This is a genomic window from Rhizobium freirei PRF 81 (genome assembly GCF_000359745.1).
GTDB classification, from domain to species: Bacteria; Pseudomonadota; Alphaproteobacteria; order Rhizobiales; family Rhizobiaceae; genus Rhizobium; species Rhizobium freirei.
This window is the reverse complement of the sequence record NZ_AQHN01000002.1, coordinates 1-42,360: the sequence shown is the minus strand read 5'-3', so window position 1 is coordinate 42,360 and position 42,360 is coordinate 1. Positions and strand designations below refer to the sequence as shown.

The following is a 42,360-nucleotide window of genomic DNA, read 5'->3' as shown; positions in this document are numbered from 1 at the left end:
TTCGTTGCGGCCGCCCCCTCGCAGTCAAAATAACACCCGGACAGCGCGGCGATGCGCCTGTCGCCATGAGCCTGCTCGAACCCCTGCCGCTCAGTCGTCTCTGCGCCGCCGATACCGCCTATGACAGCAATGCCCTGCGGCTCTTCCTCATCCGGCGAGGAATCCGTCCGGTCATTCCCAACAATCCGACCCGTAAACGAATCCAGGCCTTCGATCCCTCCGCCTCACTCCCGCAGGATGCACGAACTACTTCAGGGCTGCCGGATATGACCCGGATTGAACAGGATCTGTTCTAGATTTTTGCCTGGGCCTAGTTTTCAGATGAAAGACGCGACACCACCCTTAGGCGGGTGCAGCGACGCTCTCACGCTGAATGAGCCGGCTGCGAATAACATTTCGCATCTCCGGCTTTTGCTCCGGCCGATCAATGGCTGCCATCAGAATGGCGACCGCCATCTGCCCCATCTCTTCCATCGGCTGCTCAATCGTTGAAAGCGGCGGCGAGCAAAATGCGCAGACAGGCGAACCGTCAAAGGAAACAATCGAAAGGCCGCCCGGAATCGACAGACCCATACGCTGCACTCGACTCATGAAGGAAATTGCCATGTCGTCGCTGGTGGCGATGGCTGCGGTAGGTTTATCCGCAAGCGCAGCAAAGTCTCTCGCCGCCTGCACGCCGATGTCAAAGCCATGCTGATAATCCAGATTACCGCCTGAACGAACGACAGCGGATTCTGGCAATCCTGCTTCCTGTAACGCCGCAACGACACCGCTAAAACGCTCGATATCATGGTAGTTGTTCTCCGGGCCGGCAAGATAGAGAAAGCGACGATGACCGATTCGGATAAGGTCGGCAGTTGCATCCCGCACAGCTTCGCGATCGTTGGTGACGACGCTCGCCACACCGGCGTCACTCATGTCCAGCAGCATGGAGACGATCGGCAAGCCGGCATTGGCAAGAGACCGACCGTCGACTTCCGGTAGCTTCGAGGAGAGAATGATAGCGCCGCGAACGGTGCCGCCGAAGGCAAGATCGAGAACATGGCGCTCGGATTCCGCGTCGCGGCCGAGATTGGCGATCATCAGGTTGTAACCATTCTGCAGCAAGGCCTTGTTGATGCTCTGCAGGACTTGGGGAATGACCTGGGAGACACCGTAATAGAGCGAGCCTGGAAGGATGATCATGATCGTATTGGACTTGCCGACCCTGAGGCCCCGCGCCATGGCATTGGGCGTGTAGCCCAATTGCTTGGCGGCCGCGTCGATCTTGGCACGCGTCTTCTCATTGACACGCCCGGGATTGGCAAGCGCGCGGCTGACGGTGGAGATCGCCACCCCTGCCAGTCTCGCGACATCCGCCATCAGCGGACCGGAATAGTCCTCCGCGACTACGTTCTTGTTATCTTTCACTTTTTTGTTTCCTTCCCGATGCCTGTCATATTGGATGCTACGGCAATCCCTCCCGCATAGCAAACGTTTGCCAAAAATCGCTTGCATATGAAAATGACTTGTCTACTATCAAGCAATGGCAAACGTTTGCCAACAAGATAACGTATTGAAATCACTATGGATCAGCCGTCTGGGGTAAACTCCGCAGATGATGATCCCTACCCTTGAGAACGGACAGCATTATGAGCTCGACCGACCGGCTTCGCTTTGGCGTAGATCTTGTCACCTTCTTTCATCCCGGCTTCTGGGGCGTTGAGGATTACGATGGCATAATCGCGCTTTCCAGCAGCGAACCTCGTGCCTTCTGGGACAAGATCCTCGATGCCGTTAAGGCATCCGGCGTCACTGGTGTCGAGCTGACCTTTTCGCCCTTCAACTGGCAGGATGCGACGAAAACCTATGGATCGGTCGAGGCCTTTGCGAGCGAGCTTTCCAAACGCGGTCTGACATTGGCAAGCGGCTTCTTTGCCGAGCTCGAGGCCGCGGGCGATTTTACCGAAGCGTTGGCACAGGCAGCCATCATCGACAAGGCGGAAAAATATGCCGCATTTCTCAAGGCCTGCGGCAGCGATATCATGGTCATCGGCGCACCGCTGCGCCAGACCCCCGGCGCTCAGCCCGTTCGATTCTTCGATTTCGAGCAGGCCCGCAAGATTGCCGACTTCCTCAACCGCCTCGGCGCAATCCTCTACACGAAGGGTGTGCGTCTGGCGGTTCACACAGAGGCGCATTCGATCTTTGCCGCTTCACGCGATGTCGATCTTCTGATGCTGTTGACGGATCCTGCCTATGTCCACATGTGCCCGGACACCGCCCACATTATTGTTGCCGGTTCCGATCCGCTTGATGTCGTCGACCGCCATCACGAGCGGGTCATCATCGCCCATTGGAAAGACGCGCTTGGACCGATGCCGGCCGATACCCCGATCGATGAGCATATTCATGATCGCCATCGCCCCTATTTCTGCGGCTTCGGGCTTGGCCGCGTCGACTGGCCTGGCTGGATCAGGCTGCTGCGCGACTGCGCCTATGAAGGCTGGGCCATTCTCGAACTGGACGCCGCACCCGATCCCGTCGGCGATATCGCCAACGGCCTGACGCTGGTACGGCAGGCATTGCGGCCGATCTATCGCTGATTTCATGACCTGAAGACCAATGGCCCCGCAAAGAGGGCTTTCTTGAAGAGGTGGAACAATGAAGAATACAATGAAATTGCTCGTGGTTGGGGCAGCCCTTGCGGCAGCCTCGGTTCCCGCCCATGCCGAGGACAAGGCAAAGGCGGAAGTCATGACATCCTGGACATCAGGCGGCGAAGCCGCTGCCCTCGATGTCATCAAGCAGGAATTCGAAAAGCGCGGCGGGGTCTGGAAGGACTCTTCCATTGCCGGCTTCGGTGCGGCCGACGCCGCGTTCCAGAACCGGTTGGTCGCCGGCGATCCGCCGGCAGCCAAACAGGCGGTGATCGGCCTTGCCAATGCCGATTTCGTCAGTCAGGGCCTGCTGAACCCGATCGACGATATCGCAAAGGCCGGCAAGTGGGCGGAGGTTCTGCCGAAATCGATCCATGATCTCATTGCCTTCAATGGCCAGACCTATCTCTCCCCCACCGGTGCCCACGGCGAAAGCTGGGTGTTCTATTCCAAAGATGCCTTCGCCAAGATTGGCCTTAGCGAGGAGCCGAAGAGCTGGGACGAATTCTTCGTCGCACTCGACAAGCTGAAGGCCGCCGGTATTCAACCGGTCGCCTGGGGTGGCCAATCCTGGCAGGAATCCAAGGTCTTCAACATGATCCTGCTGACGCAGGTCGGCATAGACGGCTTCCTCAAGATCTATGTCGACAAGGACAAAGGCGACGCTTCCGTCGAAGGCGTGAAGAAGACACTCGATATTCTCGGCAAGCTGCGCGCCTATGTCGACGAGGGGGCGCCGGGGCGCAACTGGAACGATGCCACGGCCATTGTCATCACCGGCAAGGCTGGCGTGCAGTTCATGGGTGACTGGGCCAAGGGCGAATTCGTCGCGGCCGGCAAACAGCTTGGCAAGGACTATGGTTGCATGCTTGCTCCGCAATCCCCCGGCATGGTGTATGTCGCCGACTCCTTCTCCTTCCCGAAGATCGCCGATGCGGCATCGCAAAAGGGGCAGGTGCTGCTAGCCGAAGTCGCCATGGATCCGATCGTGCAGGTCGCCTTCTCGCTTAAGAAGGGTTCGGTGCCGATGCGTACCGACGTCGACAAATCGAAGCTCGATACGTGCGCGCAGAAAGGCCTCGAGCTGATGGGCGCCGGCAAGATCGTTCCGGATCAGGCGCTGATTCTCTCGCCGCAGCAGGCAGGCGCGCTCAACGACTTCGTCGACGAATTCTGGAGCAACCCCTCAGAGGACAGCGCCGCGGGTGCCAGGAAGTTCTTCGCGATCTTCGAATAGAGCCTGTATTTCGAGCCGGTCGAAGATGTGATCGTCGATCGGCTCCCTCCATTCCTTTGAGAGAGTTTGCACATGCAAGCCAAGCGCAGACGTTCCCTGGCTGCGACCTTTGCACTCTTGCCGACATGGATCGCCGCGATCTTCGTCTATATCGGCACCATGGCCTGGTCCGTCCGCCTGTCCTTCACGGATTCGACGATCATCCCGTCATCCAACTATGTCGGCTTCGCTCAATATGCCAAGCTGTTTAAAAACTCGCGCTGGCTTGCATCGCTGGAGAATGTGCTGATCTTCGGTGCTCTCTATGTCGGAGGGTGCCTCGCTCTCGGCTTCGTGCTGGCGGCAGCCCTTGACCGCAAGGTCCGCTTCGAGAGCGTGTTCCGCACCATCTTCCTCTATCCCTACGCCATGTCTTTCGTGGTCACCGGGCTGATCTGGCAATGGATGCTCAATCCGACATTCGGCATTCAGGCGACCGTGCGGGCGCTCGGCTGGCAAGGCTTCGTCTTCGACTGGATCGTCAATCGCGACATGGCGATCTATACGGTGGTCTTCGCCGGTGTCTGGCAAGGCGCCGGGCTCGTCATGGTCATTGCGCTCTCCGGCATGCGCGGGATTAGCGAGGAGCAATGGAAGGCTGCTCAGATCGACGGCATACCGGTCTGGCGCATCTACTTTTCGATCATCCTGCCCCAATTGGGGCCGGCGCTTGCTGCATCGGGCATGCTTCTCTCCATGGGCGTCATCAAGACCTATGATCTGATCGTGGCGCAGACCGGTGGCGGTCCGGGCTATTCGACCGAAGTGCCGGCAAAATTCATCATGGACAATCTGTTCGAACGCCAGAATCTCGGGCTTGCAAGCGCCGGTGCAACCGTATTGGTGCTATCCGTCGTCATGGCCGTCGCTCCGTTCCGCTATGCGCTCGCCATGCGCGCCAGAAGAAGGGGGGCGTATTGATGACGGTCCACGCCCATCCCCGTGGCCCTAAGCCATCCAAACTTAGCGTCGGCCAGGCTGGGCTCTACACCTTCCTGATCTTGTCGGCGCTGTTCTTTCTGCTGCCTCTCTACACCATGCTCGTCACCTCGTTGAAATCGATGGATGAGATCCGCCAGGGCCACATCTTCGCGCTGCCCGATACGCTTGATTTCAATGCCTGGAAAACCGCCTGGTCGGGAGCCTGCATGGGCACGCAGTGCCTCGGCGTGCGGGTCGGTTTCTGGAACTCGATCAAGATCACCGTGCCCGCCGTCGTCATTTCCGTTTCCATCGGGGCAATCAACGGTTATGCGCTATCGCTCTGGCGGCCGAAAGGCTCGAACCTTCTGTTCGGGCTGCTGATGGCCGGCGGCCTGATCCCCTACCAGATCTTCCTTTATCCTTTGGTGCGGCTGCTGGCCAATCTGAGCCTCTACAATTCGGTCGCCGGCGTCGTTCTTGTGCATGTGATCTTCGGCCTGCCGCTGGTCACGCTCTTGTTCCGCAACTATTTCGTCGCCATTCCCGAAGAGCTCTGCAAGGCAGCCCGTGTCGACGGGGCCGGCTTCTGGCGAATTTTCCTCGAGATCATGCTGCCGATGTCGATACCGATGGTGATGGTCGCCTCCATCTTCCAGTTCACCGGCATCTGGAACGACTTCCTGATCGGCCTGGTTTTCGCCGGCCACGACAATCTGCCGATGACGGTCCAGCTCAACAACATCGTCAACACCACCATGGGCGAACGCGCCTACAACGTGAACATGGCCGCCACCATCCTGACCGCCGTCGTTCCGCTCGCCATCTATTTCTTCTCCGGCCGCTGGTTCCTGCGTGGTGTCGCAGCCGGTGCCGTCAAAGGGTAATGCCATGCAGCCTGCCGTATCGGTAAAAGACCTCAAGATCGCCTATGGTGACCATACCGTCATCGAGAAGCTCTCCATCGACATCGCCCCGCGCGAGTTTCTTGTGCTGCTCGGTCCATCCGGCTGCGGGAAATCGACGCTTTTGAATGCGATCGCCGGATTGCAGGATATCCGCGATGGCGAAATGTGGATCTCCGGAAAGAACGTCACCTGGGAAGAGCCGAAGGATCGCGGCATCGGTATGGTTTTCCAGTCCTACGCGCTTTATCCGCGCATGACGGTGCGCAGGAACCTCTCCTTCGGCCTGCGCGTCGCCGGATTGCCCAAGGCCGAAATCGAGGCCCGCATCGCCCGTACCGCATCCCTCCTGCACCTGGAAACGCTGCTCGACCGCCGTCCCTCGGAATTGTCGGGTGGCCAGCGTCAGCGCGTTGCGATCGGCCGCGCCCTCGTCCGTGAGGTGGACGTCTTCCTGTTCGACGAACCGCTTTCCAATCTCGACGCCAAGCTTCGCAACGAGCTGCGCGTTGAGATCAAGAAGCTGCATCAGAGCCTCGGCAACACAATGATCTATGTGACGCACGATCAGGTCGAGGCGCTGACGCTGGCCGACAGGATCGCCATCATGAGGGACGGCGTCATCCAGCAGCTTGCGAGCCCGTCCGAGATCTATCACCGCCCGGCCAATCTCTTCGTCGCCGGCTTCATCGGCGCACCGGCGATGAACTTCATCAAGGGAGAGATTTCGATCAAGGCTGCTGCCTCGGTCTTCGAAAGCAATGGCCTGACTGTCCATCTGAGCGACTATCCGTTTCAGACACCCGTCAAGCCAGGTCCCGTAACGCTCGGGATCCGGCCAGAACATATCGTTCCGGATGGAGGAACGAGATCCCTGCCAACCATCGCCGGTATCGTCTCGGTGATCGAGCCGATGGGCGCCGACACCATTGTCTGGTTCGATTGGGCCGGGCAAAGCCTGTCCTATCGCATTATGGCCGACACCGTGCTCCAGCCTAGCGCGGCTATCGCACCCGGTCTCGATATCGCCAAGGCCTCCCTCTTCGACGCCGACGGCGTTCGTCTCTGAAATATACGGAAAAATCTATGTCTCAGACTACTTATGATGCGCTGGTCATCGGTTCGGGCGCGGCCGGCTCCTTTGCCGCCAAGGAATTGACCGCCCAGGGGCTCTCGGTGCTTTTGTTGGAAGCCGGCCCCGCCGTAACCCGGAAGGATTTCGATCCGGCTCGCAAGAAGCAGCCGGCGAGCAGCATCAACCTTTGGGAGCGCGCACGCGCCACGGTAAAGGGCCAGCCGATTCAGGCGCGCGCAGCCTTCTTTACCGAGCGCTTCAGCCATTTCTTTGTCAACGACCGAAAGAACCCCTACACAACGCCGAAGGATGCGCCTTTCCTTTGGATTCGCGGGCGCCAGGGCGGCGGTCGCCTGCATAGCTTCGGCCGCGTCTTGCTGCGCTGGACGGATGATGACTTCAAGATCCAGTCGCGAACCGGCAAGGGCGTGGACTGGCCGGTTGGCTATGACGAGCTTGCGCCCTTTTATGACGAGGTTGAAGCCTGCCTCGGGCTCTACGGCAATCCTGACGGCGTCGAGATGCTGCCAGATGGAATTTATGCACATCCGGCAAAGCTGACGCCGGCCGAACAAATCTTCAAGAGCGAAGTGGAGGGTCGCTGGCCGCAGCGGCATGTCGTGTCCTGGCGTTATATCGCCCCGGATACCGAGCGCACGCCCAAGCCCTTGAGAGAGGCGCTCGCGACCGGACGCCTGACCATCCGCCACGATGCCATCGTTCGCCGCATCGCAACGGATGAGCAAGGGATCCGGGCCACGGGTGCAGAATTCATCGATCGCGTCACCGGCAAGGTAGAGACTGTCCGCGCCGCCTTCGTGGTGCTGTCGGCCTCGCCGATCGAAAGCGTGCGGCTGCTTCTCAATTCGGCATCCGCCCGGCATCCCGAGGGGCTGGGCAACAGTTCGGGCGCACTCGGACGCTATTTCATGGACCAGCTCCCGTGTCTTGCCTTCGGTTCCTTCTCCAAGGCGAAGGGGTGGGCGGTTGACGATTCCGCCCCGACCGATCCCTTCTATAACCCTTCCGGCGGCGTCTTCGTGCCGCGTTTTGGAGCCGGTGATGCCGGTCGCGGCGATTTCGACTACCAAGGCAGCATTGGCCGGGCACCCACGCCCGATAACGAACCCGCCCGGCTGGCATTCTTCGGCTTCGGTCGCATGCTGCCCTATGCGGACAACCGCATCACCCTCAACGCAAGGCGCAAGGATGCCTGGGGAATTCCCGTTCCGCATATCCGATGCGTCATGGGCGAGGAAGAGCGCGCGCTTCTCCGCCAGCAGGAGGAGGCGCTTGTCGAGATGGTGCGCTGTGTCGGCGGTGATCTGGAGTTCATCGGGTCTCCCGCTGGTCTTAGGGAAATGGGTCGCGGCGCCTTTCCCGATGCCGATCCATTCAGCCGGCTCATGTTCCGCAAATGGTTCCGCAAAACCATGTGCATGGGAGCGGCGATCCACGAAACGGGTGGCGCAAGGATGGGGGATGACCCGCGGAACTCCGTGCTCAATCGCTACAATCAGCTCTGGGGCGTACCAAACGTCGTTGTCACGGATGCCAGTGCGTTCCCCGGCAGCGGTATCGCCGGCACGACCCTTACCGTCATGGCGTTGACAGTTCGTGCATGCCGGAGGCTTGTCCACCAGCACTGAACAAGGTCGCCTGCAAAAACTATTTGGCAGTCCGAGTACATTTATGACTGCTCTTGAACCTATTCGAACCTCGTACAACAAGCAAAAAGGGGCTTCTGGAATCTTTCGCTGACGGTTTTCAAGGGATCAAAGCGACTGCGTTGCTTTGTCGGAACCACGATACCGCAGCGCCTCAACAAGCAGCGCAAACGCCGGCGAGGACTGACGGCGGGTCGGATAGTAGAGGTGATAACCCTCCCAGTACGGACACCAGTCCTCGAGCACGCGGCGAAGACGGCCAGCCTCGAGGTGCGGCGCGGCCATGGTTTCCGGGATGAAGGCCAGCCCAAAGCCGTCGAGCGCGGCATTGAGCACCTGGAAAATTCCGTTGAACACAACCTGGCCGTCGACACGGACGCGCAGCTCCTGACCATCCTTCTCGAATTCCCAGGCATAGGTGTTGCCGTAGGTCGGCAGGCGCAGGTTGATGCAGCGATGGCCGGTCAGCTCCTGGGGCGTCGTCGGCGCTGGATTGCACTCAAAATACGTCGGCGAGCCGACAACAGCGAAGCGGGAATCGGGTGTCAACGGCACGGCAATCATGTCTTTCGCTACGACGCCGCCGAGCCGCACGCCGGCATCATATCCCGAGGCCGCGATGTCGGTCATGCCATAGTCGATGGTGATCTCCACCTTGATGTCTGGATATTTCTGCAGGAAGGGCGCCAGCTTCGGCCAGAGGATATAATCCACGGTGAAATCGATCGCCGAGATACGGAAGGAGCCTGCCGGCTTCTCCCGCAGCTCGCGCATCGTTGCCAGCTCGGCCCGGATTTCTTCCAGGCGCGGCCCTGCGACCTGCAGCAGCCGTTGCCCCGCTTCGGTCGGCGAGACACTGCGCGTGGTGCGGATCAATAGGCGGACGCCAAGGCGATCTTCCAGGGCGCGTATGGTCTGGCTCAGCGTCGGCTGCGCCATCCCCAGCTTGGCCGCAGCCCGCGTGAAACTGCGCTCGCGAGCGACAGTTAGGAATTCGGTCAGCCCGTCGAGTTCGGCCATTTATTGTCCCTGCCTATAAGTTCATTTGGATTATAGCATCTAATCAAATGACCGAGCAGGGGTTAAATTCCTCTCACAAGATCACGCTCAGCCCGAAACACTCGGGCACCAACAGAAAGCAAAGACCATGCATATTACCCGCAACGGCTCCCAGCCTTCCGGCAAGGGACCTTCCGACTGGTTCACCGGCACCGTCCGCATTGATCCCCTGTTCCAAGCCAATGATGCCCGTCGCGGCGCCGCCGGCCTCGTGACATTTGAACCGGGTGCCCGCACCGCCTGGCACACCCACCCGCTCGGCCAGACGCTGATCGTCACTGCCGGCCTCGGCCTAGTGCAGCGCGAAGGCGGCCCCATTGAGGAAATCCGCCCGGGCGATGTGGTGTGGTTCGAGCCCGGTGAAAAGCATTGGCACGGCGCCGCGCCCAAGAATGCAATGAGCCACATCGCCATCCAGGAAAACCTCGACGGCAAGGTCGTCGATTGGATGGAACAGGTCACAGACCAGCAATACGGCGCCTAAGCGCCATTCGAATTCGGAGAACGATCATGATCAAAGATAAAGTGGTAATCATCACCGGCGCGTCGTCCGGTATCGGCGAAGCTACTACCAAGCTGCTGGCCCGTAAGGGCGCCAAGGTCGTGCTCGGCGCACGGCGCGAAGACAACCTCAAGGCCCTCGCCGAGGTGATCGGCCGCGACGGCGGCCAGGCTGTCTACCAGGTGCTGGACGTGACCAACCCGGCCGAAAACAAAGCCATCGTAAAGTTGGCCAAGGAGACCTTTGGCCGCGTCGATGCGATCTTCCTGAATGCGGGCCTGATGCCGAGTTCCCCGGTGTCGGCGCTGAAGACCGACGAATGGGAGCAGATGGTGGACGTCAACATCAAGGGCGTGTTGCACGGGGTCGCCGCCGTCATGCCGGAGTTTAGTGCCCAGAAATCCGGGCACATCCTCGCAACTTCGTCGGTCGCCGGCCTGAAGGCCTATCCGAATGGGGCCGTCTACGGCGGCACGAAGTGGTTCGTGCGCAACTTCATGGAAGTGCTACGCATGGAATCGGCCATGGAAGGCACCAATATCCGTACCGCGACGATCTACCCGGCCGCGATCAATACCGAGCTGCTGGACACCATCACTGACAAGGGCGCGTCCGATGCAATGCGCGGGCTTTATGCCAAGTTCGGGATTTCACCGGACCGCATCGCCGACATCGTCGCCTTTGCGCTCGATCTTCCCGAGGACACGACCGTGAACGAGTTCACCGTCGGCCCGGCCAGCCAGCCTTGGTAAAGAGGGCAGAGCCATGCCTCACGTTATCGTCAAAATGTACGCTGGCCGGTCCGAGGCGGAGAAATCCGCTTTGGCCGAGGAAATCACCCGCGCCGTCACTAAGACCCTTGGCTACGGGCCCAATTCCGTGTCGGTCGGCATCGAGGATGTTGCGCCGAGGGATTGGGCCGAGAGCGTGTTCAAGCCGGACATCACCGGTAAGGCGAGTACGATCTACAAGCAGCCCGGATATAAGCTTTCGGATTTGTGACCCATGACCGCCGCCGTGTCCACTCTCGCTGTGTCCAAGCCATCGGTCATTGCAGCACTCACGCCAATCATGGCCGTGGTCCTGGTCGCGTTTCTTGTCATCGGCCTCGGCCTGCCCGTGCTGCCGCTGCATGTTCACCAGACGCTCGGATTCGGCACCATCCTCGTCGGCTGTGTGACGGGCAGCCAATTCGCGGCGTCCCTTTTCTCGCGTTTCTGGTCGGGCCATACGAGTGACTTCCACGGCCCGAAAGTCGCCGTGATCGTCGGCCTGGCGGGCTCGTCGGTGGCAGGCGTTATTTATCTCCTGTCCCTCTACGCCGTCCCGAATCCGACCATCTCGGTAATCATGCTTTTGGTTGGGCGCGGCGTGCTCGGCGCCGCCGAGAGCTTCATCATCACCGGGGCAACCGTGTGGGGCCTAGCCCGCGTCGGGGCGACCAATGCCGGCAAGGTCATTGCTTGGATGGGCACGGCAATGTTCGCGGCGTTCGCCGGCGGCGCGCCAATCGGCGTGGCGATCTACGGCCGATACGGATTCGCGGGAACCGCGGCCGCCACCGCCCTCGCCCCGCTGGTCACGCTGGCGCTTGTCGCCCTGCTTCAGGGTGTGACGCCCGAACGCAGGGAACACCACGGCATGCTGTCCGTCGTGGGCAAGATCTGGATGCCGGGTCTGGGCGCCGCGTTCAGCAGCATCGGCTTCGGTGTCATTCTTTCCTTTGCCACGCTCCTGTTCACCACCCACGGCTGGACGCCTATATGGCTGGCCTTCACCTCCTATGCCGGTGCGCTGATCGTTGCCCGCCTTGTGTTCGGCCACCTGCCCGACAAGATTGGCGGTGCCAGGGTCGCCCTTGCCTGCGCCCTGATCGAGGTTGTTGGCCTTGCATGCATGGGGCTGGCCTCCTCGGTCGTTTTGGCCGCGATCGGCGCCGCCCTGACCGGCCTCGGCTATGCGCTCGTCTTCCCGGCCCTCGGCGCCGACGCCGTCCGTCGAGCGCCGCCGCAGAGTCGAGGTATGGCGATGGGTGCCTATACCGCCTGCCTTGACCTCGCGCTGGGAGCGTCGGGTCCATTGCTTGGGCTGGTCGCCAACCATACCGGCTTCAGCGATGCGTTCCTGGTCAGTTCATTCTGTGTGCTTTGCGTGATCCCGATCGCGCTTCGATTGAAGTAGCAGGCGCTGCCCTTCGGCTATTTTACTCGACTAGGGCGAAGCAGAATTACGTGCAGCTGAAAGGACTCGAACCCATGCTCCGCCCGAGCGCTGGCCGACGGAGCGATCGACGCGCTCGCCAAGCGCGAAGCGTTGATCCGCGACCTTCGCATCGAAATCGATCGCGACTAATGTTTAAAACTAGAACTCCGAACTTCTCGATGTAATCAGAAATTGCCGGGAGACTGCGCGATCAGTTGGCGAGCATTGCGCTAACAAGTTGCGCCGTGCGCGGCGCCAAGGTCAACCCGATGTGCCCATGTCCGAAGGCGAGAATGACGTCCCTGCCGCCTTTCGAAGGCCTGATGACCGGCACGGAATTGGGCATTGAAGGCCGAAACCCAAGCCAGCAACGACTTGGTGCCCCAAGTTCGGGGAAGAATCTGCGCGCATTCCTCACAAGGGCTTGCGTAAGCCGCGGATTCCCGGGAGCCGTCAATCCGCCGAGCTCCACCAGGCCGGCAACACGCAGCCGCCCCTGCATCGGGCAAAAATAAAAGCCATGGGCGGTCGGGCAGACCGGCCGCTCGATCGGCAATCCCGGCATGTCATATTCAATATGATAGCCACGTTCGGTATCAAGCTGCACGGGATCGCCGAGCGATGCAGCCAGTTTGCGCGAGTGGGCACCGGCAGCAATGACGACCGTGCGGGCGCGCAGCTCATAAGCCGAAGCTGTGATACGCAGGCCGCTTCGCTCGCGCAGGATGTCGGTCGCCGATGCCGGAACGAATTCCACGCCTGCCCGCTTCACGGCTGAAGTCAGGAGGCGCATCACCTCGCCCGGATCGCTGAGATTGATGGCATTCGGGAAGAAAACCCCGCCTTCGAATCCTGTGAAGCGAGGCTCGAGGCCGGTCACCTCGCCGGCCGAGAGAAGTTCTTGCGAAACGCCATAGCTGCGACGCAGCTCTATGTCCGCGCCAGCCGCTTTGAACGCCTTTCGCGTCTCATAGAGATAGAGACAACCCTTTGCGGACAGAAAGTTCGACGCGTTTATCTCCGAGGCGAACTCCATCCAGGCGGAGGCGGCATCTGAAACAAGCTCGGCGATCCGGCCGGCATTTTCGCGATAGCGATGTGGGAGAGACTCGTAAGCAAACCGGGCAAGCCAAGGAAACAGGGTCGGCAACGCCGATGTTCGGACGGCCAAAGGACTATCCGGACTAAGGATAAGCGACAGGAAATTTCGAAGCACCGATGGGGTTCCGACTGGGATGATAGCGTAGTCCGCCACAGTCCCCGCATTGCCATAGGAAGCACCTGAACCGGGCTCGTTCGGTTCAATGACGATAACCTCGCGCCCATCGGCGCGAAGCCGGAGGGCGATCGCAAGACCAATGACGCCGCCGCCCACGACGGTGATATCTGTCGAAATCCGTTTCATTTCATCCATATTTTTCAGAGAAAAGCAGTCACCGGCGCAGTCGGAAACACCGGGCCGGCACGGTTGGAATCGTCGCGCTCAACCTGGTTTTGCGTATCTTGCGACATAGGCAACGGTTCGAGGCTCCCTGGGATTGTCGAGCACGTCCGCAGCCGGACCCTGCTCGATAATCCGACCGCCGTCGATGAAGACGACCCAATCCGATACCTCCCGGGCAAATGGGAGTTCATGCGTGACGATGATCATCGTCATCCCATCCCTTGCAAGTTCGCGCATCACACGCAGCACTTCGCCGGTCGATTCCGGATCGAGCGCAGAGGTCGGCTCGTCAAACAGGAGCACGGTCGGCGAGAGCGCGAGAGCGCGCGCAATCGCAACGCGCTGCTGCTCGCCGCCTGACATTTGCTCGGGATAAGCCAGTGCCCGGTGTACAAGGCCAACCCGGGTCAGCAACCGCACGGCACGCTCCACCGCCTCACGCTCGCCGACGGCCGCCGCGTGCATCTGCGCGAGGACAACATTTTCCACCGCAGTCAGATGCGGAAACAGATTGAAGCGCTGAAACACCATACCGACCCGCTGGCGCAGCTTTGCAAGGTCCTTGCAGATCACCGTTCCATTTAAAAAGATCACTTCACCGTTTATTTCGATGGCGCCATCTTCGGGCTGCTCAAGCAAATTCACGCAGCGCATGAGCGTCGTCTTGCCACCGCCGCTCTGCCCGATGATGCTGACAATCCGTCCGCGTGGAACATCGAGGTGTATGCCGTCGAGCACCAGCCTTCCGTCGAAGGATTTTCGAAGCCCCCTGATCTTGATCGCGGCGGTGTTGTCGGCCGTGGTCACATGGCGCTTTGCTTCGACTGCTATCTGAGCCATTCGTCTAGCCTCCCGTTTGAATCAAGGCTCTCGCCAGGCGGAGCCGCCGCCTGCGGCCAAACGACAGGGGTATGCCCGCATGTATGGTGCGCTCGAGCCAGAGAAGGCATTGCGAGACGGGATAGCAAACGGCGAAATAGATCATCGCAATCACCAGATAGACTTCAAGTGACCGAAACGTCTCCGAAGCAATCAGTTGCGCCCTGGTCATCAGCTCCGCTGCAGAGATGGTCACCAGCAGCGACGTCGATTTCAGAAGGTCGACGAACATCGTATTGGTGCCCGGCAGTGCAAGGCGGAGTGCCTGCGGCAGGATCACATGACCGAACGTGGTGGCACGGCCAAGACCCAGTGCATGCGCCGCCTCGTTCTGGCCCGAATGAATGCCCGCAATGGCAGCTCGAAAGATTTCCGAGAGATAGGCCGCATAGAACAACACCAGGCTCAGCACGCCGGCCACGAAAACGCTGAATCTGATCCCGACCGATGGCAAGCCGAAGTAGGTGACGAAGATGATGGCAAGCAAGGGCACATTCTTGAAGACTTCGGTGTAGATGGTGGCCGGCAGCCGCAGGATGCGCAACCGATTGCGGCGCATCAAGGCAAGCACCAGCCCCAAGATCGCTGCCCCAACGAAACTGGACGCCGTATAGGCAAGGGTCCGCAAAAGACCCCCGCCGAGATTGCCCGCATAGTCGCTCCAGGGAACTTGAAACAATTGAGCAAGAGATTGCCAAAAGCTCATGTCCGTTCCCCCCACTCAATCGGTGACGGATGGTGGTGACCAGGTCTGCGGACGGTCGACGCCGCGGCGCTGTGCCGCCATATCCGGCGACGGGACCAGGAACTGCTTGGGATCGCCGCCCCATTTCGTCACGAGCGTGGCGAGCGAGCCGTCCTTATACATCGCATCGATCTGGTCCGAGATCGCTTGGGTCAGTTTCGGAGCCTGTTTGGGCAGATAGAAGCCAGTCATATAGGGCTGAAAATATTTATAATCCGGATGAGCGGCAACTTGCTCCGCAGTCGGTGGATTGAGATAGGCAACCCGGAACTTCATATCTGGTCGTTGTTGTTGCTGATAGATAATCAGCAGCGGATCGAGAAATCCGACATCGATCCTTCCCGAGGAAAGATCCGAGAAAACGCTGTCGGCCGCCGGGTAGGTGCGCGCATCGGCCTTCGGGACTTCGGCGATCGACTTGGCCCAGACATATCCGGTCACCGTGCCGAGTGCCTTACCCTCCAGGCTCTTTACGTCGGGATAGGAAGCATCGCCATGCACGGCCATGGCCGGCGGCGAATAGTAGGGCGGGTCGGTGAACAGGCCAACCTTCTGACGCGCATCGGACCATGCGATGCCGCCGATGGTGATGTCGGCACGTTGGGACTGTACCGCGGCGAGCATGCCGGGGAAATCGGTCACCGTTGTCTCGATCTTGAGGCCAAGCTTCTTGGCGACGGCGTCGAGAATGTCGCTGTCGAGCCCGACCAGCTTTTCATCCTTCAATGCCGTGTAGGGCATATAGGGCTCTATCGCGACCTGCAATACGCCCGGCTTCAGCGTTTCCAGATCCGCGGCATTTACAACCGTTGATATGGAAATCATTCCAAGACTAAAGCCAAGGATTGCCGTCGCCCCGCGTTTGAAGCGGGAAATCAGGAAAATGTCGTTGTTATTCATGGTCACCCTCCTTATATTTTTGTAATATATTACAGCGTATATTATCGAAGCTTGTTGTCAAGTGATTCAATGGGAAGCGTTCCGGATCACTCTCAGGATGGAGACGAGGTGGATGGACACTTGGATGTCGGAGGAGATGCTCGACGACCCGGAAGCGTCGCTGACTTTGGCCGAACGCACCTATTTGCAGCTGCGCGAAGACATCATCACGGTGCAGCTGGCACCAGGTACCATCCTGAAGGAAAACGACGTGATGCGACGGCTCGACGTTGGCCGTACACCTGTCCGCGAAGCCTTCCTGCGGCTGCAACGCGACGGTTTTGTCGATGTCAATGCACGCCGCGGCACCTTCGTCAGCAGGATCGACATCAGCGATCTAACGGCGATCTACGAGGCAAGAGCACGGATCGAATCCTGGGCAACCCGGCTGGCGGCGGAGCGGCGGCGCGAGCCGGAGCGCCGCGAAGCCGGCGAACTGATTGAAGCGCTAAAGGCGCTTTCTCTCCCATCGGAACTGGATGCGCTACTTGCGCTCGACCGGCGTATTCATCGGTTCATCTATCGGTGCGCCAAGAACCGGTATCTGTTCGATACGCTCGACCACTACCACAATCTTTCGCTCCGGATTCTCCATGTCGCGATGCGCCGGTTTCCGGAACTGGCGCCGGAACTCGATAAGGTCGTGCAGGAGCAGATCCTTATGCTGGAGGCCGTCTGCCGCGGAGATGCCGATACTGCTGAGCAGATCGCCTTGCACCATGTTCTCAGTTTCGAACAGGAAGTTCGCAAGGTCATTTAACTTTAATGCTCTTGAAAAGATCAGAACCGACGACCATCAGGCGCGAGATGCAACATATCTCTGCGCACTAATTTGACTACTCTTAAGTTTTCCAATGTTTTCGAGCGAACAGCGACCCGTCCGTTTTCTGAGATGGTCTTTGCTTTTCACTCAACACGCAATCGTTTCCCCACAGTCATTAGCATCCTGTCTGCACTTCTTGCGCCGAGCAGCGACAACGAAATATTCCTGCCGGAACTGGCGAGTGGAAACGTCAGTTGCGGACAACCGCTTAGGCCTGACAGGCAGAGAAGCTTGATGCAGGCGGAACGAAACGCTGCGAAGCTTTCCGGTGCGGCATCCCGCTTTGGCGGGCTCATCGTCAATGTCGGAAGTACCACAACCACATCGTCACGGAATAATCGGTCGATCTCTCTTGAGAAGTGCTCTCGAACCCGACGCGCCTCGCGCACCTCTCCGACGTCCAAACGCGATCCTGACAGAAGACGCGCGGCGATGTCTGGTGCGATAGCCTGCGGGCTTCGCTCGAAAATGGATCTGTTGCTTTCCCAGGCTTCCTTTTGAAGAACAGTGACGAATGCAGCAGCAAGTTCCTCTAAGCTGAAGGAGCCAATGCTGCCTGCTACGCGAACAGGGATGGCCGCCGACCGAAGGAGGGCGATCGTTTCGTCTGCCGTATCGTCTTCGATGCTATCAAAGATATTCTCGACGATAAGAACAGACGACAGGCGATCGTCTGCCGTAGGTACCCCGACGGCACTCATGAGTGCGACCATCGACTCCAGGCTTCTCGTCATAAAACCCGGGACATCGAAGCTCGGCGCAAGGGGATGCAATCCTCCAATGTCGAGGCTTCCGTGTGTCGGCCGCCAGCCAACGAGACCGTTGATGGCGGCCGGCAGTCGGATGGAGCCGGACGTATCCGTTCCAAGGCCGATATCCGCAAGGCCTGCGGCAACCGCGACGGCCGAGCCCGACGACGAGCCGCCCGGAATTAGGTTAGGATCGGAAGGATTGATCGGCATACCGAAATGGATATTGCCGCCGATAAGGGAATAGGCAAGTTCGTCGGTATTGGTCTTGCCTACGAACCGGGCGCCTGCACCCAAAATCCTCTGGACCAGGGGTGCCGTCGATGTCTTGACGCCGGAGGCGGCAAGCAACACAGCATTGCCGGCCGCCGTTGGATAGCCGGCAACATCGAAAAGATCCTTGACCGCCAAGCGATGGCCAGAAAGCGGGCCCATGGCCGCATGCCCGACATATGCATCGGGATAGGGCATGAATGCATTCCACCGGTCTTGCACGTGCCTGTTCCCTAGATCTTCAGATGCTGCAGAACGCGGCCGCGGCTATCGAGACCATTGGAACTTTCGTCCTCGATCGTCCCGAGTTTGAGAATAGCCCAGCGATCCGCCACCGAAAGGGCGAAGTCCAGGTTCTGCTCGACCAGAAGGATGGTCGTGCCGCGCTTCTCACGATCGTCCCTCAATGCGTTGGCGATGTTGTGGACGACGGAAGGTTGCAGGCCCTCGGAGACTTCATCAATCAGGAGCACCTTTGGCCGCAGCATCAGTGCACGCGCCAGGATCAGCATCTTCTGTTCCCCGCCCGACAGGGTTCCGGCCTTCTGCGCCAAGCGGTCCTCCAGGAACGGGAAATAGCCGTAAACCCGGTCCAGCGCGGATGCCAGGTCCCGATCGCTTTTCAGCGCCAGGCGCAGATTGTCGCGGATGGAAAGATCCTGAAACAGCGGCAGCTCCTGGGGGACGTAGCCGATACCGGAGGCGATCAACTCCGCGGGCTTCCTGCCGGTGATCGCGGTGCCGTCTACCTCGATCTTGCCTTCGCCGACACGCAGGAAACCAAGAATCGTCTTCAGTAGCGTCGTCTTGCCCATGCCGTTCTTGCCCATCAGCGCGAATATCTCCCCCGACCGGATGGCGAGCGACACACCGTTGACGACATCGACCGCGCCATATCCGCTCGATACACCGCTGAGCTTGAGTTTGAACGCTTCATCCATGGGCGCCTCCCGCGTAGATGGTGCGGACCGTTTCGGAATTGACAACCTCATCCACCGTGCCGTCGAGGACGAGCTTGCCCTGGTGGAGAACCACGATGCGGCTCGATATATTGCGCACGAAATCCAGATCGTGCTCGACCAGGATGGCGGCAAACCCCATCTCGTCTGTCAGCTTCCTGAGAATGGCGCCGATGGTCATGCGCTCGGTCTTGGTGAGGCCCGCCGTCGGTTCGTCGAGAAGAATGACACGGGGTTCCAGGGCGACCACCATCGCCAGTTCGAGAGCCTGCCTTTGACCATGCGACAGCAGCGATACCGGCTTGTCCAGCATATCCGCCATGCCCGTCAGCGTCAGGATCTCGATTGCGGCCGCAGGCAGTGTGATCTCGGCAAGCGATCGCGTCGGGCTGGGTGTCTCATGGCTGAGACGAGCCATTTTCAGGCATTGACCGATAGTCATGCTGTCGAAGATGCTGGCGATCTGGAATTTGCGCCCGACGCCGAGAGCCACGATCCGTTCCGGCGCGCGACCGGCAATGTTTGCGCCACAGATGTCCACCTGGCCCTCGATCTGCTGAGTACCGTCGGAGAGACAGCGCATCAGTGTGGTCTTGCCGGCACCGTTCGGGCCAACGAGGCTGACGAGTTCTCCTCTTCCAATTTCAAGGTCGATGCCCTTGAGGACGGAGAGGCTGCCATAGGACTTGCCGAGACCGCGGATCGACAGAAGGCTTTTGCCTGCGACGCCGCGATCATTGAAGCCTATGCGCGCCGATAGTGACTTCAAAGTGCTGTTGGAGCTTCCCGATTGCAGGAAACGCGTCGCAAGAGATGCGAGGCCTCCCGGCAAGACGATAATCATGAGGACGAAGAGCGCGCCGACGATCAGTTGCCACAGAAAGGGCAGATCGCCGGAGAGACTGGCGCTCAGATAATCGATACCGATTGCCCCAAACAAGGGGCCGACAATCGTTCCGCGACCCCCGAGCGCCGTCCAGACGACGAGTTCGGTTCCGAAAACGAAGCCGGTATTCTCGGGCGCAACGACACCAGACGCATTGGCGTAGAGGAAGCCCGCAAGGCCGCATACGCCGGCGAGAACACCTGTCAGGGCGATCTTAAGCGCAGCCGGATTCATACCCAGATAGGCGACGCGCGCTTCGTTGTCGCGGATCGCCACGAGCAACCGGCCGGCATCGGAGCGGACAAATGCTATCGCGAGAACGGCCAGTGTGAAGAGGCACGCGCCCGACAGGCGAAAATAGCCGGGAAGCCCGAGCGGCAGAGTATCGTAACCGACAAGACCGCTCGAGGAGCCGGTCCAGATACCGCCCGAGAAGACCAGCTGCGTGATGACGATCGGCACAACGAGCGAAATCACGGTGGCATAGAGCGACGTCGACCCGTGATAGAACGACAACCAGCCAACCGCGAGACCGAGCAGGAGCGGCACGAGGATAGCGGCGGCAAACGCGAGGAGGAATAAGGCCGGGCTTGCGCCGATATGGGTGAGAACCATGGCGGTGGCATAGGCACCAACACCAAAGAATGCGGCCTGTCCGAAGGTGAGAACGCCCGTATAGCCCCAGAGCAAGTCGACGGTAATCGCCAGCATGGCGTAGATCATCGACCGCGTGAGGACGTTGAGACTGAAGCGGCCGAGAAACATCGGTCCAAAGACGATCAGCAGGATCGCTGCGAGCGCCAGCAGCAGCAAAAGGATAAGCCGAAGTTTCTGTTTATCAGGCACGGGCAAATCCTTTCGGGCGTATGCGCAGTGTGACGGCGCAGAGGACGGCCACGGTGATGCCGCCGAGGATAGGACTGAAATAGGTGCTGACCAGCACTTGAGCAGCCCCGAAGATGAGACAGGCGGCAGCAAGCGCGCCGAAAGAGGAGCCTGCTACCATCACCAGCATGAATGCGCCCGTCAGCCAGGCGACACCCATATTGGGATCGACGCTCGTCAGCGGCGCGAGCAGCACGCCGGCCAAGGCGGCAAGGCCTGCGCCGATCATGAAAGTGGCGAGCCGCACCTTTTCCGTATCGATACCAAGCGCGCGTGCCAGCGTTTCGTTCATGATGACGGCCCGGGCGGAAAGACCAAGCCGTGTCCCATCCAAAAGAAGGGTGAAGCCGAGGCCTAGAATCATCGCGGCGGCAATGGCGAAAAGGCGATAGGATGAATAGCCGACGCCTAACAGATCGAAAGTGCCGGGTAGTAGCGCCGGGGTGAACTGCACGTCGCGGCCAAACCAGAGCGTGATGAGCTGGCCGATGACGATGCCAAGACCCCAGGTCGCAAGAATGGCATCGAGTGGCCGGCGATACAGAGGCCGGACGATGAACCGTTCGGCGATACCGCCAAGAACGGCTCCGACTAGGAAGGCGAAGGGAATGGCAAGCCACGGGTTGAGGCCGAACCCGCTGACGACGACAGCGCAGTAAGCTCCGATGGTCAACCATGCGCCATGCGCGAAATTGATGATCTTCAGCACGCCGAAGATCGCAAGCAGCCCGGCGGCAACGATGAAGAGAATGGCCGCGGTGCTGACGATATCGAGAAAGAGCGTCATTTCTGGAACTCCGATGTGGCGGCGGGGCATCCTGCCCCGCCACTCTGGTTTCAGAGTTTCGGGCACTGGTTGCCGGGATCGACATCCTTGAAGCTATCGACGACCGCGACGCTGCCGTCATCCTTTACCTGGCCAAGATACATGGTCAGCGGCGCGTGATGCTGCTTGTTCATCGAGATCTTGCCGCGCGGGCCGGTGAAGGATACCTCGGGAAGAGCCTTGAGAACCTTTGCCGTATCGGTGCTGCCAGCTTTCTCGACGGCTGCCTTGTAAAGGTAGATCGCTTCATATTGCGGGACGGAAAGGTCGTTGGGCGTGCGCAGTTCCTTGCCGAACCTCTTGTCCATGGCCGAGAGAAACGCCTTGTTTTCGGGGCCGTCGATACCGGTCACGTAGGAAGCGGAGAGAAAGATGCCCTTGGCATCCGCGCCCATGCTTTTGGCGGTACCCTCGTCGACGGCGAGATTGCCGTAAGGCAGGGTGACGCCGGCCGAGCGCAATTGCTTGGTCAAGGTCACGTTCGGCGCGCCGCCGGCCGTCGAGGTGATGATGGCGTCGGCCCCGGAGGACTTGATCTTGGAGATGATCGCCGTCCAGTCGCTGCCGTCCATCGGTAGATATTCCTCGCCGACAACCTGGGCGCCGGCTTTTGCGATATAGCCCTTGGCAAAGCTCAGCATGCCGCGCCCGAAGGCATAATCCGAACCGATGAGGAAGAATTTCTTCGCGCCCTGCTTGCTGATGAAATTGTCGACGACGGGTGGGACCTGCTGTTCGGGAACCCAGGCATTGACGAAAAGATTGGTATTGCAGGATTTGCCTTCGTAGAAGGACGTGTAGATATACGGCACATCACCCTTGGAAATGATCGGCAGTCCGGCATTGCGAGCAGCACTCGTCTCCATGGAGATGACGACATTCACCTCCTTCTGGAAGACAAGGGAATCGAAGGCCTTTTGCGCGCCGGCCGCACCGGATGCGTCGTCGGCGATCTCAACCGCCAGTGGGCGCCCGAGCACGCCACCTTTGGCATTGATCTCCTCGACGGCGAGTTCCGCAGCCTGAACGACGGACGGCGCGACCACGCTGTTTGCGCCGGAAAGCCCGACCGGTACGCCGATCTTGATCGGGTCGGCGGCAAAGGCTGCAGTGGCGTATGCCGCCGATGCCAGTGTGAGGAGGATGGTTTTCATTTGCATTTTTGTTCCCTTTTTCTTGATTTGGGTTGATATCATTACCCGTAGACATCTGCGCGGCGGTCGCCGAGCAGATGATTGAAGCTGTTGAGCGTGCGAGTTTCCGTCACGCTCGACAGATCGATTTGCGCAAGGAGGATTTCCTCGCGATCCGCGCTCGCCGGACCGGACACTGGCCAACCTTGAGGGCCGACAATAATGCTGCGGCCGATGAAGGGCTGACCCCGCTCGATGCCGATCCGGTCGGCGCAGGCGATGTAGAGGCCGTTCGTGTGGGCGGCGGCCTTGTGCAGAATATTGGCCATCGGCTCGAGAGCGCTTTCCGCGCCCGCCATCGGCACCCAGTTGGTGGGCACGCAGACCAGCTCGGCGCCGGTCAGCGCCAGCTCGCGAAACGTTTCGGGAAACCAGCCGTCGTAGCAGATCGCGATACCGATGCGCCCGAAGGGCAGATCAAAGACCGGTAGCCCGAGATCGCCTTTTTTGAAGAGACGATTCTCGTTGTTCCATAAGTGAAGCTTGCGGTATTTGCCGATATATCCTTCGGGACCGCAGAGAAGAGCGCTGTTGTAAAACCGGTCACCGTCCTGCTCGGCTATGCCGCTGACGATGTAGAGGCCGAGCTCCCGGGCAAGGCGGCATAACACCTCGGCACTCGGGCCGCCGGGCACCGGTCCGGCCAATGCCGCAACCTCGTCGCCGTCCCGGAAGCTGTAACCGCTATCGGCCAGCTCAGGCAGAACAAGGATCTCCGCACCCTGGGCTTTCGCCGTCCTCGCCAACCGCTCGATGGCAGCAAGATTATGGACGCGATCACCGACGATCGGTTCGAACTGGACGGTCGCGACGGTTACCGTCCGCGTGGTTGAGGCCTTGACGCTCAATCTTGTCTCCAAACGCAAAAAACCTCTGGCACGGAATTCAATCCGTGAACCAGAGGCTACATAGCCACAATGTGAAAGCGGCAGCCCTGCCGCTGAGCAAACCTGCTCGTTGCCATTAAGCTTTCACGTAACGACGTGACCGTCAAGCGGCTCTGTCAGACATTTTCAAAAATCGTCGAGCGATAGTGCCGGGGTTTAGAGTTCACTTTTTCCGCCAATGGACAATCCGAGGCTTTTCATCGTGTCTTGCGCGGCAATGATGGATTCGGCGATTGTCGCCATGGGAACGCGCTTCGACGTTGCCTGATCGCGCAAAAGCTTATAGGCCGCCTCCTCGTCAAGGCCGTTCATGACCCGCAGCGCCGAAACGGCTTTTTCGACCAGCCGGCGGCTTTTCAATGTTTCCTCGAGTTTCTGAACCTTGCCGGCGAGCCTCTTTTCGTAGCTCTGCCGATAACGCGCCAGAGCAAACTGCGTGAGGATGCCGAGAGGCCGTAGCGGTTTGCTGATGACGCCATGGGCGTTGAGATCGATGATCGCCTGAAGCGCCGTCGGGCTCTCATAGGTCAGGATGGCGATGATCGCCGTTTGCTGGAGGTCGATGATCTGCAACGCGTGTTCGACGTGCACGTCCTCGACTTGCAGGAAGATGGTGTCGGCGTCGGGAGGCAACGCGGGCGGCAATGGCCAGGTCGCCCTGACCTCGCAACCAAGGCGTTTCAGATGCGCGATCAATGTGTTGCCGTCTTCATCGCGTGGGTGAACGACCAGAACGCGCGCACGCCGCAGATCCTGAATGATCCTGCTTGGTCCCGCCATCTCAGGCCTCCAGCCAAACGTCTTCGAAACGCGAAGCCGTCAGATATGGATCCGGCCGGACCGGGCCGGGCGCTTGCCAGGCGATGTCGAATAGCCCGTCGGCTCGCGCGATGCCGATGCGCGGATGCAGCCAGAGGTGACGGGTATCGGCGTCGAAGTTAATACGGCCTTCGGGGGCAAGAAAATCCTCCATGAGAATTTCTTCGGAAATGCGATGGGTTTCAAGCGAGCCGGCCCGAGCAAGCGCCCGGGCGAAAAGATGAACCTGCGCGTAGGCCGGCTGCGACCAGACGCTCGTAGTCACCTCCTCGCCGAACCGGTTTTTGAAGGCGCTGACGAAACGGTCATTCGCCTCATTTTCAACCGTCTGGAAATAGGTCGCCGAGAGAATGTGGCCGGTGCAAGCATCCGCTCCGATCTCGCGTATCTCCGTCTCTGCCATAGTCAGACTGGCAATCGGAACCCGCTCGCGATCTATGCCAGCCTCGGCATACATGCGATAGAAGCGCTGTGCCGGCCGGCCGATAATCGTCGAGAAAATGGCGTCCGGCTGGAGGCGAATGATGTCGGAAATGACCGACCGCAGCGTCTGCTCGTCGACATGAAGGGGAAGATACCGCTCGCTGACGACCTCGCCACCCTTTGCCTCCACCACGTCCCGCATGACCCGATTGGACTCGCGCGGATAGATATAGTCCGCGCCGACGAAGAATATCCGGCGTCCATGGTTGCGCAGCAGGTATTCGGCGAGCGTAAAGGTGTTTTGGTTGAGGGTGGCGCCGGTGTAGACCACATTCTCGGAATATTCGAAGCCTTCGTACATCGAGGGGTAAAATAACAGTCCGTTATGCCGCTCGACAATCGGCAGCACGGCTTTGCGGCTGGCTGACATCGACGCGCCGAAGATGATATTGACGTCGTCGTCGGCTAGGAGGCGCCGCGCCAGATTGCGATAGGCGGTTTGATCGCCGCCCGGATCATAGGCGATCGGAACGATGGGCTTGCCAAGCACGCCTCCGGCCGCATTGACCTCTTCGATCGCAAGTGCGGTGCCAAGAAAGTGCTCGGTTTCCGTGATTTCGCTGATTCCGCTTCTGGAAAACAGCACTCCCACCCGCCATTCGGAGCTTGTCATCTTCGCCATTTCCGACCTAGTTGGAGGTTCAAAAGCAGGGAACGCACTAGCTCCGCGCTTTCGACTTCCATACCCATAGTGCTTTTCCATGTGATGCCGCAAGCCGGTCCGACTCAAGCTGCGGGAGAAAGCGGCGAACACCAGATCAGCCAGGACCATCGCCTTGCCGGTGCAATCATCGATCCTGCGACACGAACGTTCTTACCGCAGGTAAGGTGAGAGCGTCGTTTGATTTCTCGCTGACTTTTTTAGGAGGCTGAGTGGCGTTGCAAGCGGCGCGTTGCGAGCCCGCCTCCATTTTTCAAATTCGCTCGCTCTTGATAGGTATCATAACCAACGACCCAGTTATCACAAATTCCCTGTATAGCAAATTCGTTAGGTAAGCCAATAACTTGGCCTGACCGGAATGACTGATTGGGGGCCGAAAACGGTCTGGCAGGCCATACCGCCGCCACGGCAAATGCAGCCGCGATGTCCGCAATTTGACGAGGTGAACATACCGTACACATAGCCGAGGTTAGGTCTTTACCCGCTCGCGGAGATAGGTGGTGAACCGGTCGGTTACCGTCGCTCTCGGTCTCCTCGGACCATACGCGGGAGCCTCCAGTCCACGTTCGATATATATTTACGGGCCGTTTTGCGATCCATACCCGTCTGCCTGGCGATCACCGACACCGGCAGACCTTGTCGATGTAGATCCAGGATCATCGTTCTCTCCTCAGCTTGATCACCCGAATCCCCTTTCCGACCATCGGAAAGAGTCTTGGCGATGACGTGCCGCCGGCCTTCAGGGCGCGCCTCGGAAGACCGGCGGCACCTCAAACTCGGGAGGATTCAGACAGCCCTATTGAGGAATATTCCCGCGGTACTGACGGCAACAGTCGCGGTGTTCGTAGGGACAGATTGCGCTCCCTAAATGTTAAGGATTTTCAGCTATTTCCTGCGTTAGCTTGTGTGGACGCGGGCCGGGGCATGAACCCCCTACAAGGTGAGGCTTGGTGCCGCGGCTCTCGGGTGAAGGGCGCGCATGTTCAGGCTTGAGCTAAAGGCGTCTGCGCTAGACAAACCTTGGGTTTCAATCTCCCGGTTAATGCACTCTTAGGGCTGGTTCTCTATCGGCGCGCAGGGGAGGAACGGTGTGCGCGGAGCGCTGACAGCATTGCGGAAAGACCATCGAAGCCAACAGAGTGACCATCTCGAGGTTCCTTTGTTTTCCCCGGAACAGTGGCTCGACTCCCTGACGCCAGTCGCTGTTTGGCGACTGCTGATCCTCAGCTTGATCTGTATCGCAAGCTTAGATTGGCTTTTCCAAGTCAGCGGCATCCACCATGTCGGTTCGCTCTATATGCTGCCAGTTTGTATTGCCTGCTGGTGCTTCGGTTTCAAAACAGGAATGGGCATCGCGATCGCGGAAATCATTTTATCGGTCGTGACCTTACTGGGACTTTCCGGTCATCTGGATACGAGCGCGATCGTCGAGTTGGTGATACAACTTATCAAGTTCGGATGTGCGGCTGCTGTCGTGACGCGCTTCCGGCAAAGTTTCGACCGGGAGCGTCTCCTCGCGCGGCGGGATTGGATGACAGGAATTTTGAACAGGCAGGAGTTCCAACGCCAGGCTGAAGCAATGCTGGCATCGGCAACGGCACGCAATCGGTCTTTGCTACTTGCCTATTTCGATCTCGATGGCTTCAAGGCCGTTAATGATCGGTTCGGACACCAAACAGGAGACCAGCTCCTGCAATGCCTTGCAGAACAGGGGAAGTCATTAATTGGTTTGGAGGATTGTTTCGGACGGATGGGTGGCGACGAGTTCGCGGTCTTGATCGAGCTGACGAAGACCGAGGGCGCGCTGGAAGTGACGAGCCAATTGCATGTCGGATTCACGGCCGCATTGGAGAACACTGGCCACGGGGTCACATGCAGCATGGGCGCGGTGGTTGCCTTCCCCGGTGACAGCGCTTCGCTGCATGAACTGATGCGCCATGCTGACCAGCTCATGTATGCGGTGAAACGCGATACTAAAGCTGGCTTTAGCTTGGCAGGTCATGCTCCTCCATGTGACTTTGAATCCTTGTTGCCACCAAAACTTCAGAGATGCTCGCATCATTCCTGAAGTGATCGAGGAGTTCATCTCGAACCGGCCTCTTGCCCCATAGTTCGAGCATCGCTGACGCTGCGCGGCGTCGATCTGACCGCCCCTGTCACCCTGTCACCTTCGCGACGAAGATCGGTGACGTGACCGGATCTTTAAATCCTCGCCAGTTGAACCAAATCACTCGCCCGCTGCTCTGTTCAAGCGGCATAAGCCTCTATCACGTAACGTGCAGCAATCTTTGCAACACAAGGAACTGACCGCGCCAATCTGGCCTCGATAGATCCATTTTACGCCAACGCTATCCGATACGAGAAACAAAGTTCAGCTTGAGCGGGAAAAGACAGACGCAGTTGGCAAAAATCCAGCTTTTGTTAATGGTTTGCGTCAAATCATGCGACGTTGCCGCGACTTATCTTCCAAGGATGATGTGGTGTCTGCCGAGCAACCGAAAGCCTATCCGCGCTGCACGAATGATTTGAGGCAGCTTTTCCTCACCATTCCCGAGAGAGCCCGATGACGGCGCCCGCCTCTTTCTTGTCGTTCATGAAAAAGGCCTCATGCAGAAACCTATTCCATTTCCGCGCCCGGATCGCAATCGATCAGATCCCCACGCGCCAGATACCAATCCCATGGCTCCTGAACAACGCGAACTTATGCAGTTGCTATCGTGCAAGCATAAGGCCCTGGTTAGCGCGGAAAACGATTGGGAAGCGCTTTGGGCGTCGCTGAGGCTTAAGGATAGCGACACAACACTCCATTCAGCCGACTTGGATATTGGAGGGTAATCGTGTCGCTTTTTGCTCGTGTTCTAGTTCTCATCCTATTTCTTCTGCCCACGACCGCAATGGCCGAGAGTGATGATTGGCAGGTTGCAAAGGCCACCAGTCAGGTAAAATATACGACAGACCTCTCAAACTGGATGGATCTACACACCGGCGATGTCGTCCCAAACCGGGCCTGGATATCGACTGGCCCTCGGGGGCGCGCTCAACTTACGCGCGGTGTAGAAAGCATTGGGTTCCAGCCAAACACGATGGCTTCGATTACAACGAACTCCGGTCTCTTCTCAGCGCGTAAGACCGAGGTCCGTCAACAGATTGGTACACTTGATCTTGAGATAGAAAAGCGTAACCAGCCACATACGACCGTTCAGACGCCGTATCTCGCCGCTGTTGTCAAAGGTACCATCTTTCACGTCAGCGTTGGAAAAACGGCCGCGTCCGTTTCGGTTGATCGAGGATTGGTTCAAGTGACCTCCTTCGCTAGCGGTCAACAAGCAAATGTGGGGCCGCATCAAACCGCCTCAGTCGATCACAATGCCGGGATGACGGTCTCCGGGCAAGTGTCAATGCCGTCGATAAACTCTGTCGCCCCCTCGGTGGCAACAGTGCCGGCATTGGGTGCCACCACGCTATCCGGACAGGCCACCGCGAGCAACAGCACCAGCAAGTCGTCGCAAGCTAGCACTGCCGGTGACAGTGGCGATAAGGGCAATACCAACGGCGAAAACAACAGTGGCTCGGGAAACAGCAGCGGAAAAAGCTCCAGTGAAGCGAGCCACGGCAATGGCGGAAACAGCAGCGGCAATGGCAATAGCAACGCTGGAAACAGCGGCGGCGACGGGAATGGAAATGGCAACGCCGGAAACGGCGGCGACAATGGAAAAGGAAACGCTGGAAACAACAACAGCAATGGAAACGGCAACTCCGGAAACAGTGGCGGCAATGGAAAAGGGAACGGGAACGGGAACGGGAACGGGAACGGGAACGGGAACGGGAACGTCAAGAGTGGCAGAAAGTGAAGGACGTCAACCACTCTTTGTCACGTCTTTCCAGGGGTAATCCTGGAACCATCCTGCTGAGAGCTTTGCTGGTCCTTGCGGTCCTCGCATTTCCAGTCATCAGCCCCCAACTTGATCCCGTCATCCAACTGAACGATGAGTTAGTTGCCAAACGGTTCGAATGGGCACCCCGCAACGCTTCGGGGCATGTCGCATTCATCGCCATCGACAAACACACTCTTGACGAAGTTGGTGTCTGGCCATGGCCGAGGAGCGTCTACGGAAAAGTCCTGGACAAATTATACGGCGCCGATGTCGGCGACATCTTTATCGACATCGATTTTTCAACGCCTTCAAGTGCATCAGAAGACGCGCTTCTCGCTTCAGCACTAGCAAAGGTCGGGGGCGGCGTTCTGCTGCCGATTTTCCGACAACAGAAAACGGCTTCATCTTTGCAGACAGAAATTTCACGGCCGATTCCACAATTGCTTGCCAATGCGTGGCCTGTTTTCGCCAATGTCGCAATGGATGCTGACGGCTTGGTTCGACGGTTCGATTTCGGCAGTGATTTCGATGGAAGGCCAACCCCTTCTGCAGCGTCGGCCTTATCCGGCGGATCCAGGATATCTGGCAGCCAGTTGATCGATTTCTCAATCTTACCGAACAGCATACCTACATATTCATTGGCGGACATCCTTGAGGGGAAAGTCGGCTCGAAACAACTTGCTGGCCGTTCCGTCGTCGTCGGAGCATCTGCGGCTGAACTAAAGGACACTTTCAGCGTGCCAGTCTACGGTGGATTGGCCGGCCCGCTCATTCATGTTCTCGCCGCCGAGACACAACTGCAAAACCGCAACCTCCGGCAAATCGATCAAACCCCGCTCAATCTCTTATTTGGCGGCGCTTTGATTTTCGGAGTATTTTATTTTCGCTCCTTGAGCATGGGCAAGACGACGCTTGTTGCCGCCGCACTCGGATGCGGCTGTGAAGCTGTGGCGTTTTTCCTACAGAGGGACCTGGCGATCGTTGGTGGAACTATCATTCCCTGGGCGCTTCTTGGACTTGCTTGGGTTCTTGCTTTGAACGAGCGGATAGACCTTGGAGAAATGATTGCCGCAATCGCCAAGGTCGATGCTCGAAATTCCCGCCGGTTGATGAGGACCATCATAGCCGACAGCTCTGATGGCATCATCGCATTCGATGCTGACCTGAGAATTTCAGAAATCAGCGATTCGGCAAAATCGATCCTGGAGATCAGCACGGGCGATAGTCTTTTGACGATCAGGGAAGGCTTAGTCACTCAGGCGATCACGGAGATTGTTGGTCACTATGATCCGCAGCGGATCGGGATAAAATCCAAGATCGTCGAGTTCCTAAAGCCTCTCGATGAGAGGCTCGCGGCCTATGAAGCCTTGATAACCCTTTCGCCCCTTGAGGCGATAGGCCGTCCTTCTGCAAAGGCCTTCGGTGGGTGCATCATCATTCGGGATATCACTGCCAGAAAGCTCTATGAAGACAAGTTAAAGTGGATGTCTGAGCAGGACGAACTGACAGGCCTGCTGAACCGGCGAGAGTTTCTTGTGCGGATTGAAGGACGAAGTGGCATCATCGCTCTACTCGATATAGAACGCTTCACAAGCATATGCACCACGCTCGGGAGAGAGATTGGCGACGCGCTTCTCAAAGCTGTCGCCTCTCGGTTGGCAAGTGCCTTGCCCGATGCACCTCTTGCCCGCATCGACGGTGATATGTTTGCTATACTTTTCGCAGAAGAAGAGGGCGAAACAAAAAATCATGCTGAACGGCTCCTGCATCTCTTTGAGGAACCTGTTGCTTTTAATGGAACGTTGACGGCAGTCGGAATTCGCCTCGGTATTGCGCGATGTGGACCGGCGAGTGCTGAAAATTCTTTACGCGCGGCTGAATCCGCGCTGGACATTGCAAAGAAATCATCAGAGCAGTGGAAAGCGTTCGATCCGGAAATGGCTCTTCAGCAAGCTCGCACCAGGCGTTTGGAAGTGGACATACGTGCCGCGCTCCGCAATCATCAGTTTTTCCTCATGTTTCAACCACAGATAGATTTGGCAACCCAATGCTTTGTGGGAGCAGAAGCGCTTTTGCGATGGGAGCATCCCGAACTTGGCCTGATATCCCCCGCAGAATTTGTGCCAATCGCGGAATCGTCCGGGCAGATCTGCGAAATCGGGCGATGGGTGCTTATGCAATCCTGCGCAGAAGCAGCGCGGTGGTCACACGGCGTCATCTCCGTCAACGTATCTGCAATTCAGTTCGAGCGTACCGACCTCGAAGCGGACGTCCTTCACGCGCTGCATCAGAGCGGTTTAGCAGCTTCCAGACTATGCCTTGAGCTCACGGAATCGGCCTTTATCAATGATGGCGGAGGCTCTATCGCTAAGATGGTGGACCTTCGTGCGTCGGGTATCACCTTGGCTCTGGATGACTTTGGAACTGGCTATTCTTCTATGAGCTATCTTGCCGATCTCCCACTCGACAAGCTGAAAATCGACCAATCCTTTGTTCGAAGAATGATTGATGACCCGAGTGTCCACGAGATCGTGAAGGCCATCGTGTCGATAGGACACGGCCTCGGAATGGAAATCGTTGCAGAGGGCATAGAGGGCCAGGCTGAGAAGGAGGCTCTTTGCCGACTTCGATGCGAAACGGGTCAAGGATATCTTTTTAGTATGCCACAACGCTCCGATGACATGCTGCGGCAATATAAGCTCGTAGCGCCCGCCGTCATCGGTTAGTTGAAGACCCTGCAACGGGGAGCTCATTTGGGTCCGCGCAAATAATGCGCAGTTCTTGGAACAGACTTGGGAGTGGGAAAAGCCGCCCGGCCGGAATCGCCGCTGGCTCACGGCAAGCGCCTTAGCGAGGGCCGAGTTGGCGGCCGCAAATTATAAAGTCAAGATAAAGATAACCGCCAGCAATTGGTGAGCGATTGCACGACGACCTAGGAAACGGGAATCGATGCTAAGCGTCGTCTCCAACGACGATATTGCGTCCGTTCCCTTTAGCTCTGTAGAGAGCGCTATCTGCCCTGCCGAGGAGCAAGTCCCGACTTGAATTTCTTGTTTCCATAGAGGCCACACCGATACTGACGGTCACAAACCGGTTCGGACTACCTTTATGTTCGATCGCAAGTTGCAGCACGCTCTCTCGGATGAGTTCTGCGATGACCATTGCCTCTGCTAGGCCGGCACCCGGCAGGAGCACAGCAAATTCTTCGCCGCCATAGCGCGCAACGATATCACCCGGCCGCACGCGGCCTCCAATAGACTCTCCTATCTTTTTCAGACATCCATCGCCGGAGGGATGACCGTAGCCATCGTTGAACGACTTGAACCAGTCCACATCGATCATCAGAAGGGCGAGGTCTTTCTCGCCTTGTGAAGCGAGATCGAATTCTCGTGAGAACGCTGCATCAAACAAGCGGCGGTTCGAAAGACCCGTAAGCCCATCTTGATCAGCGAGTGCCTGTAGCCGGCGATTTGCTTCTTGAAGCTGCTCCTCGATCGCTTTGCGCGCCGAAACATCCCTTAGGGTTCCGATAATACCTGATGGAAGGTTCGATTGCCGATCTCTCAGCGTCTTCAGCTGCGCTTCGACCCAGATCCAGCGCCCATCACGATGACGCAGGCGGCAGAGAAGCAAATGGCGATCGAGGTGGCCGTCGAGAAGCGCCTGAAATGCCGATCCCGCACGTTCGGCATCTTCGGGATGTGTAATCGCCATTGGGTACGCACCGATCAGCTCCTCAGCTTCGCGACCGAGGATATCGTCGCATGCCGGAGAAACATAGCGGTGAACAAGATCATGATCGAGTTGGAAAACCATATCGGTCCCATGGTCCGCCAGCAGCCGGTAACGAGCCTCGCTTTCCTTAAGCCGCTGCTCGCCGATTACTCGGTCATGAATATCTCTGCCTACCGAATGAATAGCGATTACTTGCCCATCCAAGTCTCTCAGGGCCTTGTTGGTCCATGCCATCCATCTGATCCGGCCATCGGGCAACACCACTTGATTTTGATTCTCAATGCTGTGATCGACGCTGCAAACCGCACTCAAATGGTGCTCGACCGCGAGACGGTTGGTCTCTGGAATGAAGTCGAACAGGCTCCTTCCAATCATTTCGTCGGGTTCGCGACCATAGTGACGTGCGTAGGCATGATTGACAAATCGAAGCTCACCCTCAGAGCTTGCCAGCGATACCAATTCCGTTTGGCTTTCCACGAGATCCCTATATCGCGCTTCGCTTAAGGCCAATTGCCGCTTTGCGGCTTTAAGCGCAGTCACATCCGTTATGACCGCCAACGACACTCCCTGGGCATCACCTGGAAGTCTATCCAGAACCGCCGACAACAAGACATCGATAATACGGCCGTCCTTGCAAACCATTTGATATTCGATGTTGTCGCTATGGCCGGTCAGAAAGAAGGCCGGAAGGACTTCCCGCAATGCGTACGCCCGCGACTCGGCTGTTAAAAACTCAGACGAACGTCTGCCGATAACTTCTTCCCGAGTGTAGCCGAGTTTATCTAGCCACGCGTCGCTTACCGAGATCAATAGGCCGTCCTTGTTGATCGAATGGAGCATCGCCGGAGTGACTTTGGTTCGGTGCTCGAGCTCGGTCCTGATTTCTTCATTGCGCCAAGCTTCGATATCAAGGGGGGAATTCCGCGACACTTACACTCCGATTTGGCTTCGGTCCGAACTTGTTTTGCAGACCACTATAAGAACGCCTCTACTCTTACCCCCGGCGCCTTATGATAGGATTAAGGACAGGATTGTCGGCCTAAATTCGATCGCTTAGGCGGCCTGATATTTCAACGGTACAGATCGAACTGTTGAGTTTCGCGAGATTTTGACCCCCACTGGGTGAAATCATCACGGAAATCAACACTCAATTCCCGGCGCAGCTCCAGTCCTTGCACTCCCCAGCCATGGCATTCCTGCCTTGATTCTTCGACCAATTCCACGGCAAGCCGGCCACATCAGGTGTTCAGGCATAGACCGGCCTGCGGATACACCCCGCGACAAAGCGTAAGCGAGGCTGAACGTCTCCGAGAGACTGTTCTCGTAGCAATTGAACAAGAGCCCGACCAAAATTCTGCTCGGCCCGACTCTCGGTGGCAACATCTTTTGAGAGCGCCTGTGTGAAGAGAGCAGCTTCAACTGCGAAGTCGACGGATTCCGGTGAACAATTCGGCTGTGCTCTTTGGTTTTGCAACCTCGCCGTTCAGCCGCCAGCCGCACGCATCAAACCGTCAATCGTCAATCGTCAATTAGACAGGCCCCGATCAACCTGCGCCGCCGCCGTCCGCGAGAGGAACGAATAGACCGAGCTTCACGTCACGTAATACCACATTCGTATGCATGCGCCGGATCTGAGGATTCTCCGCCATGATCACGGCGGCAATGTCGTCATAGTGCTCGACATCCCTCGCGGTGACGATGGCAATGAGGTCGACGGCACCTGTGACATAATAGACCTGCTGGATATGATCCTGCTTCTCTGCCCAAAGGCGAAATTTGGCAAGGGCATCGTAGTTGTCTCGCTCGATCTCCATGCCGACGATGAACACCATGGGGGTGCCAGTTGCCTTGCGGTCCACGACCGCGATTTCCGCCTTGATGATACCGTCCTCGCGCAGCCGTTTCAGGCGCCGCTGCACAGCTGATGTCGAGAGGCCAACCTCCTCGGCGATCGCTTCGGCCGTCAGCTGACAATTGCGCTGAACGATATCGAGAATATCGCGATCAAAGCGATCCAGATTTTCCATTCCCATTCCCCTGACTGGACGCTGGCAAAGTGCGACGACATCTCCATTCTATCACAAAAGATGCGCACGGAATACGTTTTTGCATTTTTTATGCAAAATTGTCCTCAATTGCGCGCAAATTCCGCTCACCTTCGCGATATTCTCCGCAAATTGTTTTCTATTGGAATTGGGTATGACAGAGCTGTCCTCCCAGGCGCTTTGTGTAGAAGATCTTCACAAAAGTTTTGGGTCACATCAGGTCCTTAAGGGCGTTTCAACCACGGCCAATCGAGGGGACGTGATTTCCATCATCGGCTCCTCCGGGTCCGGAAAGAGCACGTTTCTGCGTTGCATAAACCTGCTTGAGATGCCTGATCGCGGGCGCATCGTCGTCAACGGTGAGGAAGTCGACCTAAGGCGGGGACGCCAGGGACAGATGCAGCCGAAAAGCTGGCGGCAGATTGAGCGGATCCGCAGCGGACTGGGCATGGTGTTCCAGAGCTTCAATCTCTGGGCCCACATGACCGTTCTCGAAAATATCATCGAGGCGCCGGTGCATGTCCTGGGCATTCCCCGCGGCGAGGCGATCGACAAGGCGCAGGCTCTCCTTGGCAAGGTCGGGCTCTATGACAAGCGCGATGCCTATCCGGCCTTTCTCTCCGGAGGTCAGCAGCAGAGAGCAGCGATTGCCCGCGCGCTTTGCATCGATCCGGCCGTGATGCTCTTCGACGAGCCGACATCGGCGCTCGATCCGGAGCTGGTTGGCGAAGTGCTCAAGGTCATCCGGGATCTCGCAGACGAGGGCCGAACCATGCTGCTGGTCACGCATGAGATGCGCTTTGCCCGCGATGTCTCGAACCATGTTCTTTTCCTGCATCAGGGACGCATCGAGGAGGAAGGACCGCCCGCGCAGGTCTTTGACGCTCCGCTCAGCGCCCGCTGCCGTGAATTCACGGGCCTGCTGCCGGCCTGACCCTCAATCCCTTCACAGACAACCCACCAGGAGAATTTCTTATATGAGACTGATTTCCACTTTGCTTGCCGGGCTTGCCTTCACGCTCTCGTCGATGACGGCCCAGGCAGAAGTTCGTTTCGGCATCATGAACGAATCCTATCCGCCATTCTTCGCCAAGGATGCCTCGGGCAAATGGCAGGGCTGGGAAATCGATTTGATGAACGCCGTTTGCGATCAGATGAAGGAAAAGTGCTCGATCGTCGAACTGTCCTGGGACGGTCTCATCCCGGCGCTCCAGAGCAAGAAGTTCGATGTGATCTGGTCATCCATGTCGAATACCGCCGAGCGCTCAAAAGTCATCGATTTCACCGATAAATATTACAATACGCCGAGCACGCTGATCGGTCCGAAGGACCAGAAGCCAGGCGCTACCGCCGCCGACGTCAAGGGCAAGACCATCGGTATCCAGGTATCGACCATTCAGTCGGAATACTACAAGAAGTACTTTTCCAAGGTCGCGGAAGAGAAGACCTACCAGACGCTCGACGAGGCGTTTCAGGATCTCGCTGCGGGCCGCATCGACTATGTCTTTGGCGATTCCCTAGCGCTCGATGCCTTCCTGAAAAGCGATGGCGGCCAGGATTGCTGCGCCAAGATGGGCGATGTCGCCGACGACAAGGAAATCCTCGGAGCTGGCGTTTCCGGCGGCCTTCGCAAGGAAGACACCGTGCTCAAGGCAAAGCTCAATGCAGCCATCGCCGCGGTGCGCACAAGCGGCAAATACGACGAAATCAGCAAAAAATACTTCGATTTCGACATCTACGGCGCCAAGTAAGAAATCGCGACGATGGCGACTGCTCAACAAGGCATCCTGGACCTGCTCTCCCCCTATCCGCCCGGATGGGGTGGAGTACTCTTGACCGGAGCTGTCTCTACGGTCGCCATCTCCGCGGGCGCTTTTCTGATAGGCCTTCTGCTTGGTACTGGGGGGGCGCTGGGCAAGCTTTCCGGCATCAGGCCATTGCGCTTTCTGCTCGAACTCTACACCACCGTCATCCGCGCCGTGCCTGAGTTGATCCTGATCGTTGGGCTCTATTATGCGGGGATGGACGGTCTCAATCGGCTTCTCGCCGCGCTCAACCTGCCCGCCTTCGAATTGAACGGCTTTGCTGTCGCGGTCGCCGTGCTCGGTTTCGTGCAGGGCGCCTATATGACAGAAGTGCTGCGCGGTGCGATCCTTGCCATTCCCGTCGGCCAGATCGAGGCGGCAAAGGCTTTCGGCATGGGGCGGCGCCTGCGCTTCCGCCGCATCATACTGCCCGCCTTGCTGCCGAATGCCCTTCCCGGTCTTGCCAATCTATGGATGTCGATCACCAAGGACAGCGCTCTCGTCGCAGTCGTCGGCTATCAGGAACTGGCTCTCGCCACGCGTCTCGCCGGCGCAAGCACCAAGCACTACTTCATCTTTTTCCTGGCATCAGCCCTCGTCTATCTCGCTCTCACACTCGTCTCGAATGCCCTATTCAATCTGGTTGAGCGGCGAGTTCGGCGCGGCCAACCGAAGCCAGCGTGAGGAGTGTTGGCATGACCTTCTCATGGATATCATCCTATTGGCCGCTTCTGTTGACGGGAGCCGTACAGACGCTGTCGCTGCTTGTGATTTCCGTCGTCTTCGGCTTCCTCATCGCCATCGGCCTTGCCTTTTCCCAGATCAGCGGTGGCCCGCTCCTGCGCACCCTTGCTCGCGGCTACTGCACCTTCTTCCGGGGTACGCCGCTGCTGATACAGCTCTGGCTGCTCTATTATGGTGTCGGCTCGCTTCTGCCGATGATTCCGGGAATTCGCCAGAGCCTGTTCTGGCCGATCCTGCGCGAAGGCTTCTTCTTTGCGGCCGTCAGCTTCACGCTGAATTATGCGGCCTACGAGGCAGAGGTTTTGCGCGGCGCATTGCTCGCCGTCCCGAAAGGCGAGCTGGAAGCCGGACGTGCATTCGGCATGCGCCCCCTAACGCTGACGCGGCGCATCTGGCTGCCGCGCGCCATTCGCATCGCATTGCCGACGATCGGCGGTGAAATCGTCATGCAGCTGAAGGTGACACCACTCGCCTTCACCGTCACCGTGATGGATCTCTACGCCGTTGCCACCAAAGTTCGTCAAGACACCTTGCTCGTCTATGAGCCGCTGGTCGTCGTTACCGTCTTCTATCTCATTCTCACCGCCATCATCGCACGAGCCTTCCGCTTCCTGGAGGCGCAGGTGCCGGTGCGGCGCTAGCCACGATAACAGCGAGAGCAAACCTCGCCGCAGATCCGAGCCATTCTGGAGATCCTACTCATGAGCAAACTCTTAATCCTCGACGGCGGCATGAGCCGCGAACTCCTGCGTCTCGGCGCGGAGCTGAAGCAGCCAGAATGGTCGGCCTTAGCGCTGATCAATTCGTCCGATATCGTCCGGCAGGTCCATGACGAATTCATCGCCGCCGGCTCGGACGTCATCACCACGAATAGCTATGCGCTCGTGCCATTCCACATCGGCGAGGAGCGGTTCTGGGAGGAAGGGGCCGCGCTTATCGCACGCTCGGGGCAATTGGCGCGCGATGCCGCCGATGCGTGTAAGGATCGGAAAATTCTGGTCGCCGGTTCGCTGCCCCCCATCTTCGGTTCCTACGAACCGCAGAATTTCGATCCGTCGCGGGTACAGGACTATCTCAAGGTTCTGGTGGAAAATCTCAATCCCTATGTCGACATCTGGCTTGGCGAAACGCTCAGCCTGATCGCCGAAGGACAAGCCGTTCGCACCGCAGTTGCCAAAACCGGCAAGCCATTCTGGACCTCGTTCACACTGGCGGATGACTCTGCTCAGAGAGACGGCGCCTCCCCCAAGCTCCGCTCCGGCGAGGCGGTCGAAGACGCAGCACGATGGGCCGCGTCGTCCGGCGCGAACGCGCTTTTGTTCAATTGCAGCAAACCGGAAGTCATGCGAGCGGCCGTCGACACAGCAGCGGAGGTTTTCAAGCAGGGCGGCCACAATCTACAGATCGGCGTCTATGCGAATGCTTTCGAGGGAGAACAAAACGAATCCGCCGCCAACGAAGGCCTTCATGCCACCCGAGAGGATCTGAACGATGATGTCTACTCGCGCTTCGCCTGTTCATGGGTCGATGCCGGCGCGACGATGGTGGGTGGCTGCTGCGGAATTGGATCAGGGCACATTCATCAGCTAAAATTATCCCTCATGCCGCCCGCCGAAGCACAAAGCGCTTCAAATCCTCGCTCTTGAATGGATACGAACCGTCGACATCTTGGATGCCTATCGTACTTGTCTGATTTCATTCAACAAACCCGTTAAGGATGCTTTCGAGCCAGTTGCCGGCTAAGTCAGCATCAGGGGTGAGATCGGGGCGTGCCTTGCGCCCGGATCATTGAGCAGCGCTCGAATGCGCTTGTTCAAGCGAGCAATTTCCTTCGCGATCGCAGGATCAAGCTCGCGTGGATAAACATAGGCGGCGAAGCGCTCCGGCTGATTTTGTAGCTGGCCGCCGGCGGCCATTTTGAGAACCGAGAAATGTGCCGCTGCGCTTGCCAGGATCGGCGCGATCTGGCTATCGACCAATCCCGACTTTGAGCGGATCAGTTGACGCAAATCCTTGCCGTTCTGGATGATCTTCTCAAGTAGCGCCTTGTCGCTCTGGTCTAATCCGTTACGCCATTTTTCGTCGAGAAGCGCAATCAGCGTTCGAAACTCATCGCTCCCCTGCTTGTAGCGCTGCCGAAATTCGCGCGAGATCAGGTCGTTTTCCTTGGAGATCTGGTCGAACGGGCCATAAAACTCGGTAAGCCGCATCTGAAGCTCCTTCACCTCCGCCTCGTTTGACTTCTGGTAAGGCGTCGCCGTCGTGTTCCGAAGCGCCATGGCAACACCGATAAGCTCATCATCGAGCCTGTAACCAAGCCGTCCAATATCGTGGAGCTTATTGCCAACTGGAAGAAGGAAACTCCACTCGGGCCTGAAGACCAGTTCCCCGATATTGAAGATATGCCCGCCAAACCGGAGAACATTTTTTGAACGGGTACTTGCTTGATACGAACATCATTAGCGACATCATACGCAATCCTTTCGGACCGGCGGCACGCCGCATCGAAGATGTAGATCCCAAATAGATTTGCACCAGCATCATCGTCGCATCGGAGTTGCGATACGGCTGTGCAAAAAAAGGATCAGCCAAGCTACAGGCCAAGGTCGAAAGCATACTCGAACACTCCCCGTCCTGCCGCTGGATATCCGCGCCGATATCAAATACGGCGACATTCGTGCGGAGTTGGAAGCTGCAGGGTAGACGATCGGCCTCAACGATCTTCTCATCGCCGCGCATGCCTGTGCGCTAGACCTGACACTGGTGACAGACAATATGCGCGAATTCCTGCTCATTCGTGACCTCAACCTCGAAAACTGGCTTGAGAGATAGCGGGTGGCATCGTGGGTGCCAGTGCCATATTCCAAAACGTTCGCATCCGTTTGCCCCGACCAATGCGGGAAGCTTATAGGGCATGCCTGATGAGCTCTGAGGGCAATGTGTCGCCGTTCTTCAATTTCAACGACACGTTCTCCGGATATGTCGATGCAATCGACATATCGTGTCTGCGCGATCTTCAAACAAGGCCGGCATGAAACAGGCGAAGGGCCAACTTATCGGCTATGCGCGCGTTTCTACGGATGAACAGGCGACGGAAGCCCAGGAGATTGAGCTCCGCGCGACCGGTTGGGCCATCATCGTTCAGAAACACGGGTCTGGCGCGTCGCGTGCCCGTCCAGCCCTCTCAAAGCTGCTTCGGGAGATCAATGCCGGCGACACGCTCGTGGTCGTGGTGATAGAGGATCTGACTGCGAAGAACGCACATTTTCGCTCGCTGCGAGATCCAATCGACACGTCGACGCCGCAGGGAATGTTTTCTCTCCAGGTGCTCGGCGCCGTGGCGCAGCTTGAACGCGCACTGATCTCCGAGCGAACGAAAGCGGGCATCAAGGCGGCAAAAGCAAAGGGCCGGCTGCCCGGCAACTCCGGTATCCGGGAAAAACGCCCCGAGGCGCTGGCTAAGATGACGGCGGTGCAGAAGGCGGCTTACGGCAATCGTATCCAGGATTCCGTTCACCAATGGCTTCCCACGGTGCGACGCATGCGGCCGGATCATACCTGGGACGACATCGCTCGTCTGCGCCGCGCCGTGAAGTGGATGGTCGCGAAGCCTATGGCTGACGCCGATTTGCTTCGTCAGTCCCCTTCCCTCCCGCCTGAGGATCGGTTGATGACGTTGGTTGCAGGCATCTACTCCTCGAACCCGGACTTGACGCTGCGTGAAATCGCGATCCAGCTTGAAAGGCTGCATGAGCGCACCCCTTGCGGCGGATCGAAATGGTCGCCCTCCTCCGTCAAAAACCTGATCGATCGCGCACGCCGGTCTGGCTTGCTTACCCCCGACACTGCGGCTTCTGACCAGACCTAGAGCGTTTCAGGTTTTGACGGAAGCGTATCCGGCGTTGGCGAAGTAGTTGCTGCATTCGCTGGGCTCGATGGTTGTGACGAGGTTTCCGATGTGGCGCCAGGTGTCATCGATGGTTCGCTTCTGAGCCAGACGCATCCAGTGCTTGATTTTGGCGAAGGCCTGTTCGATCGGATTGAGGTCAGGTGAATAGGGCGGCAGGTACCAGAGCCGCGCACCGGCATCGCGGATCATCTGACGGATGGCGCTCGACTTGTGGGAACCGAGGTTATCCATCACGACGATGTCGCCGGGTTCGAGGACCGGTAGGAGCTGCTGTTCGACATAGGCTCGGAAGCACTGGCCATTGATCGGCCCATCGAAGACGCAGGGTGCGGCAAGCCGATCGCAGCGCAATGCGCCGAGGAAAGTCAGGGTGCGCCAATGGCCGTGCGGGGCGAAGCTGCGCAAGCGTTTGCCCTTCGGTCCCCAGCCTCGGAGCGGTGCCATGTTGGTCTTGATCCAGGTTTCATCGATGAAGACCAGCCGCCCCGATCGCGAGCGACGATCGATATCGACTGGTGCCCGGCAAGCCATGCCCGAGAGGTATCCAAC

The 42,360-nt window shown here is 58.3% G+C and carries 39 protein-coding genes and 2 pseudogenes; 22 read left to right on the top strand and 19 right to left on the bottom strand.

What is annotated here, in order from left to right; genetic code table 11:
* Nucleotides 1-296 (top strand): transposase (locus RHSP_RS00695; protein ID WP_157385272.1); only part of this gene is annotated, 296 nt, incomplete at its 5' end.
* A 46-nt stretch (nt 297-342) separates the two neighbouring features.
* On the opposite strand, the gene RHSP_RS00690 is transcribed toward RHSP_RS00695, so the two are convergent.
* Nucleotides 343-1,410: a LacI family DNA-binding transcriptional regulator gene (locus tag RHSP_RS00690; RefSeq protein ID WP_037148723.1), complete on the bottom strand. Its 1,068-nt coding sequence runs from the start codon at nt 1,408-1,410 to the stop codon at nt 343-345.
* A 221-nt stretch (nt 1,411-1,631) separates the two neighbouring features.
* Between RHSP_RS00690 and RHSP_RS00685 the strand changes: the two genes are divergently transcribed.
* From RHSP_RS00685 to RHSP_RS00660, 6 genes are all read left to right on the top strand, one after another.
* Nucleotides 1,632-2,585 carry a sugar phosphate isomerase/epimerase family protein gene (locus tag RHSP_RS00685; RefSeq protein ID WP_004107286.1) on the top strand — a complete coding sequence of 318 codons (954 nt, stop codon included), beginning with the start codon at nt 1,632-1,634 and terminating at the stop codon, nt 2,583-2,585.
* 58 nt (nt 2,586-2,643) lie between these two features.
* Entirely contained in the window at nt 2,644-3,876 is a 1,233-nt protein-coding gene (locus tag RHSP_RS00680) for an ABC transporter substrate-binding protein (RefSeq protein WP_004107285.1), read from the top strand.
* 72 nt (nt 3,877-3,948) lie between these two features.
* A complete protein-coding gene (locus tag RHSP_RS00675) occupies nt 3,949-4,836 on the top strand; it encodes a carbohydrate ABC transporter permease (protein WP_004107282.1) in 888 nt (295 codons plus the stop codon).
* Complete coding sequence (locus tag RHSP_RS00670; RefSeq protein ID WP_004107279.1) at nt 4,836-5,723, top strand: carbohydrate ABC transporter permease; 888 nt, start codon at nt 4,836-4,838, stop codon at nt 5,721-5,723. The genes RHSP_RS00675 and RHSP_RS00670 overlap by 1 nt, the downstream gene beginning before the upstream one ends.
* 4 nt (nt 5,724-5,727) lie before the next feature.
* A complete protein-coding gene (locus tag RHSP_RS00665; protein WP_004107273.1) occupies nt 5,728-6,810 on the top strand; it encodes an ABC transporter ATP-binding protein in 1,083 nt (360 codons plus the stop codon).
* 17 nt (nt 6,811-6,827) lie between these two features.
* Nucleotides 6,828-8,465 (top strand): GMC oxidoreductase, encoded by a 1,638-nt coding sequence (locus tag RHSP_RS00660; RefSeq protein ID WP_037148719.1) that lies wholly within the window; start codon nt 6,828-6,830, stop codon nt 8,463-8,465.
* Nucleotides 8,466-8,591: 126 nt separating this feature from the next.
* On the opposite strand, the gene RHSP_RS00655 is transcribed toward RHSP_RS00660, so the two are convergent.
* Nucleotides 8,592-9,503, bottom strand: a complete 912-nt coding sequence (locus tag RHSP_RS00655) for a LysR family transcriptional regulator (protein ID WP_004107266.1) — start codon at nt 9,501-9,503, stop codon at nt 8,592-8,594.
* A gap of 127 nt (nt 9,504-9,630) precedes the next feature.
* Between RHSP_RS00655 and RHSP_RS00650 the strand changes: the two genes are divergently transcribed.
* Genes RHSP_RS00650 through RHSP_RS00635 form a run of 4 tightly spaced genes read left to right on the top strand, consistent with a single transcriptional unit; the run spans nt 9,631 to nt 12,225 of the window.
* A complete protein-coding gene (locus RHSP_RS00650) occupies nt 9,631-10,026 on the top strand; it encodes a (R)-mandelonitrile lyase (RefSeq protein WP_004107262.1) in 396 nt (131 codons plus the stop codon).
* 26 nt (nt 10,027-10,052) lie between these two features.
* The gene (locus tag RHSP_RS00645) at nt 10,053-10,796 is read left to right on the top strand and encodes an SDR family oxidoreductase (RefSeq protein WP_004107259.1); all 744 of its coding nucleotides are present in this window, start codon (nt 10,053-10,055) and stop codon (nt 10,794-10,796) included.
* 13 nt (nt 10,797-10,809) lie between these two features.
* Nucleotides 10,810-11,046, top strand: coding sequence for a tautomerase family protein (locus RHSP_RS00640; RefSeq protein WP_037148716.1), 237 nt, complete (start codon nt 10,810-10,812; stop codon nt 11,044-11,046).
* 3 nt (nt 11,047-11,049) lie between these two features.
* Entirely contained in the window at nt 11,050-12,225 is a 1,176-nt protein-coding gene (locus RHSP_RS00635) for an arabinose transporter (RefSeq protein ID WP_004107258.1), read from the top strand.
* A gap of 232 nt (nt 12,226-12,457) precedes the next feature.
* Here RHSP_RS00635 and RHSP_RS00630 read toward each other — a convergent pair whose 3' ends face one another.
* The 4 genes from RHSP_RS00630 to RHSP_RS00615 all read right to left on the bottom strand — a co-directional run bounded on the left by RHSP_RS00630 (nt 12,458) and on the right by RHSP_RS00615 (nt 16,214).
* Nucleotides 12,458-13,651, bottom strand: a complete 1,194-nt coding sequence (locus tag RHSP_RS00630) for an NAD(P)/FAD-dependent oxidoreductase (protein WP_037148741.1) — start codon at nt 13,649-13,651, stop codon at nt 12,458-12,460.
* Between the two features lie 78 nt (nt 13,652-13,729).
* A complete protein-coding gene (locus RHSP_RS00625; protein WP_004107253.1) occupies nt 13,730-14,530 on the bottom strand; it encodes an amino acid ABC transporter ATP-binding protein in 801 nt (266 codons plus the stop codon).
* A 4-nt stretch (nt 14,531-14,534) separates the two neighbouring features.
* Nucleotides 14,535-15,275 (bottom strand): amino acid ABC transporter permease, encoded by a 741-nt coding sequence (locus tag RHSP_RS00620; protein WP_004107250.1) that lies wholly within the window; start codon nt 15,273-15,275, stop codon nt 14,535-14,537.
* Between the two features lie 15 nt (nt 15,276-15,290).
* Nucleotides 15,291-16,214 (bottom strand): substrate-binding periplasmic protein, encoded by a 924-nt coding sequence (locus RHSP_RS00615; RefSeq protein WP_004107247.1) that lies wholly within the window; start codon nt 16,212-16,214, stop codon nt 15,291-15,293.
* 112 nt (nt 16,215-16,326) lie between these two features.
* Between RHSP_RS00615 and RHSP_RS00610 the strand changes: the two genes are divergently transcribed.
* On the top strand, nt 16,327-17,013 hold the full coding sequence (locus RHSP_RS00610) for a GntR family transcriptional regulator (protein ID WP_004107244.1): 687 nt from the start codon (nt 16,327-16,329) through the stop codon (nt 17,011-17,013).
* Between the two features lie 146 nt (nt 17,014-17,159).
* Here the strand turns inward: RHSP_RS00610 and RHSP_RS00605 are convergent, their stop codons facing one another.
* The 9 genes and pseudogenes from RHSP_RS00605 to RHSP_RS35415 form a co-directional block, all read right to left on the bottom strand.
* Nucleotides 17,160-18,320 (bottom strand): amidase family protein, encoded by a 1,161-nt coding sequence (locus tag RHSP_RS00605; RefSeq protein ID WP_004107242.1) that lies wholly within the window; start codon nt 18,318-18,320, stop codon nt 17,160-17,162.
* Nucleotides 18,321-18,331: 11 nt separating this feature from the next.
* Nucleotides 18,332-19,039, bottom strand: a complete 708-nt coding sequence (locus RHSP_RS00600; RefSeq protein ID WP_004107239.1) for an ABC transporter ATP-binding protein — start codon at nt 19,037-19,039, stop codon at nt 18,332-18,334.
* On the bottom strand, nt 19,032-20,789 hold the full coding sequence (locus RHSP_RS00595; protein ID WP_037148732.1) for a branched-chain amino acid ABC transporter ATP-binding protein/permease: 1,758 nt from the start codon (nt 20,787-20,789) through the stop codon (nt 19,032-19,034). The genes RHSP_RS00600 and RHSP_RS00595 overlap by 8 nt, the downstream gene beginning before the upstream one ends.
* Entirely contained in the window at nt 20,782-21,615 is an 834-nt protein-coding gene (locus RHSP_RS00590; protein WP_037148712.1) for a branched-chain amino acid ABC transporter permease, read from the bottom strand. Before RHSP_RS00590 ends, RHSP_RS00595 begins: the two co-directional genes overlap by 8 nt.
* A gap of 50 nt (nt 21,616-21,665) precedes the next feature.
* Nucleotides 21,666-22,814 carry a substrate-binding protein gene (locus RHSP_RS00585; protein WP_004107230.1) on the bottom strand — a complete coding sequence of 383 codons (1,149 nt, stop codon included), beginning with the start codon at nt 22,812-22,814 and terminating at the stop codon, nt 21,666-21,668.
* A gap of 35 nt (nt 22,815-22,849) precedes the next feature.
* Nucleotides 22,850-23,695 carry a nitrilase family protein gene (locus RHSP_RS00580; RefSeq protein ID WP_004107228.1) on the bottom strand — a complete coding sequence of 282 codons (846 nt, stop codon included), beginning with the start codon at nt 23,693-23,695 and terminating at the stop codon, nt 22,850-22,852.
* Nucleotides 23,696-23,890: 195 nt separating this feature from the next.
* Nucleotides 23,891-24,514 (bottom strand): ANTAR domain-containing response regulator, encoded by a 624-nt coding sequence (locus RHSP_RS00575; RefSeq protein WP_004107225.1) that lies wholly within the window; start codon nt 24,512-24,514, stop codon nt 23,891-23,893.
* Nucleotide 24,515: 1 nt separating this feature from the next.
* A complete protein-coding gene (locus tag RHSP_RS00570; RefSeq protein WP_037148704.1) occupies nt 24,516-25,649 on the bottom strand; it encodes a transporter substrate-binding domain-containing protein in 1,134 nt (377 codons plus the stop codon).
* A 526-nt stretch (nt 25,650-26,175) separates the two neighbouring features.
* Nucleotides 26,176-26,357, bottom strand: a pseudogene (locus tag RHSP_RS35415) (helix-turn-helix domain-containing protein); the annotation flags it as partial.
* Nucleotides 26,358-26,787: 430 nt separating this feature from the next.
* On the opposite strand from RHSP_RS35415, the gene RHSP_RS33035 reads away from it, so the two are divergent.
* The 3 genes from RHSP_RS33035 (at nt 26,788) to RHSP_RS00555 (ending at nt 32,298) form a co-directional block, all read left to right on the top strand.
* Complete coding sequence (locus tag RHSP_RS33035; RefSeq protein WP_004107211.1) at nt 26,788-27,765, top strand: GGDEF domain-containing protein; 978 nt, start codon at nt 26,788-26,790, stop codon at nt 27,763-27,765.
* A gap of 769 nt (nt 27,766-28,534) precedes the next feature.
* Nucleotides 28,535-29,548, top strand: coding sequence for a FecR domain-containing protein (locus tag RHSP_RS00560; protein ID WP_004107209.1), 1,014 nt, complete (start codon nt 28,535-28,537; stop codon nt 29,546-29,548).
* On the top strand, nt 29,545-32,298 hold the full coding sequence (locus RHSP_RS00555) for an EAL domain-containing protein (RefSeq protein ID WP_004107207.1): 2,754 nt from the start codon (nt 29,545-29,547) through the stop codon (nt 32,296-32,298). Before RHSP_RS00560 ends, RHSP_RS00555 begins: the two co-directional genes overlap by 4 nt.
* 226 nt (nt 32,299-32,524) lie before the next feature.
* Here the strand turns inward: RHSP_RS00555 and RHSP_RS00550 are convergent, their stop codons facing one another.
* Complete coding sequence (locus RHSP_RS00550) at nt 32,525-34,237, bottom strand: sensor domain-containing diguanylate cyclase (protein ID WP_004107205.1); 1,713 nt, start codon at nt 34,235-34,237, stop codon at nt 32,525-32,527.
* Nucleotides 34,238-34,851: 614 nt separating this feature from the next.
* Nucleotides 34,852-35,334, bottom strand: a complete 483-nt coding sequence (locus RHSP_RS00545; protein ID WP_004107204.1) for an Lrp/AsnC family transcriptional regulator — start codon at nt 35,332-35,334, stop codon at nt 34,852-34,854.
* A gap of 172 nt (nt 35,335-35,506) precedes the next feature.
* Between RHSP_RS00545 and RHSP_RS00540 the strand changes: the two genes are divergently transcribed.
* From RHSP_RS00540 to RHSP_RS00520, 5 genes are read left to right on the top strand one after another with little or no spacing between them, the layout of a single operon-like run.
* A complete protein-coding gene (locus RHSP_RS00540; protein WP_037148701.1) occupies nt 35,507-36,286 on the top strand; it encodes an ABC transporter ATP-binding protein in 780 nt (259 codons plus the stop codon).
* A 43-nt stretch (nt 36,287-36,329) separates the two neighbouring features.
* Complete coding sequence (locus tag RHSP_RS00535) at nt 36,330-37,103, top strand: transporter substrate-binding domain-containing protein (protein ID WP_037148699.1); 774 nt, start codon at nt 36,330-36,332, stop codon at nt 37,101-37,103.
* 12 nt (nt 37,104-37,115) lie between these two features.
* The gene (locus RHSP_RS00530; protein WP_004107201.1) at nt 37,116-37,841 is read left to right on the top strand and encodes an ABC transporter permease; all 726 of its coding nucleotides are present in this window, start codon (nt 37,116-37,118) and stop codon (nt 37,839-37,841) included.
* An 11-nt stretch (nt 37,842-37,852) separates the two neighbouring features.
* A complete protein-coding gene (locus RHSP_RS00525; RefSeq protein ID WP_004107199.1) occupies nt 37,853-38,542 on the top strand; it encodes an ABC transporter permease in 690 nt (229 codons plus the stop codon).
* Nucleotides 38,543-38,602: 60 nt separating this feature from the next.
* The gene (locus tag RHSP_RS00520; RefSeq protein WP_004107197.1) at nt 38,603-39,547 is read left to right on the top strand and encodes a homocysteine S-methyltransferase family protein; all 945 of its coding nucleotides are present in this window, start codon (nt 38,603-38,605) and stop codon (nt 39,545-39,547) included.
* 93 nt (nt 39,548-39,640) lie between these two features.
* Here the strand turns inward: RHSP_RS00520 and RHSP_RS00515 are convergent, their stop codons facing one another.
* On the bottom strand, nt 39,641-40,180 hold the full coding sequence (locus RHSP_RS00515; protein WP_037148696.1) for a hypothetical protein: 540 nt from the start codon (nt 40,178-40,180) through the stop codon (nt 39,641-39,643).
* Between the two features lie 149 nt (nt 40,181-40,329).
* Here RHSP_RS00515 and RHSP_RS35410 point away from each other — a divergent pair.
* Nucleotides 40,330-40,733: pseudogene (locus RHSP_RS35410) on the top strand (PIN domain-containing protein).
* A 199-nt stretch (nt 40,734-40,932) separates the two neighbouring features.
* Nucleotides 40,933-41,769, top strand: a complete 837-nt coding sequence (locus RHSP_RS00510; protein WP_004107192.1) for a recombinase family protein — start codon at nt 40,933-40,935, stop codon at nt 41,767-41,769.
* A gap of 6 nt (nt 41,770-41,775) precedes the next feature.
* Here RHSP_RS00510 and RHSP_RS00505 read toward each other — a convergent pair.
* Nucleotides 41,776-42,360: IS630 family transposase (locus RHSP_RS00505; RefSeq protein WP_240535331.1), on the bottom strand; the 585-nt coding region annotated here is incomplete at its 5' end.

Excerpts from the sequence above, each read along its gene's own strand:
- RHSP_RS00685 (WP_004107286.1), top strand. The coding sequence starts at position 1,632 with ATGAGCTCGACCGACCGGCTTCGCTTTGGCGTAGATCTTGTCACCTTC.
- RHSP_RS00680 (WP_004107285.1), top strand. The coding sequence starts at position 2,644 with ATGAAGAATACAATGAAATTGCTCGTGGTTGGGGCAGCCCTTGCGGCA.
- RHSP_RS00675 (WP_004107282.1), top strand. The coding sequence starts at position 3,949 with ATGCAAGCCAAGCGCAGACGTTCCCTGGCTGCGACCTTTGCACTCTTG.
- RHSP_RS00670 (WP_004107279.1), top strand. The coding sequence starts at position 4,836 with ATGACGGTCCACGCCCATCCCCGTGGCCCTAAGCCATCCAAACTTAGC.
- RHSP_RS00665 (WP_004107273.1), top strand. The coding sequence starts at position 5,728 with ATGCAGCCTGCCGTATCGGTAAAAGACCTCAAGATCGCCTATGGTGAC.
- RHSP_RS00660 (WP_037148719.1), top strand. The coding sequence starts at position 6,828 with ATGTCTCAGACTACTTATGATGCGCTGGTCATCGGTTCGGGCGCGGCC.
- RHSP_RS00655 (WP_004107266.1), bottom strand. The coding sequence starts at position 9,503 with ATGGCCGAACTCGACGGGCTGACCGAATTCCTAACTGTCGCTCGCGAG.
- RHSP_RS00650 (WP_004107262.1), top strand. The coding sequence starts at position 9,631 with ATGCATATTACCCGCAACGGCTCCCAGCCTTCCGGCAAGGGACCTTCC.
- RHSP_RS00645 (WP_004107259.1), top strand. The coding sequence starts at position 10,053 with ATGATCAAAGATAAAGTGGTAATCATCACCGGCGCGTCGTCCGGTATC.
- RHSP_RS00640 (WP_037148716.1), top strand. The coding sequence starts at position 10,810 with ATGCCTCACGTTATCGTCAAAATGTACGCTGGCCGGTCCGAGGCGGAG.
- RHSP_RS00635 (WP_004107258.1), top strand. The coding sequence starts at position 11,050 with ATGACCGCCGCCGTGTCCACTCTCGCTGTGTCCAAGCCATCGGTCATT.
- RHSP_RS00630 (WP_037148741.1), bottom strand. The coding sequence starts at position 13,651 with ATGAAACGGATTTCGACAGATATCACCGTCGTGGGCGGCGGCGTCATT.
- RHSP_RS00625 (WP_004107253.1), bottom strand. The coding sequence starts at position 14,530 with ATGGCTCAGATAGCAGTCGAAGCAAAGCGCCATGTGACCACGGCCGAC.
- RHSP_RS00620 (WP_004107250.1), bottom strand. The coding sequence starts at position 15,275 with ATGAGCTTTTGGCAATCTCTTGCTCAATTGTTTCAAGTTCCCTGGAGC.
- RHSP_RS00615 (WP_004107247.1), bottom strand. The coding sequence starts at position 16,214 with ATGAATAACAACGACATTTTCCTGATTTCCCGCTTCAAACGCGGGGCG.
- RHSP_RS00610 (WP_004107244.1), top strand. The coding sequence starts at position 16,327 with ATGGACACTTGGATGTCGGAGGAGATGCTCGACGACCCGGAAGCGTCG.
- RHSP_RS00600 (WP_004107239.1), bottom strand. The coding sequence starts at position 19,039 with ATGGATGAAGCGTTCAAACTCAAGCTCAGCGGTGTATCGAGCGGATAT.
- RHSP_RS00590 (WP_037148712.1), bottom strand. The coding sequence starts at position 21,615 with ATGACGCTCTTTCTCGATATCGTCAGCACCGCGGCCATTCTCTTCATC.
- RHSP_RS00585 (WP_004107230.1), bottom strand. The coding sequence starts at position 22,814 with ATGCAAATGAAAACCATCCTCCTCACACTGGCATCGGCGGCATACGCC.
- RHSP_RS00575 (WP_004107225.1), bottom strand. The coding sequence starts at position 24,514 with ATGGCGGGACCAAGCAGGATCATTCAGGATCTGCGGCGTGCGCGCGTT.
- RHSP_RS00570 (WP_037148704.1), bottom strand. The coding sequence starts at position 25,649 with ATGACAAGCTCCGAATGGCGGGTGGGAGTGCTGTTTTCCAGAAGCGGA.
- RHSP_RS00545 (WP_004107204.1), bottom strand. The coding sequence starts at position 35,334 with ATGGAAAATCTGGATCGCTTTGATCGCGATATTCTCGATATCGTTCAG.
- RHSP_RS00540 (WP_037148701.1), top strand. The coding sequence starts at position 35,507 with ATGACAGAGCTGTCCTCCCAGGCGCTTTGTGTAGAAGATCTTCACAAA.
- RHSP_RS00535 (WP_037148699.1), top strand. The coding sequence starts at position 36,330 with ATGAGACTGATTTCCACTTTGCTTGCCGGGCTTGCCTTCACGCTCTCG.
- RHSP_RS00530 (WP_004107201.1), top strand. The coding sequence starts at position 37,116 with ATGGCGACTGCTCAACAAGGCATCCTGGACCTGCTCTCCCCCTATCCG.
- RHSP_RS00525 (WP_004107199.1), top strand. The coding sequence starts at position 37,853 with ATGACCTTCTCATGGATATCATCCTATTGGCCGCTTCTGTTGACGGGA.
- RHSP_RS00520 (WP_004107197.1), top strand. The coding sequence starts at position 38,603 with ATGAGCAAACTCTTAATCCTCGACGGCGGCATGAGCCGCGAACTCCTG.
- RHSP_RS00515 (WP_037148696.1), bottom strand. The coding sequence starts at position 40,180 with ATGGCGCTTCGGAACACGACGGCGACGCCTTACCAGAAGTCAAACGAG.
- RHSP_RS00510 (WP_004107192.1), top strand. The coding sequence starts at position 40,933 with ATGAAACAGGCGAAGGGCCAACTTATCGGCTATGCGCGCGTTTCTACG.